The following is a 57,671-nucleotide window of genomic DNA, read 5'->3' on the forward strand; positions in this document are numbered from 1 at the left end:
ATATCCGCAGATTCCTCAAGAGCGGAAAGGTCAACAGTAACATCGTCACCGCCTTCGATGTTAATACCTAGTTCGCTGGCATTTGACAGCGTAGCCGATTCCAGGTTCTGGTCATCGGTAGAGACAAACCCTGAAAGATTTACACCAGTTGCTCCAGCTTCTGCATTCGTTAACGTAAGAATGTTTGAAGTAGCATCTAAGCTCAAGTCTGAAAGTTCGTTGGTAGCCGAAATATCCTCGTCGGCAAGAATGTGATCGTCTATTTTGGTGTCTACCGCTGCTATTGCATTATCGGCATCTAATTCGTTTTGGTCCACATCGTCCTGAACTGCGGTAATATCGTCAGATTCCTCAAGAGCGGAAAGGTCAACAGTAACATCGTCACCGCCTTCGATGTTAATACCTAGTTCGCTGGCATTTGACAGCGTAGCCGATTCCAGGTTCTGGTCGTCGGTAGAAACAAACCCTGAAAGGTCTACTTCGTTGGTACCCGTTGCAGGGTTGGTTAGCGTCAGGATGTTGGAAGCGTCCAAGTTCAAGTCTGAAAGTTCGTTCGTTGCCGAAATATCTTCGTCGGCAAGAATATGATCGTCTATTTTGGTGTCTACCGCAGCGATTGCGTTATCGGCATCCAGTTCGTTTTGGTCCACATCATTTTGTACCGCTGTAATATCCGCAGATTCCTCAAGAGCGGAAAGGTCAACGGTAACGTCGTTACCGCCTTCAATGTTAATACCCAGTTCGCTGGCACTTGAAAGCGTAGCCGATTCCAGGTTCTGATCATCGGTAGAGACAAATCCTGAAAGGTCTACTTCGTTGGTACCCGTTGCAGGGTTGGTTAGCGTCAGGATGTTGGAAGCGTCCAAGTTCAAGTCTGAAAGTTCGTTGGTAGCCGAAATATCCTCGTCGGCAAGAATGTGGGCATCCACTTTATTGTCGACAGCTGTGATATCTGCAGATTCCTCAAGGGCGGAAAGGTCAACGATAACATCGTCACCACCTTCAATGTTTATACCAAGCTCGCTAGCACTCGAAAGAGTAGCGGATTCAAGGTTCTGGTCGTCTGTAGAGACAAACCCCGAAAGGTCTACTTCGTTGGTACCCGTTGCAGGGTTCGTCAGCGTCAGGATGTTGGAAGCATCCAAGCTCAGATCGGAAAGTTCGTTCGTAGCAGAGGTATCCTCGTCGGCAAGAATATGATCGTCTATTTTGGTGTCTACCGCTGTAATATCCGCAGATTCCTCAAGAGCGGAAAGGTCAACGGTAACGTCGTTACCGCCTTCAATGTTAATACCCAGTTCGCTAGCACTTGAAAGCGTAGCGGATTCAAGGTTCTGGTCATCTGTAGAGACAAACCCCGAAAGGTCTACTTCGTTGGTACCCGTTGCAGGGTTGGTCAGCGTCAGGATGTTGGAAGCGTCCAGGTTCAAGTCTGAAAGTTCGTTTATAGAAGAGGTATCTTCATCAGCAATAATGTGGGCATCCACTTTATTGTCGACAGCTGTAATATCCGCAGATTCCTCCAGAGCGGAAAGGTCAACGGTAACGTCGTTACCACCTTCAATGTTAATACCCAGTTCGCTGGCATTTGACAGCGTAGCCGATTCCAGGTTCTGGTCGTCTGTAGATACAAACCCTGAAAGGTCTACTTCGTTGGTACCCGTTGCAGGGTTGGTTAGCGTCAAGATGTTGGAAGCGTCCAAGTTCAAATCGGAAAGTTCGTTGGTCGCGGAAGTATCCTCGTCCGCAAGAATGTGATCGTCTATTTTAGTATCTACCGCTGCGATAGCATTATCGGCATCTAATTCGTTCTGGTCCACATCGTCCTGAACTGCGGTAATATCCGCAGATTCCTCCAGAGCGGAAAGGTCAACGGTAACATCGTTACCACCTTCAATGTTAATACCCAGTTCGCTTGCATTTGAAAGCGTAGCCGATTCCAGGTTCTGGTCATCGGTAGAGACAAATCCCGAAAGGTCTACTTCGTTGGTACCCGTTGCAGGGTTGGTTAGCGTCAGGATGTTGGAAGCGTCCAAGTTCAAGTCTGAAAGTTCGTTGGTAGCCGAAATATCCTCGTCGGCAAGAATGTGGGCATCCACTTTATTGTCGACAGCTGTGATATCCGCAGATTCCTCAAGGGCGGAAAGGTCAACGGTAACATCGTCACCGCCTTCGATGTTAATACCTAGTTCGCTAGCAGCCGATAGTGTAGCGGATTCAAGATTCTGGTCGTCCGTAGAAACATATCCTGAAAGATTTACACCAGTTGCTCCAGCTTCTGCATTCGTTAAAGTAAGAATGTTTGAAGTAGCATCTAAGCTCAAGTCTGAAAGTTCGTTGGTAGCCGAAATATCTTCGTCGGCAAGAATGTGATCGTCTATTTTAGTATCTACCGCTGCTATTGCATTATCGGCATCAAGTTCGTTTTGGTCCACATCGTCCTGAACTGCGGTAATATCAGCAGATTCCTCAAGGGCGGAAAGGTCAACGGTAACGTCGTTACCACCTTCAATGTTAATACCTAGTTCGCTAGCAGCCGATAGTGTAGCGGATTCAAGATTCTGGTCGTCCGTAGAAACAAATCCCGAAAGATCGACACCAGTTGCTCCAGCTTCCGCATTCGTTAAGGTAAGAATGTTTGAAGTAGCATCCAAGTTCAAGTCTGAAAGTTCGTTCGTTGCCGAAATATCCCCGTCCGCAAGAATATGATCGTCTATTTTGGTGTCTACCGCAGCGATTGCGTTATCGGCATCAATTTCGTTCTGGTCCACATCGTCCTGTACCGCTGTAATATCCGCAGATTCCTCAAGAGCGGAAAGGTCAACGGTAACGTCGTTACCGCCTTCAATGTTAATACCCAGTTCGCTGGCATTTGACAGCGTAGCCGATTCCAGGTTCTGGTCGTCGGTAGAAACAAACCCTGAAAGGTCTACTTCGTTGGTGCCCGTTGCAGGGTTGGTTAGCGTCAGGATGTTGGAAGCGTCCAAGTTCAAGTCTGAAAGTTCGTTCGTTGCCGAAATATCTTCGTCGGCAAGAATATGATCGTCTATTTTGGTGTCTACCGCAGCGATTGCGTTATCGGCATCCAGTTCGTTCTGGTCCACATCGTCCTGTACCTCTGTAATATCCGCAGATTCTTCCAAAGCTGAAAGGTCAACGGTAACGTCGTTACCACCTTCAATGTTAATACCTAGTTCGCTAGCAGCCGATAGTGTAGCGGATTCAAGATTCTGGTCGTCCGTAGAAACATATCCTGAAAGATTTACACCAGTTGCTCCAGCTTCTGCATTCGTTAAAGTAAGAATGTTTGAAGTAGCATCTAAGCTTAAATCGGAAAGTTCGTTTGTAGCAGAGGTATCCTCGTCGGCAAGAATATGATCGTCTATTTTAGTGTCTACCGCTGCTATTGCATTATCGGCATCTAATTCGTTCTGGTCCACATCGTCCTGTACAGCTGTAATATCAGCGGATTCCTCAAGAGCGGAAAGGTCAACGGTAACGTCGTTACCGCCTTCAATGTTAATACCCAGTTCGCTTGCACTTGAAAGCGTAGCCGATTCCAGGTTCTGGTCATCTGTAGATACAAACCCCGAAAGGTCTACTTCGTTTGTACCCGTTGCAGGGTTCGTCAGCGTCAGGATGTTGGAAGCATCCAAGCTCAGATCGGAAAGTTCGTTCGTAGCAGAGGTATCCTCGTCGGCAAGAATATGATCGTCTATTTTGGTGTCTACCGCTGTAATATCCGCAGATTCCTCAAGAGCGGAAAGGTCAACGGTAACGTCGTTACCGCCTTCAATGTTAATACCCAGTTCGCTGGCACTTGAAAGCGTAGCGGATTCAAGGTTCTGGTCATCTGTAGAGACAAACCCGGAAAGGTCTACTTCGTTGGTACCCGTTGCAGGGTTGGTCAGCGTCAGGATGTTGGAAGCGTCCAAGCTCAGATCGGAAAGTTCGTTTGTAGCAGAGGTATCCTCGTCGGCAAGAATATGATTGTCTATTTTGGTGTCTACCGCTGTGATATCAGCGGATTCTTCAAGAGCGGAAAGGTCAACGGTAACATCGTCACCGCCTTCGATATTAATAGCCAGTTCGCTAGTACCGGAAAGTGTAGCGGATTCAAGGTTCTGGTCGTCCGAAGAAACAAACCCTGAAAGGTCTACTTCGTTGGTGCCCGTTGCAGGGTTGGTTAGCGTCAGGATGTTGGAAGCGTCCAAGTTCAAGTCTGAAAGTTCGTTCGTTGCCGAAATATCTTCGTCGGCAAGAATATGATCGTCTATTTTGGTGTCTACCGCAGCGATTGCGTTATCGACATCCAGTTCGTTCTGGTCCACATCGTCCTGTACAGCTGTAATATCAGCGGATTCCTCAAGAGCGGAAAGGTCAACGGTAACGTCGTTACCGCCTTCAATGTTAATACCCAGTTCGCTGGCACTTGAAAGCGTAGCCGATTCCAGGTTCTGATCATCGGTAGAGACAAATCCTGAAAGGTCTACTTCGTTGGTACCCGTTGCAGGGTTGGTTAGCGTCAGGATGTTGGAAGCGTCCAAGTTCAAGTCTGAAAGTTCGTTGGTAGCCGAAATATCCTCGTCGGCAAGAATGTGGGCATCCACTTTATTGTCGACAGCTGTAATATCCGCAGATTCCTCAAGAGCGGAAAGGTCAACAGTAACATCGTCACCGCCTTCGATGTTAATACCTAGTTCGCTAGCAGCCGATAGTGTAGCGGATTCAAGATTCTGGTCGTCCGTAGAAACATATCCTGAAAGATTTACACCAGTTGCTCCAGCTTCTGCATTCGTTAAAGTAAGAATGTTTGAAGTAGCATCTAAGCTCAAATCGGAAAGTTCGTTGGTAGCCGAAATATCCTCGTCGGCAAGAATATGATTGTCTATTTTAGTGTCTACCGCAGCGATTGCGTTATCGGCATCCAGTTCGTTTTGGTCCACATCGTCCTGAACAGCTGTGATATCAGCGGATTCTTCAAGAGCGGAAAGGTCAACGGTAACATCGTCACCGCCTTCGATATTAATAGCCAGTTCGCTAGTACCGGAAAGTGTAGCGGATTCAAGGTTCTGGTCGTCCGAAGAAACAAATCCCGAAAGATCGACACCAGTTGCACCGGCTTCCGCATTCGTTAGAGTCAGTATGTTGGAAGTAGCATCTAAGTTCAGATCGGAAAGTTCGTTTGTAGCAGAGGTATCCTCGTCGGCAAGAATATGATCGTCTATTTTGGTGTCTACCGCTGCTATTGCATTATCGGCATCTAATTCGTTTTGGTCCACATCGTCCTGAACTGCGGTAATATCGTCAGATTCCTCAAGGGCGGAAAGGTCAACGGTAACGTCGTTACCGCCTTCAATGTTAATACCCAGTTCGCTTGCACTTGAAAGCGTAGCCGATTCCAGGTTCTGGTCGTCTGTAGAGACAAACCCCGAAAGATCTACTTCGTTTGTACCCGTTGCAGGGTTGGTTAGCGTCAGGATGTTGGAAGCGTCCAAGTTCAAGTCTGAAAGTTCGTTGGTCGCGGAAATATCCTCGTCGGCAAGAATGTGGGCATCCACTTTATTGTCGACAGCTGTAATATCCGCAGATTCCTCAAGAGCGGAAAGGTCAACAGTAACATCGTCACCGCCTTCGATGTTAATACCTAGTTCGCTAGCAGCCGATAGTGTAGCGGATTCAAGATTCTGGTCGTCCGTAGAAACATATCCTGAAAGATTTACACCAGTTGCTCCAGCTTCTGCATTCGTTAAAGTAAGAATGTTTGAAGTAGCATCTAAGCTCAAATCTGAAAGTTCGTTGGTCGCGGAAGTATCCTCGTCGGCAAGAATATGGCCTTCTATTTTGGTGTCTACCGCAGCGATTGCGTTATCTGCATCCAGTTCGTTTTGATCAATATCTGCTCTAATGGCAGTGTCATCATATGCAAGTCCGCTAATATCCGTGGTTACATCGCCACCTGCATCGGATACGGTTAAATTTGTTCCGTCAAAACTAATACCTGTGTTGAAATCATCTGTTGCGTCAATGTCTAAATTTGCCGGTATATCTGTTAAATCATTATAGCTACCAGAAAAATCATCGGCGGCATTTTGATCAAATCCGGAAAAATCAATGATTGTAGCGCTAGGGTCATTAGATAATGTTAGTACTCCCGCAGTATAATCTAACGACTGAATTTCATTTTGAGAATCCGTGTCATCATCGTTTATGTTGAACGTAATGTCATTACCGTCACCGTCCAATAGTGTAATGGTGCCATCTCCGTTATCCGTAAAAGAAAATGAGGAAGAGGCATTGCCATCGCAAAGGTTGGTCCAGATAGTACCATTGAAATAATGAACGCATTGCGTATCTGTGTTATAGATCACCGCACCGTTCAAGGGAGTAATAGCTTGCATCTGTATATTGGTAAGTCTAGTTAGTACAAAAGCTTTGTCTGTACTTTCTAGTTCTACAATAGACGCTGAATCAATACTGTTAGGGTTTTCGCCAATTTTAACCTGGGCATTTGCGCAGAAAGAAATCAATACGAAAAATAGGAGCAATTTAATTTTTGTAGACATCAAAATATTAGGGGAATAGTTTATACTTCCAAAAATAAATTGATTTTTGTAGGAAAAATAGAATATGTTGTGTAGCTAGGCAAAAGTGTTGACAAACTAGAACGGTCTATTGTGACAACGTTTAAACGTGTATTTCAACGTATTGTATTTTGATGGTAATTGTGTAGGAATTACAAAATAAATAAGATTATTCTTACTTATTTTGTAATATGGGAGTGAATGTTTTTTGAAATTTATCTAGATAGATATAAGAATCCTTGGTAGTTTAAATCGTCTTCTGGAATGTAAATGGTGTAGAAGTATACACCGGTTGGCAAGCCCTCTGATTCACCGAAAGGGACATTGTTTAGATTGGAAAAACCGACAAAGTCATCTACATAATCTGTTTTTTCGAATACTTTGAGTCCGTAACGATCATAAATTTGTAGAAAGTTACTGTCAAATTCTTCTAGTTCTTCTATATAAAAGTTGTCATTAACACCGTCACCGTTTACAGAAACAAAGAAGTTATCTATAAAAAGCACATCTCTAGAAAGTGGTTCAAACGGACTTTTAGAAGATCCCAGCGTAATGGCTTCATAGTCATCTGGTATAAATGATTCTGTGGTTACAAAACCTTCAGTTAATGTACCTACTGGTACACTACCTACCAAATTTACCCATTGCTGTGATGCTTTGCTAAAACCTACTGGAATAACTTCATCAACGTTATCTGTTAAGCTTTCTACAGTACTACGTAAATTCCAGCTTAGGGTAACCGTAGAAGGAACGGAGCCTTCTAATCGCCAAAATTCAAATGTATTTACCAATTCTACATCTAGATCGGTTGCGCTGGTGTCATAAGAGGTAAGCGGCGCAGGTGCATTACTTGGGTTCTCATAAAAGTAAGCGCATTTTGCAAATAGGTTAACACTCTCTGAATTTATGATCAAAGGTCTTAAAAATTGCACATCACCTACCGGGAAACCAAAGTTTTGTTGATTGGTAATGGCTGCATAACCTTCAATTTTGCTAAAGTCATTTTCACCGCTGTAGAATGAAGTATCTACGAAATTATAGAAAATGTCTGGTTGTGCAGTAGGGGTAAGGATGCTACCAAAAATAAAATTGGTGTTATTGGTATTGTCCATGCCTAGGTTTAATTGCATATTGTTCTCTAAAGCAATCTCCATATCATGAAACTGAGGAGTAACAGTGCCCGAAACTGTTATAAGCTCAGAACCGTAGAAACCTGCAAGTCCAAGATTATTGTCCATAGGCGATTCATTAATAAGGTTGGTGTGAAAACCAATTTGCCCACCTTCATGAATACGCAGGTTGCCATTGTTATATAAAGCTGTTTGGGCAGAAATAGATGCTGCAAACAGAAAGAATAGTATGTGTGTGTATGTTTTCATTAGTTGTTCTGCTTTTCTAATAACATGGTTTTAATCTCTGCCATTTGGGCTTTTAAAGCCTCTAATTCTGTGCTCATGTTAGTATTGGCGCTCTCTAATTCTTTAATTTTCTTTTCTTGCTCAATAGTATGCAAAAATAGTTCTTCTATTTTTTCTAGGTTGACTCTAGAAGATTCACTCACATTCCAAAAACCTTGCTCTTTTACTGCTTGTGCAGATTGTATACCTGGTAAGTGATTGTTTTCTTTTACAAATGCTTCTATTTCAGTTAATGTTTTAAACTTATAACTAGGGTTTAAAATGGAATTGCCCAAGAAGTATTTTTGAAAAACGTAGTCGGGTACAACCGCATTTCCATTTAATAATATATCGTCACCTACACTTAAGCCGCCAGTAGTGACAATGCCGGCATTAAAATTTGGAATAATTTTATTACCGTCTATACCTGTTCCTATATCGGCATTTGTAATGCTGCCGTCAATTATTTCATCTGATCCAACTGAATCATCTTTCATTTCTGATAAACCCACCGCATTTCCTGAAATTTCCCCTGAGCCAATTGCATCAAACCCAATGTCACCTTGCCCTATGCTGTTCGGAATAATCATGCTAGAAACACCTCCGCCATTTAAACTACCTTGGATTGAGGTTGGTGCAATAGAGAATTCATTTGTTAACGATAATTGAAGTCCTGGACCAGCAGAATAATTTGTGTTTATATCATCAAGTGCTACGGTTACCGTTGCACCTTCACTATCGGTTAAAACTAAGTTGGTTCCAACCACCGTTAATGAAGAATTGGTTGTACCCGTGCTGATATCCGCTAGAGGAATGTTTACCGTATTGTTTTCGGAGTCCGTTAATGTCAGTGTATCATCAGTTCCGTCAGTATTCGTATCAGTTAAAGAAAATGCGGTATTAATAGTATTTGTATCGATATCGGTTAGTGCAATGCTTACTGTATTGTTTTCGGAGTCCGTTAATGTAAGTGTATCATCAGTTCCGTCTGTATTCGTATCAGTTAAGGAAAATGCGGTATTAATAGTATTTGTATCGATATCGGTAAGTGCAATGCTTACTGTATTGTTTTCGGAGTCCGTTAATGTAAGTGTATCATCAGTTCCGTCTGTATTCGCATCGGTTAAAGAAAATGCTGTATTTGTAGTATTAGTATCGATATCAGTTAGAAGAACGTCTACGGTATTGTTGTCAGAATCTGTTAAAGTAAGCGTATCGTCATTACCATCAGCATCTGCATCAGTTATTGAGAAAGCTGTATTGGTGGTGTTGGCTCCAGAGTTTATTTCTGAAAGTAGAATGTTTACGGTGTTGTTTTCTGAATCTGTTAAGGTCAGCGTATCGTCGTCACCATCAGCATCTGCATCAGTTATAGAAAATGCTGTATTTGTAGTGTTGGTATCAATATCGGTTAGAGGAATGTCTATAGTATTGTTATCAGAATCAGTTAGCGTTAGAGTATCGTCATCGCCATCTGCATCTGCATCGGTTATTGAAAATGCTGTATTTAACGTGTTTGTGTCAATTTCGCTAAGCAGAATATCTACTGTATTATTATCAGAATCTGTTAAAGTTAGGGTATCGACATCACCATTGGTATCTGCATCGGTTAAAGAAAAAGCAGAATTTGTAGTATTAGTATCTGTTCCAGAGTTTATTTCTGAGAGTAGAATACTTACGGTATTTCCTGCGGAGTCCGTAATTGTTAATGAATCATCCGTTCCATCAGTATCTTCATCGGTTAAGGTTAATGTACTAACCGTTGTATTCGTATCTGTTCCCGTTCCTGAATTTATTTCTGTCAATAATATGCTAACAATATTTCCGTCAGAATCTGTGATTGTAAGAGAATCGTCTGTGCCATCAGTATCTTGATCAGTAATTGTAAGAGTTGCGTTAGTTGTATTTGTGTCTACAAGTCCGTTATCAACTAATTCATCAATAGCAGCCTGTGTTGTAGTGGCTGTCAAACCGGACACTGTAGGATCGTAAGGTACTTCACTAGCGTCTTGATTGTCAGCTCCACCACCGCCTCCAGGTGTGTAATCTGCCCACTCGACATCTCCGGCAATTGTTGTGATCAACACTTGGTCGTCGGTTAATACTCCAAGTGCAGGCTCAATTTTAGCAGGTGTAACTGCTGCATCTTCAATTGTGAATTCACCAATATTGTTCATGGTAAGGTCTCCGCCAACGGCAGTTGGTGTAGGTTCGCTTGCCGCGTTACCAACAAAAATAAATCCATCGTCCAAACTTAGATTTCCTTCTGGTATATCCACAAAACCACCATCGGTTAACGAAATACGGTTACCTACTATAGACAATTGTTGTTCGTCTGTATCTACGGTACCTGGGGGTAGATCTACAAAACCACCATCGGTTAGTGAAATGCGGTTTCCTACTATAGATAATTGTTGTTCATCTGTATCTACAGTACCTGGCGGCAGCAAAATTGTACCTCCATTCGATAAACTTATTTCTGTTCCTGCAGGGTTAATGGTTAGCTCCTGTAAATACGTAGAAAGATCAACCGTATTAGGGTCGTTCTCAATACTAAGGATATTATCTGTAAGGTCTAGTTGTTGATCGTCAGACCCTATTAATGCCCCCAAGCTAATAGTGGAAACTCCCGCTATTGTAGATCTTGCAATAGTTAATGTGGTGTCTAGTTTGTTGAAGGTGAGATCGTAAAGTCCGTCAGTATCTTCCCATTGTACAATTCCGTTTTCATCTGTAGTTAATACTCTGTCTGGACTGTCGTTGGCAATATTTACAGGTAGTATTCCGCCAACAGCTAATTCATTTGTGCCAACTGCATTTTCTCGTATTTCACTAGAACCAACAGATTCTGCGGCTAAATCATCTGCGGTTAGAGAATTGTCAGCTATATCATTTGTGTCAATGAAACCATCTCTAATATTGTCGCCTGTTAAGCTGTTTTCAGCAACTTCTAAATTAATATTTCCTTCGGTTTGGGTTATTTCAATAGTACTTCTGCCATTTATAATTGGATCATTGGTGATAGAAAAGTCTACGGCATCGCATAAATTAACCCACTGTGTGCCGTCATAGTAGTTAATACACTCGGTATCGGTATTATAAACCATACCACCACGCTGTGGGGTAATAGCCTCCATCTCTAAGGTGGTAACACGAGTAATTACCAGTACTTTAGAGGTGCTTTCAAGCTCTAAAACTGATGAGGCATCAATATTTTGTGGATTATCTCCTATTTTAATTTGTCCGAATACGGTAGGTGCCGCTAGTACTGTAAAAAAAATAAAGAAAATTACTGCTTTCATACTTAGTGCCTTAAGACGAGAATATAGTGATAAACAAAAATAGAATTATCTAGTGAAAACCTTTTATTTATAAGTTGAAATAATAGGCTAATGGGTTAAAGAACATCTAACCTCGTTGAACGGGTTATTTTCTAATGCCGAAAATAGACAAAGCGCTGTTATAATTTTAGAAGTAAATTTGAAGAAATTAACAAAAGTTTATTGGCACAGTTTTTTTTATGAAGATTACAAATCTTTTCTTTATCTTTTAAATGCCCATTTAGCATGGGTGTTATCTATTATAATATACACTAAATGACCAAAAAGTTACTTTTTTTACTAGTATTATTTTCAGCCATATCAGGCTTTTCGCAAGATGATGACAGACAACCTTTAAGAGGTTCTGTAATCTACATGAACATTGGGGTGCCCAATGAAAATGTTATCAATGCAACTTCTGAACACGCCACCATTACCAATGATCAAGGTTTATTTCGAATAAATGTTAAGGTAGGTGACCAACTTGTATTTACCGCTGTTAATTATCAAATTAAAGTAGTAAATGTTACTGAAGAAATTTTGGCCAATAATCGTTTGGTTATAGAGGTGAACGAAAAAGTTACAGAATTAGACGAAGTAGTTATAACACCAGAACAGCAAGAACGTTTTTTAGAAGTAAAGAACCAAGAGTTTAAGGAATATGAATACGAAATTGATCGTGGAACAGAGGTAGATAATGTAGCCATGACAGATGCTGAAAAGGGAATGCAAGACGGATTAAATTTTGCAAATATCTTTAGGGCTATTTTTAAATCACAACCAGAGGCTACGGAAGAAGCGCCAAAATTAAAGGTGAGTGAAGTGTTGAGACAAGTATATGATGATTCTTTCTTTGTGGTAGATTTAAATATACCGCAAGATAAAATCAATGAATTTTTATACTACTGTGATGATCAAATGCCTGCAAGGTCCTTGCTTAAAAAAGAAAATGAGTTTCAATTGATCGATGCTTTGGTTAATCATAGTAAATCATTTCTTAAAGAATTAGATGAGGAGTAGACTCCTTTTATGTTTACTTTTTTCTAGTGTCTTTTCATGGGCGCAAATTGGTGAGTTTAAAAAATTAGAGGGTAGGGTGTATAGTGATGATGGGGACGTTGCCGCTACGCATGTATTGAACCTAACTTCTAAGAGAGCCAGTATTACCGATGAAAATGGGTACTTTGCTATTCCCGTAAAATTATTTGATACATTAGAGTTCTCTGCCGTTCAGTACAAAAAGAAAATTGTAGTGGTAAGTTCCGCTATTTATGAAAGTAAGTTGATCTCTGTTGGGTTAGAGGATGCTTTGACAGAATTAGATGAAGTAACGGTAACACCTTATAGTCTTAGTGGTAATTTATTGACCGATTTGTCAACCTTAGATATTGATCCGGTAGTTACGGCTTCTACATTGGGCTTGCCCAATGCCTATGTTAAAATACCTACTAAAGCAGAACGCGAATTAAAAGCTGCCACCGGGAACCCTATTATGAGCTTTGATCCGTTGATCAATGCCATTAGCGGTCGTACCAAAATGTTGAAAAAGCGGGTAGAGCGGAATAAGCTTTATGATCGTACAGAACGTGTTCGAGATTTTTATGCCGACAGCGTATATGTAAAACAACTATCCATTCCAGAAGAGAAAATAGATGATTTCTTATATTACTGCGAGGTAGATCCTAGATTTCAAAAAGTAGTAGATACCCATAGCCAATTGGAGATTTGGGAGTATTTACGAAAGAAAAGTTTACTGTACAGAGAAAATAATTCTTTAGATTAGCCGCCAAATCTTTGGCATATGCTTTGTAATAAAGTAATGAAACAATACACCATGAAAATTTTTAAGCCGGTACTATTATTATTTATTCTTCCACTTTTTGCATTTGCCGGGGCACATAAATTTTACATTAGCGTTACCAACGTTGATTATTCTGAAAAGGATCAAGCCGTGCAAATTATAACCCGTGTATTTATAGATGATATGAACACGGTATTGAAAGAGCGCTATGGTTACCCTGCCGTATTAGGTACAGATGAAGAATCAGCGGTAGATAAAGAGTTTTTGGAAAAATACCTTCGTACTAAATTCTTGGTAGAAATTAACGGTAAAACGGTTAAGTATGATTTTATTGGGCATAAGTATGATTCTGATATGGTCATTTGTTATTTAGAAGTGCCAAACGTTCCACTTCAAACTTTAAAGCAAATAGGTATCACTAACGAGGTCTTGACAGATATATATGATGATCAGCAGAATGTTGTTCATATGAAGGTGAATGGCAAGAAAAAGAGCCATGTGCTTATAAAATCTCGTATTAAAGGAATGTTAAATTTGTAACATACATTAAGATATCTCTATAAAAACTTTAATTTTCCGTCACTAAATAACTATAAAATGATAAGAGTAAAGTACGCGTTCGCGTCTGTTTTATTCCTTTTTGCAGCAGTATCTTTTGCACAAGAAGCTGTTACCAAAGAAAAGGAGCCTGGGCACTACAACCAGAGCAAGTTTAAACAATTATATGAAGAGTTCTCTACGCCAAATACCTATAGGTCGGCTTCGGGTGCTCCTGGTCCTGATTATTATCAGCAGCAGGCAGATTATGTAATGGATATTCGTTTAGATGATAAGAATGCCAAATTATTCGGTGAAGAAACAATTACGTACACCAATAATTCTCCAGATGATTTAGAGTATTTATGGGTACAGTTAGATCAGAATGTTAGAGAAAAAGATTCTAAAGCTCGATTAAAGAACGGTAGCGGTATTTCACTTGGTGATTCTCCTGAAAAATTTGTTGGTAACTACATGACAGCCTCTTTTGATGGTGGGTTCAATATAGATTACGTAAAAGATGATTCAGGTAAAGCATTACCATTTACGATCAACTTTACAATGATGCGTGTAGATTTACCTACACCGCTTAAAAGTGGAGATAAATTTTCTTTTGATGTAAAGTGGAACTACAATATACCTGATCATACCGTAAACAGAGCTAGATCTGGTTATGAGTTTTTTGAGGAAGATGGTAACAGAGCATATGTAATTGCTCAGTTTTTTCCAAGAATGGCAGTTTATAATGATGTAGAAGGATGGCAAAACCACCAATTTTGGGGTAATGGCGAATTTGCGCTTCCATTTGGGGATTATGAAGTAAATATTACAGTACCTGCAGATCATATTTTAGATGGTACAGGTGTACTTCAAAATAGAAAAGAGGTATACAGCAAAGAAATGATGAGCCGTTATGAAAAGGCTAAAAAATCTTATGACAAACCTGTTATTATCGTTACCCAAGCGGAAGCGGAAGCAGCTGAAAAAGGATTTTCTGAGAAAACAAAGACATGGAAGCTTAAGGCAGAAAATGTGCGTGATTTTGGTTTTGCAACATCAAGAAAGTTTATTTGGGACATGCAAGCCGTTAAGTTAGGAAACAGAGATGTAATGGCTGTTTCTATGTACCCTAAAGAAGGTAACCCGTTATGGGAAGAGTATTCTACAAAAGCGGTTGCGCACACGTTGAAATCATATTCATCGCACACTTTTGATTACCCTTATCCAAAGGCGATATCTGTACACGCTAAGCGCCAAGGTATGGAGTACCCTATGATCTGCTGGAACTACGGTAGACCAAACAAAGACGGTAGCTATTCAGATAGAACCAAATACGGAATGATCAGTGTAATTATTCATGAAGTTGGTCATAACTTCTTTCCAATGATTGTAAACTCGGACGAGCGTCAGTGGGGATGGATGGATGAAGGTTTAGATACTTTTATGCAGTACATGGCAGAGCAAGAATTTGGTGAAGCTTACCCAACGGCAATAGCGCCAAATGATAAATACCCATCTAGAAGAGGTGATCCTGCGAAGATCGTACCTTACATGAGCGGTGATCAAAGTACTATTTCTCCAATTATGTCCAACCCTGAAAATGTATTTCAGTTAGGACCTAATGCATATGGTAAGCCGGCAACAGCTTTAAACATATTAAGAGAAACGGTTATGGGGCGTGAGTTGTTTGACCATGCTTTTAAAACCTATTCTCACCGTTGGAAGTTTAAGCACCCAACCCCAGAAGATTTCTTTAGAACAATGGAAGATGCATCTGCCGTTGATTTAGATTGGTACTGGAGAGGATGGTTCTATACTACTGATTATGTAGATATGGCCGTTAAGGATATCAAGAAATATTATGTTAGTGATCAGCCAAATAAAAAAATGAAAGCGTATTTAGCTGAACGTGGTATTCCAGAATCTAATTTGCCACCAATGGTATATTTAGAAGAGTACGGAGATACTGATGTTGTTGCACCAGGGTTAAAAGACAATTTACCTTCAGAAACATCTAAGACTTTAAAAGAGTTCATGATGGATAATATGACGGCAGCAGAAAGAGCAGCAATAAAAGAACCTAAGTACTTTTACGAAGTAACTTATAACAGTCCGGGTGGTTTACCAATGCCTTTGATCGTAGAATATACGTATGCAGACGGTTCGGTAAAGAATGTAACCTATCCTCCAGAAATTTGGAGAAAGAACAGCAAAGAGGTAAGTATGGTTATTTCATCAACTTCTGAGTTGAAAGGAATAAACATTGATCCTAAAATGGAAACGGCAGATATTGATACAACGAACAATAGCTGGCCTAAGAAAGAGCAAGAGAGCGATTTCGATAAAATGAAGAATGGAGTAAAAGGAAAATAATTATCATAATAATTATTGTTAAAAGCCTCGTATAACTACGGGGCTTTTTTAATTTGGTTGTTAAACTTGTTTATATTTGTAGTATGATTGCTATGTATTCATTATTTATTAGTGGCGCAGAAATTTTCTTCATTATGTTCATTGTAGTGATGGTTTTTGGTGCCGACAAAATTCCTGATATTGCTAAGGGATTGGGTAAAGGTATGCGTCAACTTAAAGATGCTACTGAAGATATTAAACAAGAAATACAGAAGAGTGCAGATAAGCAGGGTATAGATACTAGTTTCGTTACTGATATCAAGAAAGATATCGATGATATGAAAAATGATATTAGCTCTGGTCTAGGTACCGATGTTAAAAAACAAATTAGCGACGTTAGCAAAAACATCAATGAAGTAACGGGCAGCATTAAGCGAAAGTAAACTGCTATGCTAGATGACATTTTACAATGGGATCGAGATACCTTTGTCTATCTAAACAGTCTTGGTATTGAGCAATACGATGCTTTTTGGTCTACTGTTACCAAATTTCCACCTTGGATTCCGCTTTTTGCCTTTATCATCTTTCTTTTCTTTTTTAAGTTTCCAAAACGTGAAGCAATTACTATGATTTTGACCATTTTGGTCATGGCAGCTTTTGTGGCTACCATTACCGATTTGACAAAGCATGTGGTGGCACGATTGCGACCCAATAATGATGAAGAACTAAATACATTAATCCGGATTTTAAGGAGTCCGTCTGGGTTTAGCTTTTTCTCAGGTCACGCATCATCATCCTTTTCTATAATAACGCTAACCGTTCTCTTTTTAAGGCAGAAATTTAAATGGGTGTACCTATTTTATATTTGGCCGCTCTTATTTGCAATGAGTAGAGTATATGTAGGTGTACACTTTCCTATAGATTTATTGGTGGGTGCTGTGGTAGGTGTACTGTCGGCTTGGCTATTCTATAGATTATATAATTTACTTATTTCACCCTACTTAGGGTCAGTCCGTCACGAATAGGAAGTAATACCGTTTCTAAAAGTGGGTGTTCACTTAGTTTTTTATTATAATCTAACAACACTTTTGTAGTTACATCTTTTGGGTTTAGAGGTTCTACTACTTTACCGGACCATAATACATTATCAGAAAGTATTACCGATCCAGATTTTGTCTTTGGTAAAACAGCTTCCAAGTAATTATCATACTGTTTTTTTTCTGCATCAATAAAAATAAGGTCAAAGGTAATATCCATTTTTGGGATAATATCTAAGGCGTTGCCCACATGCTGTATAATTTGGGAACCGTAATTACTTCGGTCAAAGAAAGAGCGTTGAATTTGTTCTAATTCTGCATTTACATCAATAGTATGTAACTGCCCGTTCTTCGGTAATCCTTCGGCTAGGCATAAAGCGGAATAACCAGTGTAGGTGCCTATTTCAAGAATATTGGTAGGATTCATCAATTTAGAAAGTAAACTAAGAACACGACCTTGAAAATGCCCGGTAAGCATACGTGGCTGTATAACTTTTAAGTGCGTTTCACGGGTAAGCTGCTGTAATAACTCAGGTTCGGGCTGAGAATTATCGGCTAAATAACTTTCTAAAACAGGAGATAGAAAATGCATTCGTTTCTTTTTGCAAAAATAAGGTTTTAAGCCTTAAATTAATGGACTGAAAATAGCGAAACCATGAATGATCAAATTACCCTTAGAGAAGCCGTAAAAAATGATATGGACATTTTATTACAATATGAGCAAGAGGTAGTGAAGGCAGAGCGACCTATGGATCTAACAATACGTAAAAGTGATGTTCATTATTATGATTTAAATGCCTTAATGGAAAACCCTAGAGCTACAGTTATGGTTGCTTGTGATGGTGATAAAATTGTAGCTACCGGTTACGCACTTGAAAAACCAGCTAGACATTACTTGGATCATAAAACCTTTGCTTATTTAGGGTTTATGTATACCGACCCTAAGTATAGAGGCAAAGGAATTAACGGTAAAATTGTAGCAGCCTTACAAGATTGGGCTTTAAATATGGGGCTTACCGAGATAAGGTTACATGTATATGAAGAAAATGAACCGGCTATAAAGGCATATGAGAAAAAAGGGTTCAAAAAACATTTGATAGAAATGCGACTTAGAACAGAATGTTAAAACGCTATTAATGAATGGAGCTTATGAAATTATAGGCTTATGTTTACCTTTATACAAAATTAGCTATGGAATTTAAAAATACGTTAGAATTTGCTCAATCCTTAGATGCAAAAGATAATTTGAAAACATATAGAGATGAATTTATTTTTCCGAAAATCAATGGAGAGCAAGTCATCTATTTTACCGGAAACTCTTTAGGTTTACAACCAAAGCGTACAAAGTCTTTTGTTGATGAGGTCATGAAAGATTGGGCAGAGCTGGCTGTTGAAGGTCATTTTTATGCAGAAAAACCATGGTGGGATTATCATGAGCGATTAGCTGCACCTTTGGCAAAAGTGGTAGGTGCATTACCGGAAGAAGTATCGGTGATGAATACTTTGACCGTAAACCTTCATTTGTTAATGGTGTCTTTCTACAACCCAACAAAAAAGAGATTTAAAATTCTGTGCGAAGAAAAAGCATTTCCTAGTGATCAATACATGTTTCAAAGTCAAGTTCGTTTTCATGGGCTAGACCCGGAGGAAACCATTGTAGAGCTTAAAAAGAGAGAAGGGGAGCATCACTGGAGGACGGAAGATATACTAGAAAAAATTGAAGAGTTAGGTGATGAATTGGCTCTGGTTTTAATTGGCGGTGTAAATTACTACAATGGTCAGGTGATGGATATGCAAACTATTACGAAGGCAGGAAAAGCAGTTGGTGCAAACGTTGGCTGGGATTTGGCACATGCCGTAGGTAATGTTGAATTAAAATTACATGAATGGGATGCTGATTTTGCATCATGGTGTAGTTACAAGTATATGAATAGCGGACCGGGTAACGCATCTGGAATTTTCGTCAACAAAAAACATCTGAATAAAAAGGATATTCAACGATTTGAAGGTTGGTGGGGAACTAAAAAAGATACCCGTTTTCTAATGAAGCCAGAATTTGAACCTATGGAAAATGCAGATGCTTGGCAAATAAGTAATGTGCCTATACTCTCTGTAGCACCTTACCTGGCATCATTGACCATGTTCGAGGAGGTTGGAATGTATAAGTTAATTGAAAAGAGAAATCTAATTGTGTCTTACCTTGAATATATTTTACACGAAATAGATAAAGAAGTAGATAGTTCTTTTGAAATTATAACTCCTAAAGATAGAGGTTGTCAACTTTCTGTATTCTTACATGGTCAAGGCAAATCTCTTTTTAATTATTTAATGGAAAACGGAGTGGTAACAGATTGGCGCGAACCTAATGTTATTCGTTTGGCACCTGCACCGTTTTATTCTAGTTATGAAGATATGTACCGTTTTGGGCAAATTTTAAAAGCGGGGGTTTTGGCAAATTAGGTTTTAGTAGAATAAAGAGAATAGAGAAAATAGAATAGGGAAAATAAGAAAGTAATTTTTAAAATTTAAGCCAATAGCCAATAGCCAACAACAAACAACTAAGTGAAATCAATACAGTTAATTTTAGGGAATGCTAGATACTTCGGTCCATCGTGGGTGTTTGCCAGTATTAATATTCTATTTGGTACGTGGGCTATTTATATACCAACTGTAAAGCAATCATTAGAGATAAATAAGTCAGAATTAGGAATTGCTATTTTCTTTTTGGCTCTGGGTGTTTTCACGGTTTTTCCTTTTGCATCTGCAATTATTAATAGGATAGGCGTAGGTAAGAGTACTTTTTATGGAATATTGGCTAGCTGTACTGCGGCAATGCTACCGTTATTGGCTCCCAATTATTATGTACTCATGGGTGCATTGTTTCTGTTTGGGGCATCTAACGGAATTACAGATATTTCGATGAATACTTTAGTGACCGAAATAGAGAAAAAGGATAAAGTCAAATTTATGGCTGCTTCACATGGCTTTTTTAGTCTTGGAGGAGTACTGGCAGGTTTGGGTAGTTTTTTAATTGGACCCTTGTCTAACCCTGTGTTGCATATGTCTATTGCAGTATTTTTGGTTTTGGTTGTAAACTTTAAATTCCGAAAGTACTATTTTTCTGAGGTAGCCGAAGAAATTGAAAATGAACCGTTTAGTTTTGGTCTGCTAAAACCATTATTGTTATTAGGGCTTATATCTTTTTTGGCTATGGGAAGTGAAGGCGCAATTGTTGACTGGAGCGGCTTATATTTAAAAGAAATAGCTCTGGCGCCAGAAGCATTATGGGGCTTAGGATTTTTAGGATTTCAAGTTACTATGACATTGGGACGCTTTTTGGGAGATGGTGTAAGTGATAAAATTGGGTCAGTCAAAATAGTCGTAATAGGAGCAATTTTAGCAATTGTAGGATACTTTTTGGTATTGACAACAGATACTTATTTTAGCATTATCGGTTTTGCATTAAACGGTTTAGGATTTTCTGTAATGGTACCCGAGGTATTTAGAATAGGAGGAAATGTAAAAGGAATAGACTCTTCTAAAGGAATTGCATTCATTGCTGGTGCAGGGTATGCGGGCTTTTTATGTGCACCACCAATTCTAGGGTTCTTAGCTGAAAATTATAATTTAACTAGAAGTTTTGTGGTGCTATTGGCAAGCGGGTTCTTAATTCTACTCTTTACACTTTTACTAAAAAGAAAAAAGGCGTAGCTCTACTTAGTTTTTAATATTACTCTTGATTTTAAATTCGCTATTGGGATCTTGTACTTTCTTAATAAAATCTAACATCTCATCAGTTAACAGTAATTGGTTTTGTGCATTCCAGTAACTCTGGTCGTAAGGGTAGTTTATTTTAAATAAATCTCTGGATGTGCTCACGTTTTTCTTGACTTCAAAGTCGCCTTCGTTATCAGATGTGGTTAGTATGAAGGATACATCGTAGAATGATGAAAAAGAATTCTCTTCATCTGTTAGTTCCACTTTTACATCATATTTGGCGGAAACTATATAATATGTATTGGTATTGGAACTTTTAGAAAGTGATATTTCCTTTTCGTAGGATACCGTTCTAAATCTTATATGCTTTCCACCTTTTTTAAAAGGCTTATCATATAATTTTGAAGACATTTTAAACCGTTCCATAGCATAATCTTCTGTATTTATAATATAATGTCCCGAATAATCTTCGTCTTTTATAGCGGGTTTTGATTGAAAATTAATGCTAATTTTTTTACCATTATCAAAACTGGATTCAGTCAAATCAAAATCATCTCCGGTGGCATTTAAAGGAATTAAATTCATGAATAAACTATTGAACGATTCAAAAATAAAGTAAACATCATTTTCATCTTTGACTAAGCCTACTTTACGCATATTGGTCAACTCAACCTTAAAGTCTTTTTTGTCGGGTTCAATTTCTTTAGTGTATAAGAGCGTTCTCCTTTCTAGTTTTCCTTGTATATCTTGTATTCTTGTTATTTCTCCATTATACCGTAGTATGCCTCTCAATAAAAACTTCTCTTTGTATGGGTGAATGGGGTAATTAGATTCTAAAGAATCTCCTATTTTTTGCCATAGTGTTTTTTCATTGGTAACTGTTACTTCATTTAATTCTAAAACACTTTTGTTGAGGTAGATGGTGTCTTTTATTTTTTGAGAAGTTGTAGTTAGTTTATCATAACCCACTCTGTACACGATAATAGAATCTATAGTTGAGGTAAACTGAAAACGTCCATCAGCATTGGTCATCGTATGGTCTTTACCATTGTAAATACCAACAAATTCCAAAGGAGAATTGTCAGCACTATCCAAAACAATAGCGCTGGTGCTGTATTGGGCATAGCCAAAAAAAGAAAAAAGAAGTAATGTAAATAGTGGGAGTTTCATAATTGGTTAGTTGTTTGTGAAAAGCATCAAACTCTGTACCAATTTACCTGACATCAGCTCGTTTATGAAAAGAGAGAAATGGACATTTTAAATCTTGGGCTTTATCTTAATTCCTAATATTACTACTAAACTTAAAATTGTTTGCGGGGTCTTGTACTTTTTCAATAAAGGCGGTCATTTCATCAGTTAAGAGTAATTGGTTCTGTTCGTTCCAGTAACTAGGGTTGTATGGGTAGTCTAATTTAAAAAGGTCTTTACTGGCATTTGCATTTTTAGCAACTTTAAAATTTCCAAAATTATCTGAGGTCGTTAAAATTACGTTGAGGTCATGTTTCCCTTCATATGATTTCTCTTGATCAGTAGTAATAACTGAAAATTTAATATTTCCTGAATTAAGATAGTATAAACCCTTTTTTGAGTCTTTTTTAAAAAACACATGCCTATTTATGTAATTGGTTTTGTAAAACAGCCATTTGTTGTTATTAAACTTAGACTTTTTAAAAAACAATTCAATTTTAAATTCTTTAACAGCTAGGTTACTATTTTCTAAAATGTAGTATCCTTTAATATCTGTTGAATCTGAATTTTTATTGAACTCAACTTTAGTATTCTCCCCATTATTAAATTTATATTCAGTGATATCATATTTTGATTCGGTGATTCTAATATCAGTCAGATCTTTTTTTAAAGATTTTATTGAAGGGAAAACCAAGTAAGCATTTTTGTTATCGGTTTTTAAACCTAATTTTCTCATATTAGTTAACTCAACTATAAAGTCTTTTTTTGATTCCTTTATAGTATCATCTGTGAATATATTCTTGATAGATAGCTTGCCGGTAATATCTTCAATTCTATGCATTTCTCCATTATATTTAGAGATTGCACGTAGCATAAACTTTTCTTTATAAGGTTCAGAGCTATAGTTGGTATTTAGAGATTCATACACTTCTTTTAAAAGTGATTTTTTATTGGTGACCACAACTTCATCCAATTCTAAAGTGCTCTTTTCTAAAAATATAGTGTCGTTTAAAATGTTGAATCCAATTTTGATTTTTTCGTAACTAGGTGTGTAAATGATGGCTGAATCTAAAGTGGAGGAAAATAAGAAACGTCCGTCAGCGTTGGTCATTGTGTGGTCTTGGCTATTGTAGATACCAACAAATTCTAACGGAGTTTTGTCAGCACTATCTACTATAATTCCACTTAAAGTATGTTGAGCATTTACACAGAATGTAAAGAAAAGTAAGGATAATAATGGTAGTTTCATAAATCAATAAATAGTATTTAATATTAATTTATTTCACCTCTACCCCAGAAAAATAAAGAGAGAAATCGGCATCAGGTCTTTTATGCATCATACTAATATTCAATCCATTTAGGGTTTTATAGTCTTCCCAAGTAGTCGTCATATTAGGTTCAGATTGATTTTCTTTTCTGTACACCCATTCCTTTATAATAAAATCATCTCCAAAATAATAATCGTAGGCATCACCAGGGGTGTAGCCACCTTCGTTGTTGTAAACGGTAGTAAGTTTATGCATATTTGCCTTGCTGATAGGGGCTTCTACATTTTCTGTATGCTTATGGGTAAAACTATTTTGATCCCATACCAGTTGGTAAGGGGCAAGTAGCCAGAACTTGTCATTTACAAATCCGCCATCGGTTGAAGTCATAGTGCTATCAACTGCTTTTCTGTTATAGGTAATGGTATCTTGCCTCGTCATCATGGTAACATCATTAGATTCCGTTTGCCATAACCAAGTACGTTCAAAGTGCTCATCTTCTCTGTCTACATTGAATGTAAACTTAATACTTTCAACATCTTTCCAGTTTTTAAAACCGTTTGCATTTGCGATTTTTTCAAGTACTGTCAATTCCGTATCTTCGGCAACAGCAATTTTAGGCTTTTTTTGGTCGGTTTTACATGCTGTAAAAACACTTGATATAAGAATGGAAAGAATAATTATTTTTTTCATTTTCAGCAGATTTTCAAGTAAATATATCAATTACAGTATCTTTAACCTACTTTTATTTTTTGTAAACCATCTATCAAAGTGACATTTCTTAAAAAGCTATGTTTTATTATTATTGGAAACCAATTCAATGAAAAATCGGTTTCTGGTGGTAAGAAGGAAGAATATACCGATTTAGAGTTGGTAGAGCGCATTGTAGCTAATAATGACTCTATGCTCTTTGGTGTGCTCTATGATAGATACTCGAAATTGGTTTACAACAAGTGCTTGGGTTTTGCAAAGTCTAATAAAGAGGCAGAAGATTTAACCCAAGATATTTTTCTAATGCTTTATGTAAAATTGGGTTCGTTTAAAGGAAATTCAAAATTTTCTACCTGGTTATATTCCTTTACCTATAATTTCTGTGTTAATTATGTAAATAGAAATAAGGAAAGGAAGATTAATGATAATTCAGTAAAGTTTGAAACACATGAAGATGTACCAGTAGAAGTAACAGATAACCTGTTATTGGAGATGCAAGTAGATAAACTTAAGAAAGCCTTGGAACTTATTGCGCCCGAGGATAAATCAATACTGTTATTAAAATATCAAGATGGGGCATCGATCAAGGAGTTGGAAGATATTTTGGAATTAAAATCTAGTGCCATTAAAATGAGGCTCAAAAGAGCAAAAGCGAAAGTTACCGAAATGTATAAAACCCTACCTTAATGTTAGAACAGGACAAAAATCCATTTAAAAACTTACAAGGAGATCTTAAAGATGTTCCACCAGAACTGCGCAAAAAGGTTATGGAGGATGTTGCTACGGCTAAGTTGATTATGGAGTTGTCTCATTTGTTTACAGGTAGTTTTGCATCAATAATTGAAGGTATGCTAAATACCAAATCTAAAAGCGAATAAAAATAAAGTAGAAAAATTATATGGAAACAGTTGATAAGTGGAAAGACCTCACCTTTGAATCTTTAAGTAATATATTCAAAGATATTGCTTCTGCATTACCGGGTATATTTGGGGCATTTATCGTAATAATTTTTGGTTGGATTATCATTAAGGTGGTAACCTTCATTTTAAAGCGAATATTTAAAGCCATTAAATTGGATAAAGCTTCTGAAAAAATTAACGAAGCAAAATTATTTGGAGATGCAGATATCAAAATAGATTTGCCTAAAATAATTGTCACTTTTATAAAGGTGCTTTTATGGTTGGTATTTATCATTGTTGCTTCAGATATTATGGGCTTAACCATAATATCAACCGAAATTGCCAACTTGTTAAGATACTTGCCAATATTGCTTTCAGCGATGATTATTTTTATGATCGGGCTATTTTTGGCAAAGACCATTAAGGAAACCATTGTTAAGGTGTTTGATTCTATTGGTCTAAGTGGAGGTAAACTATTAGGTAACGTATTGTTTTATCTAATTATCATTTTTGTAAGTATTACGGCATTAAATCAGGCTGGTATAGATACACAGATAATCACTAATAACTTCACTATTGTACTTGGTGCATTTTTATTGGCTATAGCATTAGCCTTAGGTCTAGGTTCAAGAGAAATTGTAGGTGATTTGCTAAGAACCTTTTACTCAAGAAAAATTTATGAGGTAGGGGACAAGGTTAAAATAGGCGATTTACAGGGTACGGTAATCGGTATCGATAATATTTCAATGATATTAAAAACAAAAACTGGTAAGATCGTTATCCCAATTAAAAAGGTAGTAGAGAAAACAGTTACCGTAGAAGAACAATCCTAAACGAATATTAACGTTTTTTAATTTATAGAAACAGATTTGGTAATAATCTAAAGGATTATTGCTAATCATGTTTATGATTTAATTCATTAATTTTGTTAGAGATAAATAAACTTAAAATATGAGTGCTAAAAAAGGAAAAATTCAGGAAGCCATAGATGAAAAAATGCTGGAGGAAAGAAAAGTCTTTCTATGGGGTATGGTTGATGACGATTCTGCAAAACATGTAATTGACAGGTTGTTATATCTAGATATGCAGAACAATAAAGAGATACAATTATATATTAATAGTCCAGGTGGTTACGTTACTTCTGGTTTTGCAATGTATGATACTATAAAAGCTTTAAAGAGTCCGGTTTCAACAATATGTACAGGTTTGGCGGCATCAATGGGTTCTATCTTATTATCTGTAGGTAAAAAGGGGAGAAGATTCATTCAGCCACATGCTCAAGTTATGATTCACCAGCCAAGTGGCGGTGCAAGAGGTCAAGCTTCTAACATTGAAATTCAGGCTAGAGAAATTATTAAGACCAAAGAGTTGAGTGCACAAATTTTAGCGGATAACTGTGGTCAAGATTTTGATAAGGTCTTAAAAGATTTCGATAGAGATTATTGGATGAACGCTGAAGAGTCTATTAAATATGGTATCGTAGACGGTATTATGGAATAGTAGTAAGTAAGCTATAAAATTTAAAAAGTCCTTTACCAATGTGGTAAAGGACTTTTTTATGGTTGGTAGTTAACTTTTGGAAAACAAAATGTTTTCCGGTCTTATCTAAAAGAGATAAGGTTGTTGTTGAATTTATGAGGTATGCGTAAAATTATTTAGATGCCAATACACCTTTCTTGATCTGTAATATGGGGAATTCCGTTCTTCTGTTCAGCTCTAATTCTTCTGGGGTACAATCTTCTTTGCTAGTACATTTATTGATAGGTACACGTTTGCCAAAGCCTTTGTAAGAAACAATTCTATCTTGAGATACTCCATTTTCAATAAGGTATTCATATGTAGATTTCGCCCTTCTTTCAGATAAATTATCATTATAGTCATGACTACCTACGGGATCGGTATGTGCCTCTAGCTTAATTATCATATCTGGGTAGGTGTTGTTCATTACACGCACCACTTTATCCAGCTCTCTAGCGGCATCTGGTCTAATGTCACTTTTATTGAAATCGAAATATATTTTATTAAGTCCCGCTAATAATTTCAAATCCAGAACAGGTTCAAGGACAATATCTTGTCTCATTATCTTTTGAGCCTTTGGTGTTTTTGAAGTATTGAAAAAGACATTTTTATGAGGGTGAGTCTTTCTAACCGCCTCTATCATATAATTGGTTTTTCTATTTACGGGAAATCTGTAATATCCGTTTTCATCTGTAGTAGTCTGTGCAACCAACGTGTTGGTAACTTGGTCAAATAATTTTATTTGAACACTGTCCAACATTTGATTATTAACTCCATCTACTACATATCCTTCAACATCTAATGCAGGGGTAAATTTAAATTTATAGATGTCATCACTACCAACACCACCCTCTCGGTTAGAACTTACGTAGCCATCTAATCCGTTTGGCAAACCGTAGTAAGCGAAATCATCACTAGAACTATTTATAGGAGTACCTAAATTAATAATATCAATTACTTCACCATCTTCATTAGAAATTGTTGAGAAAACATCTAATTGACCAAAACCAACATGACCATCTGAACTGAAGAATAATTTACCTTCCTCGTTGATAAACGGAAACATTTCGTTGCCTTCCGTATTTACTATAGGTCCGGCATTAATGGGTTCTTGTACACCGCCACGCTCATGAATTTCTGCATAGTAAATATCGGTACCACCATAACCACCAGGTCTATCCGATGCAAAGTAAATGCGTGTTCTCGCAAGATTTACAGACGGATGCCCGGTGGAATAGTAGTCACTATTAACCCTAAGGTTACTGTTTTCTTCCCACTTACCATCAATAAATTTGGCAGTGTATATTTTTAAATTTATTTCGTTTGATACGCCATACCCTGCTTTCTTATCATAAAAATTATTACGAGTAAAATACATGATTGTATCGTTCTTGTAATCTGTAGAAAAGGCTACAGAGCTTTCATGGTATTTTGTATTGATATCTCCTTTTACCCTTTTAGGTTCAGACATTGGGTTATCTTCTTGAACGGCAAAGAGATCTAACCAAGGTTCATCGTTCCATCCATAACTTTCGCCGGTAACCACATCTCTACGTGAAGAACTGAAATATAAGTTTCCCATAAACCGATACACACCAAAATCACTGTCCGTAGAATTGAAGGTTACAGGTTCCACTTCATAACGTTGTCTACTGTTAAATACTACAGATGCCAAGTTGCCATCTTGTAAAAATCGTTTAACTCTAGAATCGTTTTTATTGTATTTCTTGTATTTTTTTAACCAAGCCTCAGACTCATCCATATCTCCATTGGCATATAATGCCATGGCATATTTAAAATAGTAATCTGTTGGTAAAGTTGCATTATTGATTACAGCACTAAAATGTGGAATAGACTTTTTATAGTCACGTATTAAAAGGTAACACTCTGCTAGTTGCTGATGCGCATATTCTGCATTGAAATCAGCTTGAACCATTTTTTCATATTCTGGTATTGCCAAAGAATAAGAGAATTTGCTGAAATAATAATCTGCTTTTTTTTGCGATGCAATTTGTGCTATCGAGAATTGACCCACTAATAAAAGAAGCATCAATAGCACGATGTTTTTATAATTTTTCATCGTATCGATTTTAAATTATTAGAAATATCTAGGAGACTTAACAGGACCTAATACCTTTTTGAAAAGTTCATAGATTAATATAATTTCATGCGTACCACCAGTATAAGGTCTTACCGTTGAGGTAGGCAAGTCATAGGCATAACCTACTCTAAAATCTCTTGATACCTGATAGTCCATCATGGCACCAAAGTTAGATGCGTCATTAACCCTATATGACGTTCCAATCCAAAACTTCTCATTAAATAAAAAGTTTATGGTAAAGTCATATGTAGCCGGTGCACCGTTGGTAAATTTCGTAATAACGGTAGGCTTAAATTTTGTAGTTTCAGATAGGTCAAATACCATACCGCCAATAGCATAGTAACTATTACGTTCTATAGCTTCAAACTCACCATCGTTTAAATCTGTATTCAATATTCTTGGTGATGATACACCAGCGTACCATCTGTTAGAGCCAATATAAAAACCAGCTCCGAAGTTAGGATTGATACTATTAAAATTTGCGTTGAAAAACTGATCGTTAGGATCAGGGTTTTCTAAGTTGTAACTGGTGAAACCTCCTTTTAGTCCAAAACGCATGTTAACTTTTTGACTCACTGGAACCGTATAAGAGAAATCCCCATAAAAATAATTAGTGCTTTCAAAACCTAATTTGTCATTGATATAAGATACGCCGATACCTACTCGTTCGTTTTTCATTGGTGAATGAATAGATAAGGTACTAGTTCTTGGGTTACCCTCTAAACCTGCCCACTGATTTCTATGGAGTACAGTGGCGTTCAATGTCTCTCTACTACCCGCATATGCAGGGTTTACAGAAATAGTGTTGTACATGTACTGCGTAAACTGCGGTAATTGTTGTGCGCTTACATAGGCGCCTGTAAAAAGTAGAATGGCTAAAAGTAGATTAGCTTTTTTCATGGTTATGTTTGGGTTTAGCTTTTTGGGCTATGTGTTAATGTATAAGTAGGTTATCTTATCAGTAACAAAGTTAATTGCTGTTTTGTAGTATTGGAAAAATAACGGGTAATGCCCCGTATTATTCGTTCTTATACAGCATTTTCGTTCAATAGGGTTATTTATCGGATGAACTAAATAGAGGCTGTAAAAGGCTTGTGTGTAGTAGTTTATAAGAATTTTTTTTGATAAACGGAAATGAAAAAAGCCTCATCATGGAAGTGATGAGGCCTTATAAATTTATTGTAATTTTTATTAGTTGGTACCTAGATAAATATACCCATTAAATGGTTCTAAAATGGTACCGCTATTTTTGTCCGTAGCTGTAATTATGTAATAATAAGTACCTGTAGGTAACATTCCAGACTGCCCAAAAGAACCATCAGGAGATTCACCTCCCCAGTCGTTTTGGTAATCTTTAACCTCGGCAATTTTAGTACCCCAACGGTTAAATATCATTACATCAAAACTAAATGCACAGTATTCTACACCTGTAATTTCAAAGAAATCATTAACACCATCACCATTTGCGGTAACCGCCTTAGAGATAATAATATCACCTTTTCCACATGGTACACATTCCGTATCTACGATAACCGTAAAGTCAACATAGTATTTACATGTACCTTCAGTAGAACTGTAAGCAATTTTATATTCACCAGGTTCATGGTTCATTGGGTCAAATATGTTTTGTTCTAAAACAACATCTCCTTCCAAGATCATAAATGTACCATTGGTGTCAAAATCTGCCGGTAGGTAATTCAATAAATCAATTGGTTCTTCTTCAATACAGATGTTAATTGTAATTTCTTGCAATTGAGGTTGAAGAACAAAAACAATCTGTTCAAAAGAAGCGGTGTTGCCACAAGAATCTGTAACGTTCCAAGTTCTTATGATCATGTAATCATCAGAATCATCGGCTTGTTGCGTTTCTTCATTATAAACCACATCAAAGTCACCACAGCCACCTGTGAATGTCATTTCTGGAGCTTCAGGAATCTCATCGCCACAAATGATGGTTATCTCTTCTTCATAAGGTTGACTCATGATAGGACCTGTAGGTTCTACCGTGATTACTTGAGTATGTTCTACAGAATTGCCTGCGCAATCAATAGCTGTCCATGTTCTGGTCACCGTATATCCTAAAGCACAGTTTTCATCATTGGTAATCGTTTCTTCAAAAACAACATCAATATTAGGCTCACAAGAGTCTGTTGCGGTAAGTGTAGATGCATCTGGCACCATATTACACTCAACGGTCATATCTTGTGGCAGCGCTTCATTAAATGTTGGTGCAACCGTGTCCTCAATAGTAATTACCTGTGTATGAGTACGCACATTACCGACACAATCTGTAATAGTCCATGTTCTGGTAATGGTATATTCAGTAGCGCATTCATCGTCTTGACCTTCAATTAATTCAGTATAATCTACCGTTATGGCACAATCGCTATCTGAAGTTATTACAAAAGCATCTGGTATAGTATCACAAGCCTCAATAGTAATATCAGTTGGCCAGCCTTCATCACCATCATTATCTATAATTGTTACCGTAGCAATATTGTCAGATAAGATACCTACTATAGAGCTTGAAATGTTCTCAAGAATTACATTGAACGTTTCTGGGTCTTCAATAAGGATATCATCAATAATAGGGATTACTATTGGTTGAGTGTTAGGGTTGATACCGCCAAATGTTAAGGTTTGCGAATTACGCGGAACACCCGTATAATCACTAGCATCTGTTGCAGAGCCGTCTACGGTGTAAAATTCTACCGTAAATTCATCTTGAACATCTGCGTTAAGAACCACATTTAAGGTAACCGTACCTGCATCTTCATTTACCTCAACAGAAGCAGTATCAAATTGAACACCGTATAAAGATGGGTCAGCATCATTATCTATAATATTTACGGTCGTTGTATCATTTGAAAGAATGCCTACAATAGGAGAGGAGATATCTTCAAGTACAATATTAAAGTTTTCTGTAAATTCAATTAAAGTATCATCGATAATAGGAATTACAATAGTCTGTGTATTGGAATTTGTACCACCAAATGTTAGCGTCTGCGTATCTTGAGGAACACCAGTATAATCACTACCATCTGTAGTGGTTACATCTACAGTATAATACTCGACCGTAAACTCATCTTGAACATCTGCATTAAGAACAACATCAATGGAAACTGTACCTGCATCTTCGTTTACATCAATTGAAGTAACATCGAATTCGACTCCATATATAGTAGGATCTGCATCGTCATCTGTAATAGTACCTATGGCAGTATCATCAATCATGTTCAATAATGGATGTGATATAGCACCTAATGTAATATTAAGGTCTTCACTAAATTCTATCAATGCATCATTGATTATAGTAACCTCTACATTTTGAATGTCAGAATTAGTTGTACCAGCAGGGAATGTTACAACACCAGAGGCAGTAACAACAGAATAATCATCAGGAGAAACTGCAGTACCGTCTGTCACAGTAAATTCTACCGTAAATTCTTCTTGTATCGTTGGTCCTGTATATGAAACTTCAAAATTAGCCGTTCCGCTTGCAATATCTTCAGCAACAGTAAAATCGGCAACAGAAATTCCTTCACTTGCGTCTGGCAAGTCGTTATCTGTAATTGTACCAACTGCAGTATCATCAATCATGTTTACCAATGGATGAGATATGGTACCCAACGTAATATTTAAATCTTCGCTGTATTCCAATACTAGATCATTGATAATGGTCACCTCTACAAGTTGGGTGTCATTATTGATAGTACCTTCAGGAAAAGTTACATTACCTGAAGCTATAACGACCGTATAATCATCAGGAGAGATAGCAGAACCGTCAGTTATCGTAAAGTCTACCGTAAATTCATCCTGTATAGTTAATCCTGTATATGTGATTACAAAATCTGCACTACCACTAGCGATATCTTCGGCAACCGTAAAGTCGGCCACAGAAATACCTTCACTAGCATCTGAAGCATCATCATTTATAATCACTCCCGTAGCGGTATTAGTGGTATCACCATCAACAAAACCGGTAACAAAACCATTATCCGTAGTTATGTTAGAAAGTACTACTGTAAAGTTTTCATCAGCTTCAATGATAGTTTCTTCGGTAATTTCAATAGTTATGGTCTGAGAGCTTACGGTATCTGTAAAGTCTAACGTACCATTTACCGGAGTAAAGTCTGCCAAATCAGCAGAGCCTACGTTTGTAATATATTCTACCGTAACGGTTTCGCCAGCAGGAATAACGCCTGTATAAGTTACCTCAAAGGTAATTTCAGTAGCATCTGCAGCAGTATCGCCTTCCTGTTCTGAGACCGTAAGTTGTGTAAACGCAATACCGTCACCTGGCAATGCATTATCATCATTGAGAATGATACCTGCCGCCGTGTTAGTAGTGTTACCATCTACAAAACCTGTAACAAAACCATTGTCAGTAGTAAGGTTAGAAAGTACAACGGTAAAGTTTTCATCTGCTTCAATAACAGTTTCCTCAGTAATGTCAACAGTAATAGTCTGTGATTTTACACCCTCTGTAAAAGTAACCGTACCAATAACCGGAGTAAAATCAGCAGCATCTGCAGAACCTAAGTTGGTTGTGTATTCTACGGTTACGGTTTCACCTGCAGGTATAGTACCTGTGTATGTCACTTCAAAAGTAATTTCAGTAGCATCTGCAGCTGTATCACCTTCCTGTTCAGAAACTGTAAGCTGTGTAAATGATACCCCGTCACCTGGTTGTGCATTATCATCGTTAAGAATAATGCCATTTGCAGTGTTTGTAGGGTTGCCATCAACAAAGCCTGTAACAAAACCATTATCAGTGGTAATGTTGGACAATAGAACTGTAAAGTCCTCATCAGCTTCTATAATGGTATCTTCGGTAATGTCTACCGTAATAGTTTGTGTGTTCACCGTATTTGTAAACGAAACGGTACCACTTGTAGGTGTAAAGTCGGCAGCATCTGCAGAACCTACATTAGTAATGTACTCCACCGTTACTGTCTCACCATCTGGAATAACACCCGTGTAAGTAACTTCAAAAATAATCTCGCTTGCATCTGTAGCAGTATTACCTTCTAATTCAGAAACATCAACTTGGGTAAACGCTACTCCGTCTCCTGGCAGTGCATTATCATCGTTTATTATGATTCCTGTAGCTGTATTTGAAGTGTCTCCGTCAACAAATCCAGTAATGAATCCGTTTGCAGTAGTTAAATTAGAAAGAACAACAGAGAAATCTTCATCAGCTTCAATAACGGTATCTTCGGTCACCTCAATGGTAATTGTATGACTGTTAACACTATCTGTAAAGTCTATTGTTCCATTTACCGGTGTATAGTCAGTGATATCCGCAGAACCAACATTGGTAATGTATTCTACCGTTACGGTTTCTCCTGCAGGAATAACCCCTGTATATGTAACCTCAAAAACTATTTCGGTTGCATCGATATTTGTATCTCCTTCAAGTTCAGAAACTGTAAGTTGCGTAAATGCTACACCATCGCCAGGTTGCGCATTGTCGTCATTAAGGATAACACCTGTGGCAAAACCATCTACAATATTTACTAGGGTAGTAGATATGCTTGTCAACGTAATGGTCAAATCTTCATTAGGTTCAATGATGTTGTCATTGATAATGGTCACTTGAACCTCTTGTGTGTCCGTCGTTGCAGTACCTGCCGGGAATGTTACGTTACCTGAAGTTACAACAACCGTGTAGTCGTCACCTTCAATAGCAGAACCTTCTGTTATTGTGAAGTCTACCGTGAATTCATCTTGTACAGTAGGACCGGTATAGGTAATTACAAAATCTGTAGTGCCACCTGCAACATTTTCCAATACATTGAAATCTGCAACAGAAATACCTTCTCCTGCATTTGGAACATCATCATCATTGATAATACCATTGGCCGTTGAATTGGTAATAGGAACAAGAGGGTTGGTTGTACTGTTCAGTGTAACTGTATACGCTTCTTGCGGTTCCGTAATGTCATCGTTTAATATCGTAACTTCAATCTGTTTTACTTCATTGTCGTTTCCGTCAAAAGAAATAGTTCCGTTGGTAATGGCATTGAAATCCGAAGCCGTCGCAGTATCAAAAGCAGTAGAGAAATCTACATCAAAACCAGCGGCGAAATCACCATTTAGGGTTACATCAAAAATAGCTATAACTCCAGGTCCTTCAGTAACTATAACATCTGTTTGAATTATAGATATACCTGTAGTTCCTGGGATGTTATCATTGTCCGTAATACTAATTGTACCTTGGTCGTCATTAACGTTCACCAGAGCATTTGAGAAATTAGAAAGGTCTACAAATAAACTTTCTAAGGTTTCTATAATATCATCATCTACTATAGGTACTGTTATAGGAAGTATTTCCGTATCACTAGTACCGGTGAAATTTAATGTTCCAGAAGTAGTTTGGTAATCACCAGGTGCTATTGCAGAGTCGTCATTAGGAGTGTCATTGGTAGTATAATCTAAGCTGATTCCGCCTTGAACTTTTCCTGTTAGCATCACATTTATAGTAGCCGTACCATCAGCTTCACTAACAATAATATCATCATTCTGGAATGAAATACCGTTACCCGCTATATTATCATTATCATTAATGGTGCCTGTAGCAGTGTTTGTAGGTTGTTGATCAACAAAGCCAACTCCAATATTTGATTGTACATTGGAAAGTGTAAGGTCAAAAACTTCTGTGTTCTCTATAAATGTGTCATCAATTATTGGAATGTCAATATCTATAGAACTTGTGTTTTCATCAAAAGAAATAGTACCTACGGTTTCTGTATAATCATCAGGATTATCTGCAGAATCATCAGCGGTAGCATAATCTACGGTAACGGTTTCCCCAGGTGCAATAGTACCGGTAAAAGTTACGGTGAATCTAGCGAAAGTATCTGTGCCTTCTGTAACTATTACATTATCGTTAGCAAAAGAAACACCTGTACCTGCAATGTTATCATTATCGTTAATAGTACCTGTAGCTGTATTTGTTGGTTGCTCATCCAAGAACCCAACATTAATATTAGATTGTATATTGGACAATGTTATTGTAAAATCTTCTGATGGTTCAATAATAGTATCATCTAAAATTGGAACATCAATATTCACTGAATTTGTTGTGCTGTCAAATGAAACCGTACCCGTAGAAGAGATATAATCTCCTGGTTCTATGGCAGAATCATCATTTGTTGCATAGTCAACGGTAACTGTTTGCCCAACGGCTATATTACCAGTGAAAGTAGCTGTAAATCTCGCAAATGTATCAGTCCCTTCGGTAACTATTACCACGTCGTTGGCAAAAGAGACACCCGTACTGCCGGGCACATTGTCATTATCCGTAATTTGAACGATACCCTCGCTATCGTTAATGGTAGGAGTGTTAGTACCACTGGTAAGTTGTACAAAGAATTGCTCCGTAGCTTCTATGATGTTATCATCATTGATGGTAATGGTTACCTGCTTAGTCTCATTATTTGTGCCAGCGAAGCTTACCGTACTAGTAGTAGCTACATAATCACCTGAACTCAACGCAGAATCATCTGCAGTGGCATAGTTTACGGTAAAACCACCGGAAACGGTACCTGTATTCGTAATGATTAATGTTGCCGTACCAGCGTCTTCATTAACGGTAACGTCAGAAATTTGAATTCCGATCGGGTTACCACTTTCACTAACGTAGATGTATTGTGTATGGCTAGTGCTGTTACCTGCACAATCATTGGTTGTCCAAGTTCTAATAATCGTATATGAAGTAGTAGTGTTATCACCAATATACGTTTCGCCGAAGGTAACTGTAGAATTAGAATCACAGTTGTCATTCGCAGAAAGTACTGGTGCTACAGGAATATTATCATGAGCAGCGTAAGAGTCTTGTGGTAAAGACTCATTAAAAGTTGGTGCCTCTTTATCTTCAATAGTAATTACTTGAGTGAAAGTATCACTTACTCTACCACAAGCATCGGTAAACGTCCAAGTATTGGTATATGTACCTTCTGTTGGACATGTACCTGACTGTACAAAATTACCTGCTGTTTTATGTAAGGTAAAATTACATGAAGCAGTTGCCGGTACTAAAGAATTAGCATTGTTCAGTGCAGCAATATTATCACAAGCAACAGTTCTGTCTAATGCATTTGGTGCGGTAGACCAGTTTACTTGTGCCGGTTGTTCTACATCTATTATGGTAGGTGCATGCGTACCGATACCACAAGAATCTGTAGAAGAAGAACTACTCGTTGTAATAGGATCACCATTGATTGCACCACTGTATGTGGCTGTAGCCTGTAGTTCAAAACTAGCCGTACATGCAGTCTCTAAAAAGTGGCAAGCCTCAATGATTTCAATATTGAAATCAAGGTCATAAGTATCACCCATATCGGTGAAACCATTTTGAGCTGTAAAAGTTAAGGTTCTAGTTGATGGGTCGTAAGAATGTGTTACCCCTGTTGGCAATGTACCTACACTCGCAAAATCAGCTTCAGTTGGTAACACTGTTGTAATCACCAAATCTTGAATATCATCATTACCAGTGTTGGTAACGTTTAGTGTTAAAGGTACTGTATCACCTGCATTGAAAGGTCCTGTTGCGTTCGTATTTAAACTTAAAGCACCTAAACTTGGTAGATAAACATCTACACTTAGGCCCATTAAATATAGACCGTAAGATTCTTGATCCGTTGTAATTTTAAAACGGGCAAAAGTCTGATCATTTTCTATATATCTATTGGAAGTATTTGCTAAAGGAAAAACAGTAGCATCAAAACCTAAGGTGTTAGTACTAGCAGCATTTCTATCCACATAATTTAGACCATCAATAGTAATTCGGCTATTAAAGAAGTTGTCTTCATCTCTTAACGTAGTAGATAATTTAGACCAGTTATTTGAAGTGTCATAAATTAATAATTGATCACCGGTAAGGTCACGGTCACCCTCTAATGCCCCTAACATTACATTTGCATTAATATTTCCGTTAGGAATAGTTTCAAAACCGCTAAAATTGAATTCTGTTTCACCTGCACCATCAGAAGCAAAAGTGTGAACATAACCATCATATAGTGTGATGTTTTTAGGGTCAAGAGAAACATTTTCATATACAAAGACAATTTGCCATCCACCAGATGTACCGGTAACATTTGCAATACCGTGCGAACGTAAGTCCATTTCAGTAGCTTTTACGTTACCTACTTGATACGAACCAAAAGGAGTAGAAAGCGCATTTATATCATCGGTAATATCTTTAATACAAACATATGGGTCATTTTGAAAATGATCATTTCTTCCTCTATAAATAACCTCATCGGCAGAAACTGTTGTGTAAGAAGATTGACCAGGTAGCATTAATTTTACCTGATTGTAATTCCAAGATGGTTCAGTTGCGCTTCCACCTGTAGTACCATCATATTCCTTATCTGCAGCAGCCCAGTATAGGTAAGCTTTCTTAATATTCAAACAGCTTAATGAAGGCTCAGGGTTAGCTAAATTGGCATTGGTAGAGTTAAATGTTGTTGGGTCAGAATCGATATCAACAAATACGTTATCATTGAAATCGTGATTACCAGCTTCACCGTTATAATTACCAGTTGCATTTCTAGATAGAACATTATTTGCAATCATGGTGAAATCACCATTAATACTACCAGAATAACGGATTTCAAAATCTTTTTTAAGGTTCGTGTCGTTTACGAATATATTGACTACAGCTTCATCTTCAGATCCATTTGAATCTACTATTTTATATCTGAAAGAGTCATTACCATTGAATGAAGCACTTGGTTGGTATTCAAAATAATCGTCTGTAAAATCGCCAGGAGTTCCATTATCCCTTAACGTAACCGTTCCGTTAATAGGGTTGTTGACCACTTGTAAAGGATTGGTTGCTGCAGGACCGTCAAAGCCATAATCATCATTGTCAAGTACCGTAATATTGGCAGAACTTTGATTTTGGAATACAACAAAAGAATCATCTACGGCTGTTGGTAAATGATCTATATCTATAATTGTACCAATGGCAGTTGGGGTTGTTGCCGTTATTATACTAGGTGAGATTGATGTTATGGTAAGTCTTAAAGTTTCATCACCTTCAATAATTGCATCTTGAATAATTGTCACGGGAACTTGAATGGTTTGTGTGGCAGCGCCGCTAAAATTAAGTGTGCCGGTCAAGGTTGCCGAATAATCATTACCCGCTGTAGTGGTATTATCCGTGATTTCATAAGTTGCCGTAAAACCACCATTTACTGGGTTACCGGTGTAGGTAACATCAAAATTAGTAGTAGCATTAATTTCATCTTCAGAAAAACCGGTTACTTCAATTGTACCCGTATCATCATTTGTAATAGTACCGATTGCATCAGCATTTGTAATACTAATTTTAGTTGAAGACGGATTTGAAAGTGTTATTCTTAAATCTTCATTGTTTTCTATGAAATCATCGCCCACAACATTAATTTGAACCGAACGTACCTCGGTATCAACACCGGTAAAACTTAATTCTCCTGTAGTTAAAGGGTCCGTGGTCAAAGTATAGTCATCGTTAACGGTAGTTGAAATATCTGTAATGGCATAATCTAAAGTAAAACCACCGTTAATTCTATCGCCAGTATAGGTAACATCGAAGTTGATTCCATTAGTTTGTTCTATAATACTAAAACCGGCAACTGAAACTGCACCGCCATCATCATCGGTAATGACACCTCTGGCTTGATTGTTCAATAAGTTAATGCCAACATTAGAACGTATAGCTACCAAGTTTACAAAGAAATCTTCCTCATTTTCAATAACATTGTCACTAATGATCGGAACAACAATGTTTTGTGTTTTAGCGGTATTGGTAAAAACTAAAGTTTCAATTGTAGCATTAGGGTTAAAATCTGTAGCATTGTTGGCGGTACCATTGTTAACGAAGTAATCAACTTCAATAGTTTCACCAGTGTCAATATCGCCAGTGAATTCAACAATGAAAGTTGCATTTACATTATCAGTAGGGTCTCCTTCCACTACGGTAACCGTAGCATTTTGGAAATCTATACCCCTTGTAGCACTATTATCATTATCGGTAATAACACCTGTGCCTGTTGGGTCTACAATATTTATTAAAGAAGTAGATAGGTTTGAAAGTTGAATATTTAAATCTTCTGTAGCTTCAATGAAATTATCCTCTAAAATATCAACAGTTACAGTTTGATTATTACCATCTGTAGTATTTGCAGGAAAAGTTAATTGTCCGTTAAACAATGTTGATGGCGTTGTGGTATAATCTTTACCTTCAGAGGCAGTACCATCAGTAATGGCATAATCTACGGTAAATTCATCTTGTACATCTGCACCTTCATATGTTACGGTAAATGTGGTAGTACCTGCATTTTCGTCAACACTGAAATCTGATACGCTTAAACCTGTTGTAGTTGTTTTAATATCATTATCCACAATAGTGGCAACAGCAGTATCATCTACTAAATTTATAATTGTTGTTGATAGGTTGGATAATTCAATATTAAGTGTTTCATCATCCTCTATAACGGTATCATCTTCCACTATAAAACTAACATTGACAATGTCGCCGTCTTCTGTACCTGCAGGAAAAGTAATAACATCGTTAAGTTGTGGGTTGCCTCTGTAGTCAACTCCACTCGTTGCGGTATTTGGCGTAATGCTAAAATCTACAGTAAAAGATTCTTGAACAGTTGCACCTTGGTACATTACTGCAAAATTTGCAGTTCCTGCGTCTTCATCAACATTAATATCCGCAACATATAACCCTGTTGTGGTAGTCTTAATATCTTGGTCTATAATGGTACCGACCGCATCTGGGTCAACCAAGTTTATTAATGGGGTAGATGAATTTGATAATTGAATAGTTAAGTTTTCATCACCTTCAATAATATCATCGGTTAAAAGTGTAATTGCTATATTTTGAGAATTACCTTCGGTTGTACCTGCAGGAAAGGCAACATTACCTGTCATAGAAGAAACCGTGTAATCTAAATCTCTTATCGCAGAACCATTGGTTATGGTGTAATCTGCATTGAAAGCATCTTTAACATTACCACCACTATAAGTAACTACGAAGTTAGCGGTACCAAGATCTTCGTTTATAGAAAAATCAGCAACCGATAAACCTGTTGAAGCATTTGTATCGTTATCTTCTATAACACCAGTGGCGTCACCACTAACAATAGATAAAGCGGTATTTGAAATAGTGGTTAATGCTATGCTAAAGCTTTCATCTCCTTCTACAATGGTATCATCTGTAATGGCAACGGTAAGGTTTACGATGTCATTATTTTCAGTATTTGAAAGAAAAGTAATTTGTCCGGTAGCTATGTTATAATCTGATCCAGAAGTTGCAGTATCGTCTGTAATAATATAATCAACGGTAAAGGAATCTTGAACCGTAGGTCCTACATAGGTTACGGCAAAGCTTGTTGTGTTAACATCTTCTTCCACAGAAAAACCGGCAATTGAAATACCGTCACCAGCAGAAGGTGCATTTATATTTCTGATGGTTCCAATAGCTGTATCCGTAATATCCCCTGCATTCGAAGACCCGTTAGTCATGCCCAAGGTGAAATTTTCATCTTCTTCAATGATGTTATCATCTATAGCTGGTATAACAATGTTTGTGTTTAGGGTATTACTAGGTATAGAAAAACTTAGTAATGCGGTGTAATCCGTATTAGTTGTTGAGTTATCTACGTAGGTTAGATTAAAGCTTACCGCTTCATCAACTGCGTGAGAAAGGCTAACTGCAAAATTTAGGTTGTTACCTTCATCGGCAGAAGCATCTGCAATAGTAATGTTTGGTCTAATAAATAAATCTACTGGGTTAGAGTATGTATATGGAGTACACAGATTCTCGCTATCAAAAGCGCTAAAACGGTATTGATTTCCACTTTGGGTACTTGTGATATTGGTTAGGGTAAGTGTTGTGGTGGTAGCACCTGAATACACTCCGCCATTGGCAATTGCTGACCAAGTAGCTCCATCATCGGTACTTACATCCCATTGGTAGGTAAGTCCAGTTCCACTGACAGCAGTTGTGTAAGTGACAGTGTCCCCTAAATTGGCAACTTCATCTGTAGGTTGTAATGTTATGTTTACATTTTGGAATGCAGTTGTTACTTTACTGTCGGTACCTGTATAACCACCTTGACCAATTACTAAACCTGTTGCGGTAACTGAAATAGGTGAAGAACCTAAATAATCATCATCATCAGGATCGGTATGGCCTGCTTCTACAGCATCTGGGCAACCATCATTATCAGAATCTGAATCTAAGCTGTCTATAATAGAATCTCCATCAGCATCACCTGAACCTTCATTAACATCGGTAATACCATCGTTATCATCATCCTCATCGACTAAATCGTTAATTCCATCAAAATCAGTATCCAAATCATCATCGGTAATTGTGATTTGACCTTCGTTGGCAGCAAAAACAATGTTTTGTGGCACATAGTTGGTCATTGTATTGGCATCTGGCGTGTATGAAGGAACTACGGTAAAAAACTCGGTAGGTTCAATAATCGTATCATCTATTACTCTGAAATTTCTTGAAAAGTTTTGAAGGTTTGAACCATTAAAATTCAAAAAACCATCTGTTTGGTCATAGTCTAAATCCTCAAATGCCGAGTTGTCTGAGGTGTTGTAATAAATTCTAAAATTATCTTGAACTTCTCCATTTAGTGTAAAGGTAATTCTAGCATTACCTACAGATTCTAATTCTGTAGTATTACTTAAATTAATAGTAGCTACATCATTGTCATGAATACGTAGGGCAGAGCGTTCTGTATTAATGCTGACTCTAGAAGGTGATGAACCGTATTTTGTAGTTTCCGCAGCATTTCTAGACTTAACGCCATTGAATTCTTCAGAAGGTTCTACAATAGTATTGTCAATAGTAGGTATAGGTATAATTATTTCTGAACCAGGCACTGACCCGGCAGGGAAAGTTACTGTAGTTGCAAAAGAATTGAAATCAGAACCATCTGTCGCCGGACTCGTTGAGGTAGGGTCTGTTTCAGTAGAAAAATCAATGTTATAGGCATCTTCTATACCAACATACTGTTGGCCGCCAGTATTTGTTCCGTTAGATAATCTTAATATATACTGAATTTCGCCACCTTCTGTAATATCATAATTACCACCGGTTACATAAGCAACATCAGTATCTATAACGGTACCTGTAGCTGTAGCATCTGTAAATGAATACGTACCAGAAGGATCACTCAAGGTTAGTGTAAAGTCTTGTTGTGTATCTTCTACCCAATCATCATCTAAAGCTTCAACCGTGAATGTTGAAGTATTACTTAAGAAAAACCCAAGGGTTATTGAATTTTCTCCATCATAATCCGCATTTACGGTACTACCATTTAGGTATGAAACATTAAAAGTGTAGTTGCCAGTAAGAAGGGTACTAGAAGTTACTGTAAAAGTCATATTAGACCCTTCGTCAGCACTTGCGTCTGAAACTGAAAAAGTCTGTGCCATTACATTTGCAGCTCCAATAAAGAACCACATGACAAATAACAACAATGTCGATTTTATGAAAGTTGAATTTTTCATTATAGATTCTTTAGGTTTATTGAAAATGTATGATTTGAGAAAGCAGAACTTTTATGTTTGAAATACACCATAGTGTCAATAGTAGAGCGGTCAACGTAACTAATACATTCATCTTCATTTGAATTACAGAAAGAGTGGTTGAAACAAGATAAATTATCTAATGTTTCATGCATTCCTGAAGTAGGGAATACAGGAATTGATTCTCTGTAATGGTCGATGATGTTGTTAGAAGTGTGAGTTGACTTCATAATAATGGTTAAGTTTAATTCTTAATTTTAATACTTAACCTTATCAAAAATGATTGAAATGTTATTTTCAAATCACTATTGGCTAGTAGGTTAAGAATTTTTGAAGAACAGATTTGGGATCTAATTCTGAAACAAAACTAGGGCCTATCTGTTCAATAATTAAATTTTATAGTCCACACGGTGTTATTCGTCGATGAACATACGTTGGCAAAATAACGGTGATACATTCTTAATATTTAATTGTTGTTGTGTAGTGTGGTTATTGTGTGGTATTAACTATGTAATCTTTTTCTTTCATTTAGGAACATAGATACAATAAGATGAAATTCAATATATAGTTAAGATACTGTTAATCAGTTGTTTAAATTGTATTATATATAATGTAAAGTGTGGGGATTAAATTAAGATCTTAATTATCTACCTATTTTCATTTGTTGTAGACTGTTAAAATTGATGTTAGAAAGCTGCAATTAATGATGTTTGCATTACATCGATAAAATCAACATATTCAACTGGTAAGGACGTTTTTTCTATTTCAAAAAAGACGCTAATACAGCGTAAAATTGTTAAAAGCTATGGTAAAAAAAGCACCTTTTACAATTGTAAAAAGGTGCTTTTTTTAATATTAAAACAAGATTTTATTTTAACAAAAAATTGTTCAAAAAAAACATGAATTTACCTATATTTTCATATAATTTTGGGCTTCGATTTGATTAAATTTCATCTAGATTTTCAATAATATAAGTAGCTCTTTCTTGAATTTCTGCTAGTTTGTTTCCATCCATTTTATTTAAAAGAGCCATCATCATATTCATACGTTGATTGTCTTTAAAATGTTCTTTTTTCTCCGATAGAAAATTCCAATATAACGAGTTAAATGGACATGCTTTTTCACCAATTTTTTTGGTAAGGCTATAGTGGCAACCACTACAATAATTGCTCATTTTATTAATATAGTTAGCGCTGCTAACATAAGGTTTTGTTGCAACAATACCACCATCTGCAAATTGGCTCATGCCCCTGGTATTGGTGATTTCAACCCATTCTATAGCGTCAATATAAACACCCAAATACCATTGATCAACTTCATCTGGATTTATTTGCGTTAACAAAGCAAAATTACCAATAACCATAAGTCGCTGTATATGGTGGGCGTATGAGGCATCTAAACTTTGCCCAATGGCTTTTTTTAGACAATTCATTTTTGTTTTACCTGTCCAGAAAAATTCAGGTAATTTGTTGGTATTATTTAAAGTATTCAATTGTTTGTATTCAGGCATTTCTTTCCAGTATATACCTCTCATATACTCTCTCCAGCCTAAGATTTGGCGCACAAAACCTTCAACTTGAGATATGTTTATATCATTAGATTTATCGTAAAAATGTTCTAAGACGGTATTTATAACTTCATTTGGTGCCAATATTTTGGCGTTCATAGCAAAGGATAGACGTGAGTGAAATAGAAACTTTTCATCTGTATGCATGGCATCTTGGTAATCGCCAAAATGCGGTAGTAGTTCATTGCAGAAATAATCTAATGTATTTAGACATTCTTCTCTAGTTACCGGCCAAGGAAAATTTGTTGAATCTATGTTGCCAAACGTTTGAACATTTTTATCGTTCAATAGTTGAACGATTTCATCTATATTTTTAGAAAATTCCTTTTCTTTAGGAATAGGTGTCTTGCCCTTCCATTTGTTTCTATTGCTTTGGTCATAGTTCCACTTACCACCTTCTGGTTGATCCTTAGTGACCATAATGCTATGTTTTTTGCGCATCATTCTATAAAAGCTTTCCATGACCATTTGCTTTTTGCCCTTATAGAAATCTCTTAACTCAAACCTGGTCGTGTAAAAATGCTCGGTATCAAAACAATCTGTATTTTGAGCCAGTGAACTGCAAATTTTTTCTAGTTGTTGATCAAGTCTATATTCATCTGGTAACTGATACTCAAATTTGTCTGCGTTGGTTTCTTTTATTGTATTTGAGATTATCTGTGCTAAGTCTTGAGGGTTGTTTCTGTCATTTAGATAGTAATAGATAAATTGATGCCCTTTTTCAGAAAGGTCTTTTTTAAAGCTTCTCATGGCTAAAAAGAAAGCGACCACTTTTTGAATATGATGTTTTACATAATCTGTTTCTTGTCTCATTTCTGCCATGACATAAGTTATGTCATTATTTACTTCATTGAACCAAGAATGATTCTGGTTTAATTGGTCACCTAGTATTAACCGTACTATTTTCATTATTTCGTGTCTTTTTTAAGTTATGGTTAGAACAATGTTTTTTGTAACCACAATCGTTGATATTTACCGGCAGCGTCATACCGTTCTGCTTGGCTTTTTATATTAAATTTTCTGTTCCTAGGGTCATTTCCTACTCCGCTGTTATACATCCAGTTTCCCCAGTTGCTATGCACATCATAATCGATCAACATACTTTCAAAATAGGAGGCGCCAATTCGCCAGTCTTGTTCTAATTCTTTAGACCAAAAACTAGCTACGTTTTGTCTCCCTCTATTACTCATCCATCCGGTTTCCAATAGTTCTTTCATATTGGCACTTACAAAAGGTTCTTTAGTTAAACCATTGATCCAAGTGTATTTATCTTTTTCATTGGTTTTCGGATCATAAGTAATATCTAATATTCCTTCTAACTTGAAAATAGCGTTATTATGCTTGAGCGATATATATTTGAAATAATCCCTCCAGATCAATTCAAAAATCAGCCAATAAGTATCTTGATTTTTTATAATTTCTTTCTCGAAATTCTTTATTTCCCAATAAATAGTTCTTGGAGATATACTGCCGTTAGCTAGCCAGGCAGATAATTTTGAACTATAGTCCGTACCAATTAATCCGTTTCTAGTTTTCTTGTAAAAACTTAATTTTTTCGTTTCCCAAAAATAGTTGTGAACTCTTTTAAGTGCCTCTAATTCTCCGCCTTTAAAGGGGAATGCGGTATTTATGTGGTTAGTATAATGCTCCAGACCCAAATCGTTTAAAGTGGGTATTTTAGTTTCGGTAGCTATTAAATTTTCACTTGGCATTACAGTAGGCAGCTTTATTATAGGTCTTATCTTGGAGTTTGCTTCGCACTTTTTTCTGAAGTTTGTAAAAACATTAGGAATAGCATTAAAATCATCATAGGGAATATCATCAGGATGAAATAAAAATTGATCATATGCTTCATGAAAGTTAACGTTTGATTCTAAGTTGTTCTTTACATTGTTTAATATAACCTGTTCATCTCTAGTCCATTCTTTTTGTAAAAAAACAGAATTGATATTATGGTCTTTTATTAACTGAGGTAAATATTCTGATGAATTACCATGATATATAAATAGAGGTATATTTAGTTTTTCGAGTTCCTGTTGTAGTTGTTCAATAGTCTCAATTAGAAACTTTGCTCTATACTTTTCGGTTCTTTTAAATCCGAATTCATCAATTTCAAAAAACTTAGATTCAAAACAGTAGAAGCCTACAACTTTAGACCCCTTCATTGCTTCGTTCAATGACGAGTTATCTTGTACCCGTAAATCGTTTCTAAACCAAATTAGATTATTCATCAATTTCTTTTTTCAATTTATTACGTCTACATTTTTCACCACAGTATCTTACTTCATCCCAATTGCGTTCCCACTTTTTACGCCATGAAAAGGGTTTCTTGCAGGTAACGCAGATTTTAGAAGCAAGATGTACTTTTTTATGTGCCATTTTTAGATAGATTTGGTAGGTGTATCAGTTTCTGCATAAGCAAAACGTGCCAAAAGTTGTGGTAATGCGTAAGCATCTAAACCGTTTATAGCAACAGTGTCTACCTTATCTAGAGAAAGCCAACCATCTTCTTGAATACTATGTTCTGGTAAATACAAATGTTCAATAGCACCAATAACCAGCAGACAACCATTCTCTTTGATCTCGTATTCATTAACGTAGCTACAACCTATTTTAATAGCACTCTCTTGCACATACGGAGCTTGAAAATCATTTAGATAAGTCTCGGTCAAATTAGTTTTTGAGAACTCGGAAATATCTTGGTCATAACTGGCGGCTGTATGGTGTGCCTCTTTTATCATAGATGCGTTTACTTGGTTAACAGTAAAAAAACCAGTCTCCTTAAAGTTGGCATAGGTGTTTCTTTTTACGGTAAGGGGCCTTAAAATAAACCCTAACATTGGTGGTGAACTACCAATATGCACTACGGAATTAAATATTGCCAAATTGCTAATACCTGAGTTCGATTTTGAACCGATAAGATTAGCAGATTTGTAACCTGTACAGCTGTTAATTAAATGCGCTTTATATCTGCTGGGCAGGCTTAGTAATTTTTCTTTTGTAAAATGTTTCAAGATATTTTATTTTGTTTAATAAAAGTATATAAAATTTAAACAAAAATATAACTTTATCAATAAAATGATTTGCTTAGTTTATGTAAGTATTACCTGAAATTAGGCTATAATTCCCTATTTTTAACATTGAATTAATGTTGGCTTAAAGCCATGAACATGACCCAAGAAAAAAAGAATATTGCCATTATTGGCTCAGGCTTGGTAGGATCCTTACTTGCCATATATCTAAAAAGGTACGGACATCAAATTACCGTATTTGATCGCAGACCAGATATTAGAAATGTAGAATTTTCTGGTCGATCAATCAATCTTGCAATGAGCAATAGAGGTTGGAATGCCTTGAAGGCGGTCGGCATAGAAGAAGAAATTAAAGAAATTGCCATACCCTTAGATAAAAGGGCAATGCACGTTATAGGAAAAGAGCAGTATTTTCAAAAATATGGTAAGGATGGTGAAGCTATTTGGTCCATATCTCGTGGGGTGCTTAATAGACGCATGATCGATCTTGCTGAAAAAAACGGAGTAGAATTTCGTTTTGAAGAAAAAGTCTGGGATATTGATTTGCCAGAAGCAAAAGTTTATACGGGAGAAAGTGAAAAAGGAGAATGGGTAGAATACCCGTTTGATTTGGTGTTTGGGTGTGACGGTGCTTTTTCAAGAGTACGTCACAAAATGCAAAGACGTAGTAGATTTGACTATTCACAAGATTTTATTGATGTAGGGTATAAAGAATTGACCATACCTGCAAATGCAGATGGGTCACATAAATTGGATAAACATTCATTTCATATTTGGCCACGTGGTAAGTTTATGTTTATAGCAATGCCAAATTTAGATGGCAGTTTTACCTGTACATTATTTATGCCATTTGAAGGAGATGTTTCTTTTGATAGTTTAAAAACTAAAAAGGAAGCGGTACATTTTTTCAATACATATTTCCCTAACGTAAAAGATGAAATTGAAAATTTAACCGAAGACTTCTTTAAGAACCCTACCAGTGCTATGGTAACGATGAAGTGTTACCCATGGACCTATTGGGACAAAGTAGCTCTTGTGGGCGATTCTGCGCATGCTGTAGTGCCTTTCTATGGGCAAGGTATGAACGCTGGATTTGAAGATATTTATGTTTTAGATCAAATTATACAAGAGTTAGGTGACGACTGGCAGCGTATTTTTGAGATCTATCAAGAAAGACGTAAACCTAATGCTGATGCTATTGCAGAGTTAAGCTATCGCAATTTTGTGGAGATGAGCAGTAAAACGGCAGATGCGAATTTCTTACTGCAAAAGAAAATTGAAAAGCACTTTGCGGCAAAACATCCAGAGAAATGGGTGCCAGCCTATAGTAGGGTAACGTTTTCAAATAGACCTTATGCAGAAGCACTGGCAGAAGGCGATGCTCAAGAAGAGATTATGCAAGAAGTCATGAAAACACCAGGTATTGCAGAAAAATGGAATAGTGAAGAAGTAGAGGAGCTAATGCTAAAACTTCTAGGCTAATTACTTATTGGATTTCATTTCACTTCTGCGCATAGGCATGCTGTCTATTAAGTCAAATAGCTGTTTTATTTTAAAAGGGTAGGGGCTTTTGGATTTTATGCCACCATCTTTTCCAATTAATACATAACCATTGTAAGATTTTGGTAATGTACCAGGTTTTTCAATATCCGTGGTTTTGCCATCTGTAGTGTAAAATACAGTGTCTTTATATATGAAAACACGAATATCTCTTTCACTTATTTTAAAAGTATTGTTTTCAATAATTTCTAAAGCAGATTTTACTTCGGTAAAATTATTTTCATCTTCATAAAGAATAACTATTCTATTTTTCCATTTAAAGTCAGATAAATTTTGGGCCTCTACATTTATGCTATGCATCAAAATAAAGATTAAACTGATTTTTAATAAATTCATAGTTATGAATGTAAACAAAAAAAGCCATCTTTAAAAGATGGCTTTTTTTAAATATGTTGCATGTTAGCTATTATAGTTTAGCGAACATTTTTTGCATTTTTTCACTTTCTTCTTCAGCAAGTGTTGGGTCAACTAAAATACGACCACTATGCTCATCAGTAATAATTTTCTTTCTTGAAGCAATCTCAACTTGAACCTGAGGTGGAATAGTAAAGAAAGAACCACCAGAAGCACCTCTTTCAATTGGCACAACCGCTAGACCATTCTTAACATTGTTACGAATACGAGCATAAGCCTTTACCAAACGTTCTTCAATTTTGTCTTGAAATTTGATAGACTCTTCTAGTAACGCTTTTTCTTCTTTCTCAGTTTCGGCAAGAATTGCATTCAATTCGCTTTTCTTGTGCTTAAGGTGAGCTTCACGTTCCGATAAACGCTCTTTAGTATCAGAAATAACAGATTTCTTCTGATCGATCTGAGCTTTGAATTCTTTTATGTTCTTTTCAGCCAATTGAATTTCCAATTCTTGAAACTCCAATTCTTTACTGATAGAATTAAATTCTCTACTGTTACGAACATTTTTTTGTTGCTCGCCGTATTTTTTAATTAAAGTCTTTGCTTCTTCAATAAGGTTCTTCTTAGCACCGATTTCGAAATTGATATTCTCTAAATCAGATTTAAGTTTATCCATTCTCGTTTTTAGGCCAAGGACTTCATCTTCCAAGTCTTCTACTTCTAAAGGAAGTTCACCACGAACATTCCTAATTTCATCAACCCTAGAATCAATTAATTGCAAATCATATAATGCTCTTAACTTTGCTTCTACAGACGAATCTTCTTTTTTTGCCATATTAAAAATAATTGATGGGATTTGTTATACTTTCCGATAAATGGATTGCAAAATTAGGAATTTTTTTCGTAAGATAATCAACTAAAAGGTTTTTTGTAAACTGCTCAGTTTCAAAGTGTCCTATATCTGCCAAAACTATTTGGTTTTCAGCCTCGTAAAATTGGTGATATTTAAGGTCTGCAGTAACAAATACGTCTGCTCCGGCCGCTTTTGCGGCACCAATAGCAAAAGAACCACTTCCTCCCAGCACTGCTACTTTTTTAATTGGTTTATTTAAAAAATTAGAGTGACGTACCAATTTGGCGTTCATTTTAAGCTTTAAATGTTCAAGAAATTCGGTTTCGCTAACTTCTTTGTTCAATTCACCTATCATGCCCATACCAATATATTTGTTGGTATTTTCTATAGTTTGTATGTCATAAGCTACCTCTTCGTAAGGGTGAGAAGTAAGCAAGGCATTAATTACGGCAGATTCTTCGTTCTTGCCAAAAACACATGTAAGCATAATTTCACTTTCCATATGTGTGGTACCTATGCTTCCCTTTGTGGGGTTGGCATCCTCATTGGCTTTATAAGATCCATTACCTTCCACAGTGAAACTGCAGTCGGAATAGTTTCCTATGTTACCCGCACCAGCTTTGAACAGCGCACCTTTTACTTCCTCTAAATTATCTTTAGGAATATAGGTGGTCAATTTTTTAATTGTATTTTTTTGAGGCAGAAGTATTTTGGTATTAGAAAGTCCTAGTACTTCGCAAATTTTTGCGTTTACGCCTTCTTTCGCATTATCAAGTGCCGTGTGGTTAGAATAGATGGCAATATCGTTTTTGATTGCTTTTATAACCACGCGCTCTACATAATTTTTACCCGTTATTTTCTTTAAGCCCCCAAAAATGATTGGGTGAAAGCTCACGATCATGTTACACTTTTTAACAATGGCTTCTTCTACCACATTTTCTAAAGTGTCTAGTGTAACTAGTACGCCGCTTACTTCATTAGAAGCATTGCCAACTAGTAAACCTACGTTGTCAAAATCTTCGGCATATGTTAATGGAGCAAATTCTTCTAAGATTAGGGTGATGTCTTTTACGGTCATTTTATAAGAAAATAAGATATTCAAAGATAAATTATTATAATTTCGTTCTGATGCAGGTGTTACGAAAACTTCTTTTTCCTATTTCTTTAATCTACGGATTGATTGTCTTTCTTAGAAATCGCTTGTATGATGTAGGTATATTTTCTTCTAAATCTTTTGCTGCAAAAACTATTTGCGTAGGAAACCTAAGTGTTGGTGGCACAGGTAAGACCCCAATGATCGAACTTTTGGTACGAGAGCTTTCTCAAAATTATAGTGTAGCTATTTTAAGTAGGGGCTATAAACGCAATTCAGAAGGTTTTTTACTTTCAACTCAACAAACCAGCGTTGAAGAATTGGGTGATGAACCATTTCAGTTAAAAAGTAAATTCCCTGATGTAACTGTTGCCGTTGATGCGGATAGAAGAAATGGAATACGTCAGCTTGAGAAAATGGTAAGTCCAGATGTGATTTTGCTCGATGATGCATTCCAGCATAGAAAAGTGAAAGCTGGATTTTCTATTTTATTGACCGCTTATGATAATTTATATACTAAAGATTGGTATTTGCCAACGGGCAATTTAAGAGATTCTAAAAGAGAGGCGGGTAGGGCAGATTTAATTGTAGTAACTAAATGCCCGGCTAACTTATCGTCACAGGAAAAAGATAAAATTAGGGCAAGTATAAAACCTGGGACTAATCAAACAGTATTATTTAGTTACTTGTCATATAATAAAGAGCTTAAAGGTAATATTATGCCTTTAAATGTGCTGAAAGGAAAAAAAGTAACGTTGGTAACAGGAATCGCAAATCCCGCTCCGTTAGTAAAGTTTTTAAGCTCAGAAGGAATTACGTTTGAGCATTTAAAATTCAATGACCATCATTTTTTTACTGATCAAGAAATTGAACTTTTAAAGGAAAAGGAGTGTATTCTTACTACTGAAAAAGATTTTGTGCGCTTAGAATCTAAGGTTACGAACCTAAGTTATATAGAAGTCAAGCATGTGTTTTTTGATAATACAGCCGAACTTTTGAGGAAGGATTTGTTAAAATTTATGACAACGATTTCTTAGCTCTTTTGTCAAAAATATTCTCACCTATTTTTTGATAAAAAACATCTGGCTTAAATGGTTTGGTAACCACATCATCACAACCTGCTGCATAGAAACTTTCCAAACTATCGTCTAACGAGATAGCTGTTAACGCAATTATTGGTGTGTCTTGATTGAACTTTCTAATTTGAATTGTGGCTTCTTCACCACTAATACCTGGCATATGAATATCCATAAGTATGGCATCATACACATTCTCTTGAGCGGCTGTTACTGCCTCATGACCGTTATTGGCAATATCACTGGTCATATCTCGCTTAGAAAGCATTTTTTTAGTGATGACTTGGTTAATTTTATTGTCTTCGACAATTAATAAGTGAAGTCCTTTAAAGTCATAGTCTTTAGGTGTAATCTCAAATGATACATCTTCAGATTCACTTTCAAGACTCTTCATTTTAACTTCAAAGAAGAAAGAACTACCCTCGCCTAATTCACTCTCAAGTTCAATTTTACTTTCAAATAAACTCAATAAGCTTTTAACAATAGTTAGACCTAAGCCGGTACCACCATATTCTCTGTTAATCTGAATAGAGCCTTGTTCAAAGCCTTCAAAAATACTTTTTTGCTTTTCTTTTGAGATGCCTATACCATTATCCTTAACTTCAAAATAGATGGTAATGTCATCCTCGACTTTGTTCAATAGTTTTGCAATGACTTTTACCTCGCCACCTTTAGTGAACTTAATAGAGTTACCAATCAAATTCATGAAAATTTGAGAGAGCTTTAATGGATCGCTCAATAAGCTATTTGGTATATCTGAATCGTATTCTAAAATTAAGTTTGTCTTGTTTGACTTAGCACTTTGCCCAAGAGAATTAATAACTTCATTAATGACCTTGTTAAGATTGAACTCCATATTAAGGGGTTCTAATTTATTCGCATCAATTTTGTTGATGTGTAGAATGTCATTTATAAAATTAAGAAGATAGTCACCTGAGAATTTTAAAGCCTTTAAATGTTCTTTTTGGTGTTCTTCAGGGTTTTCCTCTAGTAATAAGTGAGTAAGTCCGGTAACCGCATAAAGTGGGGTTCTAAGTTCGTGGCTTACCGTAGATAGAAAGTTCGTTTTTGCTTCCATTGCTTGTACGGCACCATCACGAGCAATTTGTAGCTCTTTGTTTTTGGTCTGTAAAAGATCGTTGGTTTTTAATTTTATCTGGTTATTTCTATACAGCGTTACTGCTAATAATGAAATAATGATTAAAAATGCCGAGGTTAAAATTGCCGTAAGCTCAGACCTGTTTTGAGATTCTGTTAGTTCTTCTATTTTCTTTTCTTGGCGTGCAATCTCTTCCGTCTTGTAATCATCTCTAATCTTGTCAGCTGTTTTAGCTTCAATAATATTTTTATCAATATTGAATATTGAATCTTTTAATTGTACCAGATTCTGAGTGTTCACGAGCGATTTCTGATAGAGACCAAGTTTCTCATAAACAGAAGATAATAAGGTGTTAGCGTTTTTAATGTCCTCTAAAAATCCATTATCAACAGCAAGGGTCAAAGCATTTTCCCCATTTTTAGCAGCTTCGGATAAATTATCGATTTTTAAATTTAGTTCGGCAAGTGTTAAGTAGGCTTGCGTTGTAAGGTATTCCTTTTCGTAAAGATCAGTATTTACAATTAGTGAATTTAAATTCTTAGTAGCGCTATCATACTTCTCTAAACTGAGATATACTCTTGCTTCGGTCAATAATAAATTATTATAAAAATTACGGTCGTTATTTAGTTGTTTAGCTTCATTAAGCATAAACAGAGCTTGAAAGTTTCTATTACTTCTATGTAACAGAATAGCTTCTACATATTTATGCATACCGTCACCGTAAGGATATTCAATATCTTTTAGCAAAACGCTTGCGCGATCCCAATAAAACTCAGTATCACCTTCTTTATCTATTTTTAAATAAAGTAATGCTAGTTCGTGAAGGCTATCAATAAGACCCTTGACATCTTCACTTTTTTCGGCTTCGTTTGCAGCTGTATTCAGTGTTTCTAAAGCAAGGTCAATTTTATCTTGATTTCTGAATTTTCTTGCTTGATCAAAATAAGGTTGTATGTCTTTCTTTGCAACCGGGTTTTGTGAGTATAGGGCAGTAGTAGCCGCCAAAATTAGAATGGGGACTAGTAAGAATTTAAGTGCTTTATTTAAAAATAATATCTTCAAATATAATTTTTAGTACTAATAAAATTAATCAAATCAATGATTCTACTGCTATAGCCGGTTTCATTATCGTACCAGCCAATAATCTTAACCATTTTTCCTATTACGGAGGTCATCAAAGAATCAAACGTACAAGAATAGCAACTATTGTTTATATCAATAGAAACTATTGGGTCGTTGGTGTAATGTACTATATTTTTAAACTGGTTTTTAGACGCTTTTTCAAAAGTAGAGTTTATTTCTTCAATACTTGTAGCTCTCTTTACATTTAGGGTAATGTCTGTTAATGAGCCGTTTGGCACAGGAACTCTAATACCGCAACCGCCAATAGTATCAGCTAATTCTGGAAATATTTTAGTCAATGCTTTTGCTGCCCCAGTTGTAGTAGGCACTATAGATTGTGATGCCGCGCGAGCCCTTCTTAAATCTCTATGCGGTTGGTCGTGCAAACTTTGATCTGTAGTATACGAGTGTATGGTTGTAATATACGCCTGCTCAATACCACATAGGTCATTGACTATTTTGATCATTGGTGCAGCGTTGTTCGTAGTACAAGATGCATTTGATATGATGTCGTCAGATTTTGTCAACGTATTTTCATTGATACCGAAAACAATCATTTTTATATCATCTTCAGTAGGGGGTACGGACAAAATAACTTTCTTGGCGCCATTTTTAATATGAAAAGATAATGTATCTCTATCCTTAAATTTACCGGTGCATTCTACAACCAAGTCAACTGCGGAAGAAGTCCAATTTATTTTAGACGGATGAGTTTCGTTATATAAAGCAATAGCTCTATCATTAACAATAATGTGTTTTTCGTCATGAGAAATATTGAGCGGTGAAGTACCGTGAATACTGTCATATTTTAAAAGATGTGAAAGAGTACGGGTGTCTGCCAAATCATTAATAGCAACCACATTTAAATTTTCATGTGCTTGCATTAAGCGAAATAGGGTTCTGCCTATCCTTCCAAAACCATTAATGCCTATGTTTAGTTTTTGCATTGGTTACCGATGAATGTGTTCAGTTAATACAGATAATTCCCAATAATTGAGGACTATCAAATAATCTTAGCGTAGTTGCTAGGAAGTATGTTCTTTAGAATTTATAAAATATGCTTGTGTGCTTTGTAAGAAGATCTTACTAAAGCGCCACTTTCAACATGTCTAAAGCCCATTTCAAGACCTATGTCTTCATATTTCTTAAATTGCTCAGGAGTAATAAATTCTTTAACAGGTAGGTGCTTTTTAGAAGGCTGTAAGTACTGTCCTATAGTAACAACATCAACATCTGCATTACGCAAATCTGCCAATGTGGTAATAACTTCATCTTCATGTTCGCCAAGACCTAGCATAATACCAGATTTGGTTCTGTTGATACCTTGTTTTTTCAAGTAGTTCAAGGCTTCAAGACTACGTTCATACTTTGCTTGTATACGTACCTCTCTGGTAAGTCTTTTAACAGTTTCCATGTTGTGAGAAACAACTTCTGGGGATACAGCAACTATTCTGTCTAAATGCTTTTCTATACCCTGAAAATCAGGAATTAAAGTTTCTAAAGTCGTAGTAGGGTTCATTCTTCGGATGGCCTTTACGGTTTCTGCCCAAATAATAGAGCCCATATCCTTAAGGTCATCTCTATCTACAGAAGTGATGACAGCATGTTTAATACCCATAATTTTTATGGATCTAGCTACTTTTTCAGGTTCTGCCCAGTCAACATTCTCAGGTCTTCCGGTTTTAACTCCGCAGAAACCACATGATCTAGTACAAACATTACCTAATATCATAAAGGTTGCTGTTCCTTCTCCCCAGCATTCTCCCATATTTGGGCAACTTCCGCTGGTACAAATAGTATGCAGGTCATACTTATCTACCAAACCTCTAAGCTGGGTGTATTTCTTACCTGTAGGAAGTTTTACCCTTAGCCATTTCGGTTTACCTTTTGGTGGAGCAACATTTTCTTTTAAAACTGTAGACATGCTTTAAATTTTATTACAAATATACGAACTAATAAAGTGTGGATAAAGCAGAATTACATGCTACACAAATGAGTTCTAAATTATGAGAAATTTTCTTTTAGTTGTTGTTTACTTTCGTTCTTTAATAATTTCTGAAAGTAATTTTTTTGCCCTTAGAAGTTTTACCTTGACGCTGTTTATAGGCTCGTTCAAATGCGTGGCAATATCGGCATAGCTTAGCTCATTAAAATACCTAAGGTTGATGACCGCTTGGTAATGTGGCTTTAGTTTTTTGATATCTCTAAGTAAGTCTGCTAAATTCTGCTCTTGAATTAATTGATCTTCCATAGAAGGAGTAGCATCCAAAGCACTGGTTATGGCGTCAGAATTACTTCTAGAATCTAGCAAGTTCTTTTTTCGCTTTCTAACTAAATCAATATGAATATTTTTAGAGATAGCTATTAACCAAGTTTTAAATACGTAAGAATCGTTGTAGGTATTTATCTTATCAAATGCCTTTGAAAATGTCTGAATGGTGATGTCTTCAGAATCATTTTCATTTTCTGTACGCTTTAATTGAAATCCGTAAACATCGTTCCAAAACATATCTAACAAACGACTAAAGGCTATTTGTTTGCCTTGCTTCGCTTTGATGATTGTTTCTTCTAAAGTGTCTATTTTGTTCAAATATTATTTTTGGTAAGCGTTTACATTTGATAGTGAACTAAGCTTATTCTGAGATTAAATCTTTCTTGCAATCTTGTTCGTTTGGCATTTTACCGCACATACCACAAGCTTGTCCGTCTTGATTTAGAAAAGGACTTTGACTTGCACAAGTTCCTGCAAATTCTCCGTCTTTTTTAGACCATATTTTAATTGCAATACCTGCAAAAGCCAATGCTAACAACCCAATGGTCAGTAATACTAGTTTCATATGCTAAATTTTAAACAAAGATAAAAAATAAAGCCCCAAAAATGGGGCTTTAAGAATACTTTATGTGTGAAAGCTTAGTATGCTATGTTCGCAACTATGTTTTC

38 protein-coding genes and 1 pseudogene (1 of these 39 running past the window's edge) are annotated in these 57,671 nt (G+C 36.6%); 15 read left to right on the forward strand and 24 right to left on the reverse strand.

Going from position 1 to position 57,671, the window contains the following annotated elements:
* The 3 genes and pseudogenes from PXD56_RS15865 to PXD56_RS15875 form a co-directional block, all read right to left on the reverse strand.
* Positions 1-6,566, reverse strand: a pseudogene (locus PXD56_RS15865) (hypothetical protein); the annotation flags it as partial.
* Between the two features lie 233 nt (positions 6,567-6,799).
* Positions 6,800-7,963 (reverse strand): T9SS type B sorting domain-containing protein, encoded by a 1,164-nt coding sequence (locus PXD56_RS15870; protein WP_276494330.1) that lies wholly within the window; start codon positions 7,961-7,963, stop codon positions 6,800-6,802.
* A complete protein-coding gene (locus tag PXD56_RS15875) occupies positions 7,963-11,283 on the reverse strand; it encodes a beta strand repeat-containing protein (protein WP_276494331.1) in 3,321 nt (1,106 codons plus the stop codon). Before PXD56_RS15875 ends, PXD56_RS15870 begins: the two co-directional genes overlap by 1 nt.
* A gap of 294 nt (positions 11,284-11,577) precedes the next feature.
* Here PXD56_RS15875 and PXD56_RS15880 point away from each other — a divergent pair, with 294 nt between their 5' ends.
* The 6 genes from PXD56_RS15880 to PXD56_RS15905 all read left to right on the forward strand — a co-directional run bounded on the left by PXD56_RS15880 (position 11,578) and on the right by PXD56_RS15905 (position 17,016).
* Positions 11,578-12,321, forward strand: coding sequence for a peptidase associated/transthyretin-like domain-containing protein (locus PXD56_RS15880; protein WP_276494332.1), 744 nt, complete (start codon positions 11,578-11,580; stop codon positions 12,319-12,321).
* Entirely contained in the window at positions 12,311-13,084 is a 774-nt protein-coding gene (locus PXD56_RS15885; RefSeq protein WP_276494333.1) for a peptidase associated/transthyretin-like domain-containing protein, read from the forward strand. Before PXD56_RS15880 ends, PXD56_RS15885 begins: the two co-directional genes overlap by 11 nt.
* A 51-nt stretch (positions 13,085-13,135) precedes the next feature.
* Positions 13,136-13,642 carry a DUF6702 family protein gene (locus PXD56_RS15890; protein WP_276494334.1) on the forward strand — a complete coding sequence of 169 codons (507 nt, stop codon included), beginning with the start codon at positions 13,136-13,138 and terminating at the stop codon, positions 13,640-13,642.
* A gap of 57 nt (positions 13,643-13,699) precedes the next feature.
* Positions 13,700-16,012, forward strand: a complete 2,313-nt coding sequence (locus PXD56_RS15895; RefSeq protein ID WP_276494335.1) for a M1 family metallopeptidase — start codon at positions 13,700-13,702, stop codon at positions 16,010-16,012.
* Positions 16,013-16,095: 83 nt separating this feature from the next.
* Complete coding sequence (locus PXD56_RS15900; RefSeq protein WP_420828454.1) at positions 16,096-16,434, forward strand: Sec-independent protein translocase subunit TatA/TatB; 339 nt, start codon at positions 16,096-16,098, stop codon at positions 16,432-16,434.
* 6 nt (positions 16,435-16,440) lie between these two features.
* Positions 16,441-17,016, forward strand: coding sequence for a phosphatase PAP2 family protein (locus tag PXD56_RS15905; RefSeq protein WP_276494337.1), 576 nt, complete (start codon positions 16,441-16,443; stop codon positions 17,014-17,016).
* On the opposite strand, the gene PXD56_RS15910 is transcribed toward PXD56_RS15905, so the two are convergent.
* Positions 16,979-17,620, reverse strand: a complete 642-nt coding sequence (locus tag PXD56_RS15910) for an O-methyltransferase (protein ID WP_276494338.1) — start codon at positions 17,618-17,620, stop codon at positions 16,979-16,981. The two genes, PXD56_RS15905 and PXD56_RS15910, sit on opposite strands and share 38 nt — an antisense overlap.
* A gap of 63 nt (positions 17,621-17,683) precedes the next feature.
* Here PXD56_RS15910 and PXD56_RS15915 point away from each other — a divergent pair, with 63 nt between their 5' ends.
* From PXD56_RS15915 to PXD56_RS15925, 3 genes are all read left to right on the forward strand, one after another.
* A complete protein-coding gene (locus PXD56_RS15915) occupies positions 17,684-18,154 on the forward strand; it encodes a GNAT family N-acetyltransferase (RefSeq protein WP_276494339.1) in 471 nt (156 codons plus the stop codon).
* 65 nt (positions 18,155-18,219) lie between these two features.
* On the forward strand, positions 18,220-19,488 hold the full coding sequence (gene kynU / locus PXD56_RS15920) for a kynureninase (protein WP_276494340.1): 1,269 nt from the start codon (positions 18,220-18,222) through the stop codon (positions 19,486-19,488).
* A gap of 102 nt (positions 19,489-19,590) precedes the next feature.
* Positions 19,591-20,739: an MFS transporter gene (locus PXD56_RS15925; RefSeq protein ID WP_276494341.1), complete on the forward strand. Its 1,149-nt coding sequence runs from the start codon at positions 19,591-19,593 to the stop codon at positions 20,737-20,739.
* A gap of 6 nt (positions 20,740-20,745) precedes the next feature.
* Here PXD56_RS15925 and PXD56_RS15930 read toward each other — a convergent pair whose 3' ends face one another.
* The 3 genes from PXD56_RS15930 to PXD56_RS15940 all read right to left on the reverse strand — a co-directional run bounded on the left by PXD56_RS15930 (position 20,746) and on the right by PXD56_RS15940 (position 23,891).
* Positions 20,746-21,915, reverse strand: coding sequence for a peptidase associated/transthyretin-like domain-containing protein (locus tag PXD56_RS15930; RefSeq protein ID WP_276494342.1), 1,170 nt, complete (start codon positions 21,913-21,915; stop codon positions 20,746-20,748).
* A gap of 106 nt (positions 21,916-22,021) precedes the next feature.
* A complete protein-coding gene (locus tag PXD56_RS15935) occupies positions 22,022-23,182 on the reverse strand; it encodes a peptidase associated/transthyretin-like domain-containing protein (protein ID WP_276494343.1) in 1,161 nt (386 codons plus the stop codon).
* Positions 23,183-23,210: 28 nt separating this feature from the next.
* Positions 23,211-23,891: a hypothetical protein gene (locus tag PXD56_RS15940; protein WP_276494344.1), complete on the reverse strand. Its 681-nt coding sequence runs from the start codon at positions 23,889-23,891 to the stop codon at positions 23,211-23,213.
* Positions 23,892-23,969: 78 nt separating this feature from the next.
* Here PXD56_RS15940 and PXD56_RS15945 point away from each other — a divergent pair, with 78 nt between their 5' ends.
* The 4 genes from PXD56_RS15945 (at position 23,970) to PXD56_RS15960 (ending at position 26,308) form a co-directional block, all read left to right on the forward strand.
* Positions 23,970-24,596 carry an RNA polymerase sigma factor gene (locus PXD56_RS15945; RefSeq protein ID WP_276494345.1) on the forward strand — a complete coding sequence of 209 codons (627 nt, stop codon included), beginning with the start codon at positions 23,970-23,972 and terminating at the stop codon, positions 24,594-24,596.
* The gene (locus PXD56_RS15950; protein WP_036156071.1) at positions 24,596-24,787 is read left to right on the forward strand and encodes a hypothetical protein; all 192 of its coding nucleotides are present in this window, start codon (positions 24,596-24,598) and stop codon (positions 24,785-24,787) included. The genes PXD56_RS15945 and PXD56_RS15950 overlap by 1 nt, the downstream gene beginning before the upstream one ends.
* A gap of 20 nt (positions 24,788-24,807) precedes the next feature.
* On the forward strand, positions 24,808-25,641 hold the full coding sequence (locus tag PXD56_RS15955) for a mechanosensitive ion channel family protein (protein ID WP_276494346.1): 834 nt from the start codon (positions 24,808-24,810) through the stop codon (positions 25,639-25,641).
* A 118-nt stretch (positions 25,642-25,759) separates the two neighbouring features.
* On the forward strand, positions 25,760-26,308 hold the full coding sequence (locus PXD56_RS15960; protein WP_036156068.1) for a ClpP family protease: 549 nt from the start codon (positions 25,760-25,762) through the stop codon (positions 26,306-26,308).
* Between the two features lie 151 nt (positions 26,309-26,459).
* Here PXD56_RS15960 and PXD56_RS15965 read toward each other — a convergent pair whose 3' ends face one another.
* From PXD56_RS15965 to PXD56_RS16000, 8 genes are all read right to left on the reverse strand, one after another.
* Complete coding sequence (locus tag PXD56_RS15965; protein WP_276494347.1) at positions 26,460-28,406, reverse strand: OmpA family protein; 1,947 nt, start codon at positions 28,404-28,406, stop codon at positions 26,460-26,462.
* A gap of 18 nt (positions 28,407-28,424) precedes the next feature.
* Positions 28,425-29,327: a PorP/SprF family type IX secretion system membrane protein gene (locus PXD56_RS15970; RefSeq protein ID WP_276494348.1), complete on the reverse strand. Its 903-nt coding sequence runs from the start codon at positions 29,325-29,327 to the stop codon at positions 28,425-28,427.
* A gap of 291 nt (positions 29,328-29,618) precedes the next feature.
* On the reverse strand, positions 29,619-42,959 hold the full coding sequence (locus PXD56_RS15975) for a Calx-beta domain-containing protein (RefSeq protein WP_276494349.1): 13,341 nt from the start codon (positions 42,957-42,959) through the stop codon (positions 29,619-29,621).
* Positions 42,959-43,207, reverse strand: coding sequence for a hypothetical protein (locus tag PXD56_RS15980; RefSeq protein WP_276494350.1), 249 nt, complete (start codon positions 43,205-43,207; stop codon positions 42,959-42,961). Before PXD56_RS15980 ends, PXD56_RS15975 begins: the two co-directional genes overlap by 1 nt.
* Before the next feature lie 713 nt (positions 43,208-43,920).
* The gene (locus PXD56_RS15985) at positions 43,921-45,453 is read right to left on the reverse strand and encodes a cryptochrome/photolyase family protein (protein WP_276494351.1); all 1,533 of its coding nucleotides are present in this window, start codon (positions 45,451-45,453) and stop codon (positions 43,921-43,923) included.
* Between the two features lie 26 nt (positions 45,454-45,479).
* A complete protein-coding gene (locus PXD56_RS15990; protein WP_276494352.1) occupies positions 45,480-46,775 on the reverse strand; it encodes a DASH family cryptochrome in 1,296 nt (431 codons plus the stop codon).
* Positions 46,768-46,923, reverse strand: a complete 156-nt coding sequence (locus PXD56_RS15995; protein WP_276494353.1) for a DUF2256 domain-containing protein — start codon at positions 46,921-46,923, stop codon at positions 46,768-46,770. The genes PXD56_RS15990 and PXD56_RS15995 overlap by 8 nt, the downstream gene beginning before the upstream one ends.
* 2 nt (positions 46,924-46,925) lie before the next feature.
* Positions 46,926-47,558 carry a flavin reductase family protein gene (locus PXD56_RS16000; protein ID WP_276494354.1) on the reverse strand — a complete coding sequence of 211 codons (633 nt, stop codon included), beginning with the start codon at positions 47,556-47,558 and terminating at the stop codon, positions 46,926-46,928.
* Between the two features lie 156 nt (positions 47,559-47,714).
* Here PXD56_RS16000 and PXD56_RS16005 point away from each other — a divergent pair, with 156 nt between their 5' ends.
* A complete protein-coding gene (locus tag PXD56_RS16005) occupies positions 47,715-49,058 on the forward strand; it encodes an FAD-dependent oxidoreductase (RefSeq protein WP_276494355.1) in 1,344 nt (447 codons plus the stop codon).
* Here PXD56_RS16005 and PXD56_RS16010 read toward each other — a convergent pair whose 3' ends face one another.
* From PXD56_RS16010 to PXD56_RS16020, 3 genes are all read right to left on the reverse strand, one after another.
* Complete coding sequence (locus tag PXD56_RS16010) at positions 49,059-49,436, reverse strand: DUF4174 domain-containing protein (RefSeq protein WP_276494356.1); 378 nt, start codon at positions 49,434-49,436, stop codon at positions 49,059-49,061. It lies immediately after the preceding gene.
* A 106-nt stretch (positions 49,437-49,542) separates the two neighbouring features.
* On the reverse strand, positions 49,543-50,322 hold the full coding sequence (locus PXD56_RS16015) for a zinc ribbon domain-containing protein (protein WP_276494357.1): 780 nt from the start codon (positions 50,320-50,322) through the stop codon (positions 49,543-49,545).
* A gap of 1 nt (position 50,323) precedes the next feature.
* Entirely contained in the window at positions 50,324-51,418 is a 1,095-nt protein-coding gene (locus PXD56_RS16020) for a Nif3-like dinuclear metal center hexameric protein (RefSeq protein ID WP_276494429.1), read from the reverse strand.
* A 50-nt stretch (positions 51,419-51,468) separates the two neighbouring features.
* On the opposite strand from PXD56_RS16020, the gene lpxK reads away from it, so the two are divergent.
* Entirely contained in the window at positions 51,469-52,470 is a 1,002-nt protein-coding gene (gene lpxK / locus PXD56_RS16025; protein WP_276494358.1) for a tetraacyldisaccharide 4'-kinase, read from the forward strand.
* Here the strand turns inward: lpxK and PXD56_RS16030 are convergent.
* From PXD56_RS16030 to PXD56_RS16055, 6 genes are all read right to left on the reverse strand, one after another.
* Entirely contained in the window at positions 52,451-54,670 is a 2,220-nt protein-coding gene (locus tag PXD56_RS16030; protein ID WP_276494359.1) for a hybrid sensor histidine kinase/response regulator, read from the reverse strand. The genes lpxK and PXD56_RS16030 overlap by 20 nt on opposite strands.
* On the reverse strand, positions 54,667-55,677 hold the full coding sequence (gene gap / locus PXD56_RS16035) for a type I glyceraldehyde-3-phosphate dehydrogenase (protein ID WP_276494360.1): 1,011 nt from the start codon (positions 55,675-55,677) through the stop codon (positions 54,667-54,669). Before gap ends, PXD56_RS16030 begins: the two co-directional genes overlap by 4 nt.
* 101 nt (positions 55,678-55,778) lie before the next feature.
* On the reverse strand, positions 55,779-56,654 hold the full coding sequence (gene lipA, locus PXD56_RS16040) for a lipoyl synthase (protein WP_036156039.1): 876 nt from the start codon (positions 56,652-56,654) through the stop codon (positions 55,779-55,781).
* 108 nt (positions 56,655-56,762) lie between these two features.
* Positions 56,763-57,320: an RNA polymerase sigma factor gene (locus tag PXD56_RS16045; protein ID WP_276494361.1), complete on the reverse strand. Its 558-nt coding sequence runs from the start codon at positions 57,318-57,320 to the stop codon at positions 56,763-56,765.
* Between the two features lie 43 nt (positions 57,321-57,363).
* Positions 57,364-57,567, reverse strand: coding sequence for a hypothetical protein (locus PXD56_RS16050; RefSeq protein ID WP_036156035.1), 204 nt, complete (start codon positions 57,565-57,567; stop codon positions 57,364-57,366).
* A gap of 74 nt (positions 57,568-57,641) precedes the next feature.
* Positions 57,642-57,671, reverse strand: partial view of an anti-sigma factor domain-containing protein gene (locus PXD56_RS16055; RefSeq protein WP_276494362.1) — the 3' portion only. The gene runs 729 nt beyond the window's last position; 30 of the gene's 759 nt are visible here — the last part of the coding sequence; the start codon falls outside the window, past its right edge; its stop codon occupies positions 57,642-57,644.

The sequence above is a fragment of the Maribacter zhoushanensis genome, assembly GCF_029350975.1.
Classification (GTDB): domain Bacteria; phylum Bacteroidota; class Bacteroidia; order Flavobacteriales; family Flavobacteriaceae; genus Maribacter; species Maribacter zhoushanensis.

Excerpts from the sequence above, each read along its gene's own strand:
- PXD56_RS15870 (WP_276494330.1), bottom strand. The coding sequence starts at position 7,963 with ATGAAAACATACACACACATACTATTCTTTCTGTTTGCAGCATCTATT.
- PXD56_RS15875 (WP_276494331.1), bottom strand. The coding sequence starts at position 11,283 with ATGAAAGCAGTAATTTTCTTTATTTTTTTTACAGTACTAGCGGCACCT.
- PXD56_RS15880 (WP_276494332.1), top strand. The coding sequence starts at position 11,578 with ATGACCAAAAAGTTACTTTTTTTACTAGTATTATTTTCAGCCATATCA.
- PXD56_RS15885 (WP_276494333.1), top strand. The coding sequence starts at position 12,311 with ATGAGGAGTAGACTCCTTTTATGTTTACTTTTTTCTAGTGTCTTTTCA.
- PXD56_RS15890 (WP_276494334.1), top strand. The coding sequence starts at position 13,136 with ATGAAAATTTTTAAGCCGGTACTATTATTATTTATTCTTCCACTTTTT.
- PXD56_RS15895 (WP_276494335.1), top strand. The coding sequence starts at position 13,700 with ATGATAAGAGTAAAGTACGCGTTCGCGTCTGTTTTATTCCTTTTTGCA.
- PXD56_RS15900 (WP_420828454.1), top strand. The coding sequence starts at position 16,096 with ATGATTGCTATGTATTCATTATTTATTAGTGGCGCAGAAATTTTCTTC.
- PXD56_RS15905 (WP_276494337.1), top strand. The coding sequence starts at position 16,441 with ATGCTAGATGACATTTTACAATGGGATCGAGATACCTTTGTCTATCTA.
- PXD56_RS15910 (WP_276494338.1), bottom strand. The coding sequence starts at position 17,620 with ATGCATTTTCTATCTCCTGTTTTAGAAAGTTATTTAGCCGATAATTCT.
- PXD56_RS15915 (WP_276494339.1), top strand. The coding sequence starts at position 17,684 with ATGAATGATCAAATTACCCTTAGAGAAGCCGTAAAAAATGATATGGAC.
- kynU (WP_276494340.1), top strand. The coding sequence starts at position 18,220 with ATGGAATTTAAAAATACGTTAGAATTTGCTCAATCCTTAGATGCAAAA.
- PXD56_RS15930 (WP_276494342.1), bottom strand. The coding sequence starts at position 21,915 with ATGAAACTCCCACTATTTACATTACTTCTTTTTTCTTTTTTTGGCTAT.
- PXD56_RS15935 (WP_276494343.1), bottom strand. The coding sequence starts at position 23,182 with ATGAAACTACCATTATTATCCTTACTTTTCTTTACATTCTGTGTAAAT.
- PXD56_RS15940 (WP_276494344.1), bottom strand. The coding sequence starts at position 23,891 with ATGAAAAAAATAATTATTCTTTCCATTCTTATATCAAGTGTTTTTACA.
- PXD56_RS15950 (WP_036156071.1), top strand. The coding sequence starts at position 24,596 with ATGTTAGAACAGGACAAAAATCCATTTAAAAACTTACAAGGAGATCTT.
- PXD56_RS15955 (WP_276494346.1), top strand. The coding sequence starts at position 24,808 with ATGGAAACAGTTGATAAGTGGAAAGACCTCACCTTTGAATCTTTAAGT.
- PXD56_RS15960 (WP_036156068.1), top strand. The coding sequence starts at position 25,760 with ATGAGTGCTAAAAAAGGAAAAATTCAGGAAGCCATAGATGAAAAAATG.
- PXD56_RS15965 (WP_276494347.1), bottom strand. The coding sequence starts at position 28,406 with ATGAAAAATTATAAAAACATCGTGCTATTGATGCTTCTTTTATTAGTG.
- PXD56_RS15970 (WP_276494348.1), bottom strand. The coding sequence starts at position 29,327 with ATGAAAAAAGCTAATCTACTTTTAGCCATTCTACTTTTTACAGGCGCC.
- PXD56_RS15975 (WP_276494349.1), bottom strand. The coding sequence starts at position 42,959 with ATGAAAAATTCAACTTTCATAAAATCGACATTGTTGTTATTTGTCATG.
- PXD56_RS15980 (WP_276494350.1), bottom strand. The coding sequence starts at position 43,207 with ATGAAGTCAACTCACACTTCTAACAACATCATCGACCATTACAGAGAA.
- PXD56_RS15985 (WP_276494351.1), bottom strand. The coding sequence starts at position 45,453 with ATGAAAATAGTACGGTTAATACTAGGTGACCAATTAAACCAGAATCAT.
- PXD56_RS15990 (WP_276494352.1), bottom strand. The coding sequence starts at position 46,775 with ATGAATAATCTAATTTGGTTTAGAAACGATTTACGGGTACAAGATAAC.
- PXD56_RS15995 (WP_276494353.1), bottom strand. The coding sequence starts at position 46,923 with ATGGCACATAAAAAAGTACATCTTGCTTCTAAAATCTGCGTTACCTGC.
- PXD56_RS16005 (WP_276494355.1), top strand. The coding sequence starts at position 47,715 with ATGACCCAAGAAAAAAAGAATATTGCCATTATTGGCTCAGGCTTGGTA.
- PXD56_RS16010 (WP_276494356.1), bottom strand. The coding sequence starts at position 49,436 with ATGCATAGCATAAATGTAGAGGCCCAAAATTTATCTGACTTTAAATGG.
- PXD56_RS16015 (WP_276494357.1), bottom strand. The coding sequence starts at position 50,322 with ATGGCAAAAAAAGAAGATTCGTCTGTAGAAGCAAAGTTAAGAGCATTA.
- PXD56_RS16020 (WP_276494429.1), bottom strand. The coding sequence starts at position 51,418 with ATGACCGTAAAAGACATCACCCTAATCTTAGAAGAATTTGCTCCATTA.
- lpxK (WP_276494358.1), top strand. The coding sequence starts at position 51,469 with ATGCAGGTGTTACGAAAACTTCTTTTTCCTATTTCTTTAATCTACGGA.
- gap (WP_276494360.1), bottom strand. The coding sequence starts at position 55,677 with ATGCAAAAACTAAACATAGGCATTAATGGTTTTGGAAGGATAGGCAGA.
- lipA (WP_036156039.1), bottom strand. The coding sequence starts at position 56,654 with ATGTCTACAGTTTTAAAAGAAAATGTTGCTCCACCAAAAGGTAAACCG.
- PXD56_RS16050 (WP_036156035.1), bottom strand. The coding sequence starts at position 57,567 with ATGAAACTAGTATTACTGACCATTGGGTTGTTAGCATTGGCTTTTGCA.